Raw genomic sequence first — 57,671 nt, forward strand, 5'->3', positions numbered from 1 at the left:
GGAAATTACTGCGAGCCGTGCAGCGCTGCCGGGAGCACCGGCCCAGTATCTGGTGGCTTTTCCCGACAGCGCGGCATTCATCACACGTGCGACCGTCCACGGGAGAAAAGGTTCCCGTGGACGGTCGTCGCACGTTACTGCTTGCCGGACTTGATGACCTTCTCGAAGAACGGCGCCGGCGCGACCGTCGCACGGATCTCGCGCACCTCGTGCTGCTCGACGATGGACCGCTTCGAGTTCGGCTCACCCCACAGCAGCGTCACCTCGGTGCCCGGCTCGCTGTTCTCGATCGACACGATGGCGTTGGAGATGTAGGCGCGTGCGTTCGCGGAGTAGGAGCCCTGCATCGACAGACCGGCGTGAACGTCGCCCTTCAGCACCTGGTCGGCGACCAAGGTGGCGTAGGTCGTGTGCGGCGTGTTGATGTAACGAGCGGGCTTGTCGCCGAAGAGCGCGGCGCGCTGGACGTCCAGGACGTCGTCCTCGTTCCACACCAGGGTCACCTTCTTGCGCCGCTGGTTCTCCGACCTCGCGAGCAGGGCATCGCGCCCGACGAAGTCACCGCTGAAGTCGATGTGATTGGTGTAGCCCAGCTCGATCGCATCGACGTAGTAGTCCCGGATGTCGTCGGACTGGTAGCTTCCACCCAGCGAAGCAGCGGATTCGAGATGATAGCCGGTCAGCCATTCACGGTACGGCTTCATGTTCTCACTGTGATAAATCGCCGGCACCGGGACCGGAATCCAGCCGGACTCCTGGGCAGTGGGCCCGTAGGCGTTCTCGCCGACCTTGCGCAGGCCATATTTCTCGCCCGTCTGAATCAGCGCCTCACGGACGGCATCCTGGTCGTTCCACGCGCCGTAGATCTCGAATCCTGGGGTACCCGCCATTCCGTGACGCAGCGCACGGACTGTCTTCCCTGCGATCTGGAACTCACCGATCCAGAAGAACTTGACCTCGGGCAGCTTGCCGTCCGTGACTTCATTCAGCAATGGGAGTGCGTTCGGTCCCTGGATCTGGATCCGGAAAACTTCCCGGGGTCCTTGATGGACCATCCAGTTGTGGTGCAGTGCTGCGTCTACGTCGAGCGATGTCCCTTCGGCGTTGAACTGCAGCCAGTCGCACACGATAGGGGCGCCCACCACGCGGAAGAATTCTTCCTCCTCATGGAAGACGATGCCATCCGCAATGTGGTAACCGTCGTGGTCGGGCAGCACGATCTGCTTCGCCCGCTTGACCTGGAAGGTATCGAGCTTGTTGGCGGCGAACTGCGACAGGAAGGGGATGACCTCGCTACCGTGCAGGTGCAGCTCGGTCATGTGGTACGACAGCTCGAGCAGCGCCACACTTTCCTTCCATGAGCGCTGCTCATCACGCCAGTTGGTGAACTCCGGGGGGATTCCGGGGAAGACGTAGGGGCCCATCTGGTTGTTGCGGAGCAGCTTTACGGGACTGCCCGCCTTCTGAATAAGAGCCTCGAGGTTGTTCCCGGTGGTCGCCTCCGGCGCGGCCATGGCTGTTGTGCCCAGAATCGTCACAGTGCGTCCTTCATCATTGGAGTGGCACCTCTCGCGTATCGGTTCTTCACCGTCTAACAGAGGCGTCATCGACTGGGTGTCGGCCGCGACGCTACGGAACAAACGTGACCTGCGACTATCCCCCGAACGAGGCGCTTGTCCCTTTTGCGAGCCGCCTGCTCCACCCAGCGGCGATGTGCCCCAGAAGAGACGTCGGTGGAGGTCCTCCTCCGGGCCAGGCGTGTGCCGTCGAGTCGGGTCGCGGCTGCTCGGGTCGCGTTGCGAAACGTGGCCCGGGGAGGACGCCGCGTAGCGTCAGCGCGGATCAGCTTCACATCGGGACCGGCAACCTGATCGACGCGCCGATTTGCAAGTCGCCTTCGCCCGGACCGACACAGTCGCTGGGCGGTAAAGCCGATGGGCGGGGAACGGGTGTGACAGTCACCGTCGGATTTCGCCGACGCGTCTACGACAAAGCCGCTGCCAGTGCTTTTACGGGCGTGCCCGACGCGGGGCCCCACTCAGCTCATCGACTGCTCGCGCAGGTGATGGGGCCGCGCGTCGCACGCCGGCGCAGCCGGCTGGTCAGCGGCGTTGGTTACTCGCGTCGCCGGCGCCTTGATGCCGCAGCTCGAGCTGTGCCATCAAATGTTCGACGAGGGTGAGGAGCAGGTCTTTGGCGGAGTCTCGCCGGCGTGCGTCGCACAGCAGCACTGGCAGGCCGGCGTCGAGGTCCAGAGCGGTGTGAACTTCTTCGGTGGTGTAAATCGGGCCGGTGTCGAAGCAGTTGACACCGATGACGAAGGGGACTGCGCGTCGTTCGAAGTAGTCGATGGCGGGAAAGGAATTTTCGAGGCGCCGAGGGTCTACCAGGATGACCGCACCGAGCGCACCACGGGACAGCTCGTCCCACAGGAACCAGAAACGATCTTGGCCTGGAGTACCGAACAGATACACCACCAGTTCACCGTCGATGGTGATGCGACCGAAGTCCAGGGCAACGGTCGTCGTGGTCTTTCGATCTATGCCGGTGAGGTCGTCGACACCGGCGCCCGCATCAGTGAGTAGTTCTTCGGTGCGCAGTGGTGGGACTTCGCTGATGGACGACACCATCGTCGTCTTCCCGACGCCGAATCCCCCGGAGATGAGGATCTTGGCAGACTTCGGCGGCAGCGGCGTATCGGTTGTCGAGTCAAAGTTTTCGGATGCCATTCAGTACCGCCTGCAGTAGTTCCGGGTCGTGCGCAAAGTCGTTCTGTGGCACGGCCGGCGGGCGGAAAGTGAGATACCCGTGGTCGATCAGGTCACAGATCAGGAGCTTGGTGACAATCAGCGGAAGGTGTAGTTGCGCTGAGACTTCGGCGACCGATATCGCGCGGGCACACATGCGCACGATATTGGCGTGTTCCGGTTCCATCCGGTCGACACCGCCGTCGTGTCGCACGGTCATGATGAGCGTGATCATATCGAGGTCGTAGCGCACTCCCCCGCTGCGCCCGCCCGCAACGGCGTACGGGCGGATCAGCGGTCCGGCCTCGTCCTCGAACCAGGATTCGCGGGCGGGGGTCATGGCCTGGAGTCGACGCGTCTGGGATCGCCTTGGCGCGCAGTCGCAGACAAGTACGTGCCGACCCGCTGCACGGTCTGATTCATCTCGTAGGCGACCATTCCCATGTTCGCCGATTCGTCCGCCCACAAAGCCAGGCACGCATTGGGCCCACCCGCGGTAACGAACATGACCGCCTCATCGAGTTCGATGACCGCTTGCCGGACGCCACCGCCGGCGAAACGGTTGCCGGCGCTACGCGCCAGGCCGTGCAGGGCCGAGGACATCGCGCAGAAGTGCTCGGCATCTGCGCGTGGCATGGTGCTGCAGCGTGCCATCAGCAATCCGTCCATCGACAGCAGCACCGCTTTGCGAACGCCTGGCAGGCGCTGCACGAGTTCGTCGAGCAGCCAGTCGAGATCGGTGGAGGCGGGAGATGTCATGAGATTCCTTCTTGATCGTCGGTGGCGGGGCGCGCGTGCCGGCCTTGCCTGGTCCCGTTCGCGATTGCGGACATCAGGTCTCGTGCCTGTTCCGCGGAACGGGACCCGGACGAGTCCCGTTCCGGCGCTTGGACCGCAGGCTCCGACTCGGTCAGTTGCGGCGCAAGGCTCTCCTGCCGTCGCCGCCGTGGCAGCGGCGGGCGACCGTCCGGCGTGGCGGGCGGCAATTCAGCAGGCGGAGCGGGCGGCCGGCTGTCAACGGGTTGTTGCCATCGCGTGGAATTCGTGTCCGCACTGCCAACCGGAACATCTGCAGGTTGGGTGAGGAAATCTCGATAGGACTTGGTCTCAGCCGGATAGGCCTTGGTCTCAACCGGGTATGAGTTGGTCTCAGTCGCGTAGGAGTTGCTCTCAGTCGGGTATGAGTTGCTCTCAACCGGGTATGAGTTGGTCTCAGTCGCGTAGGAGTTGCTCTCAGTCGGGTATGAGTTGGCCTCGACCGGATAAGACTTGGTCTCAACCGGATAGGCCTTGGCCTCGGTCACCTTCTCGACGGCTTGGGCAGGCTGTTGCCGTGTGGGGCCAGCGGGGATCAGCGCGTTGTCGATCGACGGGGCGTTGTCCGTGGGTTCCGATCGATTTTCGTCGACCAGCAGTGCTGCGGGGATGAGGACGACAGCTTTGGTTCCGCCGTAGTCGGATTCCGCCAGACGGACTTTGATCCCGTTTCGGGAAGCGAGCACTGCCACCACGATCAGACCGAGGCGCGAATCGCTCGACAACTGCATCAACCCGAAGTCCGGCGCGCTGCTCAAGAGCTCATTGATGCGACCGAGTTCGGCTTCGGGTATGCCCAGTCCCTGGTCGATGATCTCGACCACGGCTCCTTTACCCACGAAATTTCCCGACGCCTCTACCCGAGACCCCGGCGGCGAGAACGAGGTAGCGTTGTCGATCAGTTCAGCCAGCAGGTGGATCACATCGGCTACCACGCCCGCGCCGACCCGGGCTTCGGGCAACCGGGTGGCCTGCACACGGGAGTAATCCTGGGTCTCCGCGATCGCGCTGCGCACGATGTCGCGAAGCGACACCGGATTGCGCCATCTCCGGCCCGGTCGCTCACCACCGAGGATGATCAGGTTCTCCGCGTTACGACGTTCTCGGGTGGCCAGATGATCGAGCTGGAACAGCAGATTCATCATTTCGGGATCTTCTTGGCGGGCTTCCGCCGCATCCAGCACCTCCAGTTGGCGGTGGGCCATCAACTGGCTGCGATGCGCGAGATTGAGGAATACCGCGTTGACCGCCGACCTGGTCTTGGCCTCGGTCACCGCGGCCGAGACCGCGGCGCGCTGCGCGGAATCGAACGCGTTGGCGACCTCACCGATCTCGTCGCGGCCGAACGCGAGGTCGGGCAACGCCGAGTCGACATCGACAGATTCACCGGTACGAATGCGCGCCATGATCTCGGGCAATTGCTCTTCGGCCAATGCGAGCGTCTGCTGACGCAACCGCCTCAGCCGCTGGCTGAGCCGATTCGCGAGCAGCAAAGTGATCAGGAAGGCCACGACCGAAATAGCCATGACGAGCCCGCCGACGAGCACCGCGGTGTCCGTCGTGTCATCGGCGATCCCACCCGCCCGGTGCTGCATTTGCTCGTACTGGGTGCGCCACAGCGTCCGCAGCTTCGCGACCGCGGCGTCCGAATTCTGCTGCAAGGCATCTCGATCCACCCTGATCGGAGACCCGGCCACAGTGCGAGAGGTCGTCGAGGTTGTAGTCGGGACGTCTTGTTCCCCAGCGCCACGGTCGATCATCGAGTCTTCGAAGGCCAGGAGTTGCTGCCATGCCCGGTCTGCGGTGAGAGTCGAGATCTCGCTGCGCATTCGCGCGTCGTCGCCGCGCGCGAGCGAGTCCAGCAGGGCGTGATATTGCCCAACTCGTCTGACGAACTCACGCTGGGAGCGGGAATCGAGACCCTCATCGGTCACCAGCGCGGCGGTCAAGGCATACGCTGCCGACATGGAGTCGGCGGCCCGGGACAACGCCGCGGTATTCGCGCCCACGATAGCGCTGGCGGCATCGGGAGCATATCGAGCCGTGATATCGATGGCGCGTCCCTGTGTCGCGGCGAGACGACTGTACGTTTGGTACACCTCGTCTACGGTCGCGCTGTCGGCATCGACTCGTGCGCGCATTGCCATCATTTGGCCGACATCACCCGCCATCCCGGCAGCGATGTTGTCGAACGAGCCCGGAATGACCTCGCTCATCGCGGCCACCAAGTCCGTCAGCTCGCGAAGGGCATTGTCCACTCGCTGACGCTCAGCCTTCAGTGCATATTCGTCGAAGGGCCGATGCGCGGCACGAAGCATTGTCAGTCGGCGCTCCTGCTGGATCGCCTCGTCGAATTCCACGGCGTACGGAGCCGTGCGCAGGGTGACGTCAGCCCAGGCCCGATCCTGCCGAGCTTGCGTCGTCAGGTGACGCACGACGCCGGCGACCGCGATGGCGAGCACGATGCTCGGGATCAATGCGATCGCGAGGATCCGGGCCCGGACGCTGCTGGACATCGCCCATCTGATTCTTCCGAATCGCCCACGGCCTACGTCATCTGTTGAATCGGTCGATCGAGATCGCATGCTCACCGGGCACATCCCGCGGCTTGCTGACCGGCAATCAGGCGACCAGCCAAGGCCGGCATACGGAATGCGGCCGGTTTGCGGTCATATTGGGCGGCAGCCGCGTTCGACCGCGCTGCGGGCGGTTCATCGCCGTGGCCGACGAACCGCCCGATCGAGTCCGGGCGCGACCGGCTGCGCCGATACCGTAGATGAGGGCGAAGCACAGTGAGCCCAGCGACGTAAACGCCGATGAGTAGAAGATAAACAGCGATCAGAACATCCATGTGTATTTCCGTGGGCGAGAAATCGTTGATCAGGGCTTGAGGCGGGGCCGCCGTCGGCCGAGCAGCCGTGCAGACGCCGTTGGCTTCGTGGGCCGCGTCGGCTATCGGGATGCCGGCATGGGCAGTGCGTGTTGGGGAACCTTCATGAATCAGCGTGACCGACGCATACGGCGGGTCCCACACCGGGTGACGGCGCCGACCACCTCCGCTGGATCCGGCTCGAGCATCACGGCGTCGGCGAGTTCGGCGGGCTCGCTTTCCATTTGGGCGATCACACCGTGCACCTGCTGTCGCATCTACTTCGAATCCTTCGTCCCGGACTGGACAGCCACGCACTTTGGGGCATGACTCCGAGGAGGTTAACTCGATTAAACCTCCCCATGACCTAGCCATCTGGCTGATAAAGACTGCCCCTTACGCTAGTTCACCAACCAGAGATTCTGGCTTTCCCCTGGTCGACGACCGTCGGAGCTGGGGCGTTGAGCTGTAGTCAGCTACCACCACGGCCGCCACTCGACGCAGCAAGACACGCACGTCCGCTCGAAATGCGCTGCGGGGGCGGTGCGCAATGTGTCGCCCGTGGTCGGATATCGAATTACATATTCTACTATCGAGCACTGACTGTCGCATGACCACCAAGAAAGGTACGACGCGCGTGCCCGACAAACCCGGATCATCCGCTGGTTCGCAGACCCTGAGCCGCGGCATCCGGCTGCTCGAGCTCATCGCCGCCGCCGGTCGGAGTCTGTCGATCGACGAACTCGCCGCGGGTCTCGGTGTACACCGCTCGGTCGCCTATCGACTGCTGCGCACCCTGGAGGACCACGGTCTGATCGCCCGCGACCACTCCGGCCGGATGGCACTCGGCGCCGGGTTGGCCGCTCTCGCGGTCGGAGTCTCGCGCGACCTGCAAGATGCCGCGCTCCCCGAACTGAAAGCGGTTGCGAACGAGCTGGGCATGACCTGCCTGCTCGTCATGATGCTAGACGCTGATGAGGCCGTCACCCTCATCAGCGCCGCACCACAGCAGAGCATCACCGTGTCGTACCGGCCCGGGCATCGGCACCCCCTCACGCGGGGCGCCCCGGGCAAGGCGATCCTGCTCGAGCAGCCCGAGAGCGCCTGGCCGGCGGACCTGCACGACGAACTTGTGCGCAGCCGGGCCCTCGGCTTCGCCGTCAGCCACGGCGAGGTCGTCGCCTCGCTGTGGGCGGTAGCGGTCCCGCTCGTCATTCCCGACCGGCCGCTCGCGTCGATCGCCGTCATCCACGTCTCGCTGCCCCGGCCCGAAGCCGAGATCGCCGAGCGTCTCACGTCTGCCGCCCGGACTATCGCCCGGACGCTGGGTAGCTAGCAGTCGACCGAAATTTTCGACCCCCCCAGCGCGCGGGGCGGGCCGGCGCGCTGCGGGGGTCGGCTACCCGCACCCTATCCGAGTGCCACTGCGGCAGTATCGGACCGCTTCGAGAACACGCCTGCGAAAAACGCGGCGAGCTCGTCCCTCGCATCGAGCGGCAGCACGTGGGCGACATACTGATCCGGACGCACCACGACAACCGCGCCGTCGCGGGAAATTCCGCGCGCGGTGAAGATGTCGTCGACACGATCGACGGCATACACCTTCTCATAGTCGGTGACCTGGAAGGCCCCGACCTTCGGCAGGAACACCGAAGGCACTTTGCCCAGATCCACCCCGGTGTGATCCTGCTGGTAGATCACCTTCACGTCGAACCAGGCGTCGAGATCGGCGCCTTCGGGTGTGTGCACGAGCAGCGGTGATGCGGGCGAGCCGGCGAGCCACTCGGCCAGCTCGGTGGTCTTCGACGCCTCGCCGGCGGCGGGCGCGTCGGCGAAAACGTAGACGCGCCAGCGTCCGTCGGCGGTGGCATGATGCCCGAGGTGAATCGGGTTCGCGTCACAGACGCGGGTCACCATGTTCGATTTGAAGCGTTTGCCGATCGGGAAACCGGTCGCGCGATCCTGGTAGGTTGCCTCGGCGACGAGCGCCGACGGCGCGTACTGCGTCATGAAGCCCGCGGGGAATTCCGCTGTCTTGACATAGAATTCCTCCAACTGGCTCGGGTCGTCCATCTCCTCGGGCCTGGTTGCCATCAGCGTCGACCATTCCCGGTCGAAATCGATGAGGTTCTGCGCGATCACCTGGCGTTCGGCCGAATAGGTGTCGAGGATCGATTCGGCTGCGCGCCCATCCAGTACGTGCCCGAGCTTCCACGCGATGTTCCAGCCGTCCTGCATCGACACGTTCATGCCTTGGCCCGCCTTGGCGGAATGCGTGTGACAGGCGTCGCCGGTGATGAACACGCGCGGAGTGCGGGTCCCACCGTGCTGTGGGGGCACGTCGTCGAACTTGTCGGTCACGCGATGCCCGACCTCGTACACGCTGCGCCACGCGACGTGTTTCACCGTCAACGTGTACGGATGCAGAATCGCGTTGGCGCGCGCCTCGACCTCCTCCTGCGACGTCTGGCGCACTTGGCCGTTGTCGCCCTCGGCGACCTCGCCGAGATCCACGTACATACGGAACAGGAAGTTGCCCTCGCGCGGAATATGCAGGATGCTGCCGCCGTCGTGCGATTGGATCGCGCACTTGGTGCGAATGTCCGGGAAGTCGGTGTCGGCCAGCACGTCCATGACGCCCCACGCGTGATTCGCCTGGTTACCGATGAAACGGCGCCCGATGGATTCCCGAACCTTGCTGCGTGCACCGTCGCAGCCGATCACGTACTTGGCCTTCACTTTTCGCTCTCGGCCGGCCAGGTCGCCGGTCGTGTGCCGCAGGGTCACAGTGACCGGGTGCTCGCCTTCGTCCGCGATTTCCAGCGTGACGAACTCGTAGCCATAGTCGGGTTCCAGGCGCGACGGCGCGTTCTTCGCCACCTCGGCGAAGTAGTCGAGCACACGCGCCTGGTTGACGATCAGATGCGGGAATTCGCTGATGCCGGTCTCATCGTCCACCGTGCGTGCGGCGCGGACGATGTTGCGCGGATTCTGCGGATCGGGCTTCCAGAACGCCATCTCCGTGATGCGGTAGGCCTCGTCGATGATGCGCCCGGCGAAGCCGAACGCCTGGAAGGTCTCCACGCTGCGCGCCTGGATCCCGTCCGCCTGCCCGACCTCGAGCCTGCCGGGACGCCGCTCGACGATCCGGGTGTTGACATCCGGGAACTGCGCGAGCTGCGCTGCGGCGATCATGCCCGCCGGGCCCGAGCCGACGATCAGCACATCCACTTCGTCGGGTAGCTCGGCGGGGCGATCGATACCCACACCGGCGGGAGGCTTGATGCGGGGATCGCCCGAAACGTAGCCATGGTGATGGAACTGCACGGATTCTCCTCACTCCGTTGCGGCGAGCGTATTCGACAACGGATGTTCGATAATAGAATTGCGAATTCTAATATAGATCGATGATACGGGGTGATCCGGCTCTCGCACAAGCTGCGATTGCCAGCGGCCACCGATGACGTTCAGGGTCGCTTCTCCCAGGCATAGATGCCGGCGCGCTGCTGCGCCTCGTTCGCGGGGCACAGGTAGTCGGTGTGATTCTCGTTGCCGCTTTGCGGCGTGATCGTATACGATTTGAGATATGACAAAGGGCGAAAACGCTTCGATGACCGACCCCCGGTTCGCTGCCCTGCCAACCGCGCCCGGCAAGATCATCGCGATACACCTGAGCTATGAGTCGCGCGCCGCACAGCGAGGGCGGCGCCCTGCCGCACCGTCTTACTTTTTCAAGCCCGCCAGCTCAGTCGCGTCATCCGGAGCGCAGATCGAACGGCCCTTCGGGACGGAATTGCTCGCCTTCGAGGGCGAGATCGCGCTCATCATCGGCACACCCGCGCGGAACGTCTCGATCGAGGACGCCTGGTCCCACGTCGCGTGGGTCACCGCCACGAACGACTGGGGCCTCTACGATCTGCGCGACAACGACAAGGGCTCCAACGTGCGCAACAAGGGACGCGACGGCTATACACCGGTCGGCCCCAAGCTCATCGATGCACGACGCGTCGACCCGTCAGCGCTGCGGGTCCGCACCTGGCACAACGGACAGCTCGTCCAGGACGACACGACAGCGGACCTGATCTTTCCGCTCGCGCAATTCGTGGCCGACCTATCGCAGCACCTCACCCTCGAAGCCGGTGACATCGTCCTGACCGGCACTCCGGCCGGATCCTCGGTCGCTCAGCCGGGGGACGTGATCGAGGTGGAGGTCGACGCGCCGGTCGCCGACGGCGCACCTACCAGCGGGCGCCTGGTGACCACGGTGGTCGCGGGCTCGCGCTGCTTCGATCCCGAGCTCGGCTCGCTGCCCTCGGTCGACGACCGGCAGCGCGAGGAGGCATGGGGATCGCGCGCGGCGGCGAACCTTCCTGCTGCCGAGCCGGCAGCGCCCGCGCTCTCGCCCGAGGTTCGCGCGAAGCTCCTGGAAGCTCCGGTCGCGGGGCTGTCGCAGGCGCTGCGCAAGCGCGGCCTCGACAACGTCTCCATCGATGGCGTGCGGCCGATGCACCAGGCGACGAAATTGGTCGGGACAGCGAAAACTTTGCGTTTCGTGCCGAACCGCGAGGACCTCTTTCGCAGCCACGGTGGCGGCTACAACGCGCAGAAGCGCGCCTTCGATTCCGTCTCCCCCGGCGAGGTCATCGTCATCGAGGCCCGCGGCGAGCGCGGCTCCGGAACTCTCGGCGACGTGCTCGCCCTGCGCGCGAAGGCGCGGAACGCGGCGGGCATCGTGACCGACGGCGGTGTACGCGACTTCGCGACAGTCGCCGAGATCGGCATCCCGGTGTTCAGCCAGGGCGGCCACCCGGCCGTCCTCGGCCGCAAGCATGTGCCGTGGGACATCGATGTCGCCATCGCCTGCGGCGGCGCGACGGTGCTTCCTGGTGACGTCATCGTCGGCGACGACGACGGTGTCATCGTCATCCCTGCCGCGCTCGCCGAAGAGGTCGCCGACGCCGCCCTCGCCCAGGAGGTCGAGGACGCTTGGGTGGCCGAGCAGGTAGCGGCGGGACATCCGGTCGACGGCCTGTTTCCCATGAACGCCGCATGGCGCGCGCGCTACGAACAAGCGCGGGGCAATGTCGAGGATTGAGACCGGGGTGGCCGAGCCACCGAAGATCGTCAGCAAATCGCAGCGTGCATACGAATGGATCCACGCTCGCATCACCGACCGTAGATTCGTGCCCGGCTACCGGCTCGTGCTGGGGACGATCGCCGAATCGCTGGACATGAGTGTGGTGCCGGTCCGCGAGGCGGTCCGGCGCCTCGAGGCCGAGGGCCTCGTCGAGTTCGAGCGCAACGTCGGTGCTCGGGTCGCGCTGATCGACCCTACCGAGTACGTCCACACGATGCAGACCCTCGGTGTCATCGAGGGCATCGCCACGGCGCTCGCGGTCGCGCACCTCACCGAGGCCGAACTCGACCGCGCCGCGGCGATCAACAATCGGCTGCGACTGCTGCTCGACGACTTCGATCCGCACCAATTCACGCTGACCAACGAGCAGTTCCACCTGGTCCTGTTCGAGCCGTGCCCGAATCCGCACATCCTCGACCTGGTGCGCCGGGGCTGGACGCGGCTGTCGGGCGTACGCGACTCCACCTTCGCTTTCGTGCCCGAGCGTGCGCAGGCGTCGGTGGACGAGCACGACCACATCCTCGATCTCATCCGAAGTCGGGCCGATCCACTCGAGATCGAGCTGGCCGCCCGCCGCCACCGGTGGCGAACGATGACCGCCTATCTCGCCCGGCACGATCCGAGCGCGCGCGACGACGGCGTGGCCGCCGGCACCAATTGATCCGAATCCGCACCGCTTCCGACCCAAAGGACCAACCATGGCACTTCCCGATCGCCACATCCCCGCCGACTTGCCCGAACGCATCCAGCACTACATCGGCGGCGAGTTCGTCGACTCCGTCGACGGCGACACTTTCGACGTGCTCGATCCGGTCTCGAACGAAACATACGTGCGCGCCGCCGCAGGCAAGAAGGCCGATATCGATCGCGCCGTCAGCGCCGCACGCACCGCGTTCACCGAAGGCCCGTGGCCGAAACTGCTCCCCCGCGAGCGTTCGCGGGTACTGCACCGCATCGCCGACATCGTCGAGTCGCGCGATGCCCGCCTCGCCGAACTGGAGAGCTTCGACTCGGGTCTGCCGATCACCCAGGCGCTCGGCCAGGCGCGCCGGGCCGCGGAGAATTTCCGGTTCTTCGCCGATCTGATCGTCGCCCAAGCCGACGACACCTACAAGGTGCCCGGGCGCCAGATCAACTACGTCAACCGCAAACCGATCGGCGTCGCAGGCCTGATCACACCCTGGAACACCCCGTTCATGCTGGAGAGCTGGAAGCTCGCTCCGGCGCTGGCCACGGGCAACACCGTCGTGCTCAAGCCCGCGGAGTTCACGCCGCTGTCGGCGTCGCTGTGGGCGGGCATCTTCGCGGAGGCGGGACTGCCACAGGGCGTGTTCAACCTGGTCAACGGTCTGGGTGAGGACGCGGGCGACGCGCTGGTCAAGCACCCCGAGGTACCGCTCATCTCGTTCACCGGCGAGAGCCGCACAGGCCAGATCATCTTCGGCAACGCCGCGCCGTACCTGAAGGGGTTGTCGATGGAACTCGGCGGCAAATCCCCGGCCGTCGTGTTCGACGACGCCGACCTGGACGCCGCGATCGATGCGACGATCTTCGGTGTCTTCTCCCTCAATGGCGAGCGCTGCACCGCGGGCAGCCGGATCCTCGTGCAGCGTGCGGTGTACGAGGAGTTCGTCGAGCGCTACGCCGCCCAGGCCGAGCGGGTGAAGGTCGGTTACCCCCACGACCCGGCTACCGAGGTCGGCGCGCTCGTGCACCCCGAGCATTACCAGAAGGTCGTCGATTACATCGAGATCGGCAAAGGCGAGGCCCGCCTGGTGGCCGGCGGCGACCGGCCCGCGGAGTTCCCGGAAGGCAACTTCGTGCGGCCCACGGTCTTCGCCGATGTGAAGCCCGACGCTCGGATCTTCCAGGAAGAGATCTTCGGCCCGGTCGTCGCGATCACCCCGTTCGACACCGAGGAGGAGGCGCTCGCACTCGCCAACGGCGTGAAGTACGGTCTGGCCGCCTACATCTGGACCAACGATCTCGAGCGCGCACACAACTTCTCGCAGGCGGTCGAGGCCGGCATGGTCTGGCTCAACTCGAACAACGTGCGGGACCTGCGGACACCGTTCGGCGGCGTGAAGGCCTCGGGGCTCGGCCACGAGGGTGGCTACCGCTCCATCGACTTCTACACCGACCAACAGGCCGTCCACATCACCCTCGGCAAGGTGCACAACCCCACCTTCGGCAAGGCGGCACCGCACGACGATCCCACCACCGTCCGCAGCGTCCAGCGCTGAGCCCCCCAGAGCACCGGCTCCCCGACCCCATCACAGCAAGGCAACCACGATGACCGAACGCACTCCCACGTCCTCAGGCTTCTTCGTCTCACCGGAGGCTCCCATCACGGCGGACAACCCGGTACCGACGCCTGCTTCGCCGCCACCGGACATCCTCCGCGTCGCCTACGCCGAGCTCGTCGTGACCGACCTGACCGCCTCGCGGGAGTTCTACGTGGACGTGCTCGGCCTCATCGTGACCGAAGAGGACGAGAACGCGATCTACCTGCGCACGCTGGAAGAGTTCATCCACCACAACCTCGTGCTCCGACAGGGGCCGGTCGCCGCGCTGGCCGCACTGTCGTACCGCGTGCGCACCCCGGCGGACCTCGATCTCGCGGTCGCCTTCTACACCGAGCTCGGGTGCCGCGTCGAGCGACGCGCGGAGGGCTTCACGAAGGGCATCGGCGACTCGGTGCGCGTCGTCGACCCGCTCGGATTCCCGTACGAGTTCTTCTATGCGACCGAGCACGTCGAGCGGCTCGCCTGGCGTTACGACCTCTACACACCGGGCGCCCTGGTGCGGCTGGACCACTTCAACCAGGTCACCCCCGACGTCCCCCGCGCCGTCGCGCACTACCAGGACCTCGGCTTCCGCGTCACCGAGGACATCCAGGACGCGGAGGGCACCACCTACGCCGCCTGGCTGCGCCGCAAACCGACCGTGCACGACACCGCCACCACCGGCGGCGATGGGCCCCGCCTGCACCACGTCGCGTTCGCCACGCACGAGAAGCACAACATTCTCGCGATCTGCGACAAGCTCGGCGCCCTGCGCCGGTCCGATCACATCGAGCGGGGTCCGGGCCGCCACGGTGTGTCCAACGCCTTCTACCTGTACCTGCGCGACCCGGATGGCCATCGCATCGAGATCTACACGCAGGACTACTACACCGGCGATCCCGACAACCCGGTGGTGACCTGGGATGTCCACGACAACCAGCGCCGCGACTGGTGGGGCACGCCCGTCGTGCCGTCGTGGTACACCGATGCCTCGCTGGTGCTCGATCTGGACGGCAACCCGCAGCCGGTGCTGGCGCGCACCGACTCCAGCGAGCTGGAGGTCACGATCGGCGCCGATGGCTTCTCCTACACCCGCGAAAACGGTGGCGACGACCTGCCCGACTGGAAGAAGGGCGAATACAAGCTCGGCCACCAGCTCTAGCCACCGGACCGAGCCGGTCGAACCACCGAACAGGAAGGGACTTCGGATGGCGCTGGACGCCGAAACCATCACAGCGATCGCCGACGAACTCGCCGTCGCAGAACGCGACCGAACCATGGTGCCGCTGCTGACCGCGCGGCACCCGGGCATGACGGTCGAGGATGCCTATGCCGTGCAGAACGAATGGCGGCGCCGCGGCATCGCCGCGGGGCGCCGTCCGGTCGGCCGCAAGATCGGGCTGACGAGCAAGGTGATGCAGGTGGCGACCGGCATCACCGAGCCCGATTACGGCGCGATTTTCGCCGACGCGGTCTTCGACAACGGCTCGCTCATCGAACACGGGCGGTTCTCCAATGTCCGCATCGAGGTCGAGCTCGCGTTCGTGCTGGCCGAGCCCCTGGAGGGCCCGCACGCCACCGTATTCGACGTATTGCGCGCCACCGATTACGTCATCCCGGCGCTGGAGATCCTGTCCTCGCGTATCGAACTGCAGGGCAGGACGATCGTCGACACCATCAGCGACAACGCCGCTTTCGGCGGGCTGCTGTACGGCGGCAACCCGATGCGGACCGGCGACCTCGACCTCCGTTGGGTTTCCGCCCTGCTCTACCGCAACGAGACGATCGAGGAGTCCGGGGTCGCGGCGGCCGTACTGAACCACCCCGCCACCGGCGTCGCCTGGCTGGCGAACAAACTCGCCCGGCACGGCGACCGGCTCGAGGCCGGCGAGATCGTCCTGGCCGGCTCCTTCACCCGCCCGATGTGGGTGGAACGTGGCGACATCGTGCTCGCCGACTACGGACCGATGGGAACCCTCTCATGCCGCTTCGTCTGAACCCGACCTTCCGGGATCGGCTGGCCCATGCCGACCGCGCCCTCTTCGGTGGATGGATCTGCTCGGGTTCGCCCGTCGCCGCGGAGATCATGGCGGGGGCAGGCCTCGACTGGCTGCTCATCGATATGGAGCACGCGCCCAACGGTTTGGAATCCACGCTCGCGCAGCTGTACGCGGTGTCCGGCTATCCGTCCACACCGGTCGTCCGCGTGCCGGTGGGCGACACGGTGATTCTCAAGCAGGTGCTCGACCTCGGGGCGCAGAACATCCTCGTGCCGATGATCTCGACGCCCGACGAGGCGGCGAACGTCGCGGCGGCGACCCGGTACCCACCCGTGGGCAGGCGCGGCGTGGGCAGCGCGCTCGCACGCTCGGCTCGATGGAACCGAGTGGAGGGGTACCTGCGCAACGATGCCGACCACGTGTCGGTGTTCGTGCAGATCGAAACGGCGGAGGGCGTGGAGAACGCCCGCGAAATCGCCGAAACGCCTGGCGTGGATGGAGTTTTCGTCGGCCCGAGCGACCTGGCGGCCTCGATGGGCCTGATCGGGCAGCAGACCCATCCCGAGGTCGTCGCCGCCGTGAAGCGCGCTTTCTCGGGCATCGCCGCGGCGGGCAAACCGATCGGCGTGAACGCCTTCGATCCCGTCGCCGCGCGCGACTACACCGCGGCCGGCGCCCGATTCATCCTGGTCGGAGCTGATGTGGCACTTCTCGCGCGAGGCTCGGAAACGCTGGCCGAGACATACATCGGAAGCACGGACACGGCTCCGTCTGCCTCCTACTGAAAGGATCCGAACGATGCGAGATCAGCAGACGACACCGTCTGAGCTGGGCGACGAATCCCTCGCCGTCTCCGAGACACCCGCCCCGGAAGTGGCCGATCACGAAAGCGCGCTGCTTTCCGCCGTTCCACACCAGTTGTTCATAGCCGGCGCATGGGTCGATGCTGCCGGCGGCGGCACCTTCGCGGTGCGCGACCCGGCCACCGGCGCAGTTGTCCGTGAGGTGGCCGACGCGACGGCCGCCGACGCGATCCGTGCGTTGGACGCGGCGGTGGCCGCGCAGGAGTCGTGGGCAGCCACGGCGCCGCGCACCCGCAGCGACATCCTGCGCCGTGCCTGGGAACTCGTGCAGGAGCGCACGGAGGACCTCGCGCTGCTGATGACGGTCGAGATGGGCAAGCCGCTCGCCGAGGCCCGCGGCGAGGTCGCTTACGGCGGCGAGTTCCTGCGGTGGTTCAGCGAGGAAGCCGTCCGCATCCATGGCAGGTACGGGCTCAACCCCGAGGGAACGGGGCAGATGGTCGTCTCGCAGCGGCCGGTGGGACCCTCGTTCTTCATCACACCATGGAACTTCCCCTTCGCGATGGCGACCCGCAAGATCGCCCCCGCCCTCGCCGCGGGATGCACGGTCGTGATCAAGCCCCCACAGCTGACACCGCTGACCACCTTGTTCTTCACTCAACTGCTGGCTGATGCCGGCCTTCCCGCCGGCGTGGTGAACGTGGTCACCTCCGCGTCGTCGCGCCGGGTGTCGGCGCCGATCATCGCCGATCCGCGGTTGCGGAAACTGTCCTTCACCGGGTCGACCGAGGTCGGCCGTCAGCTCATCGCCCAGGCCGCCGAGAACGTGCTGCGCGTGTCGATGGAACTGGGCGGCAACGCGCCGTTCGTGGTGTTCGAAGACGCCGACCTCGACAAAGCGGTCGACGGGGCGATCACCGCCAAGTTCCGCAACATCGGCCAGGCGTGCACCGCCGCGAACCGCTTCATTGTGCATGAGCGCGTCGCGACGGAGTTCGCGAAGCGGGTCACCGCGCGGGTCGAGGAGATGAAGATCGGCCGCGGTACCGAGGATGGCGTGACGATCGGTCCGCTGATCGATGACGACGCGGTGAACAAGGCCGCCGAACTCGTCGCCGACGCAACGGCCCGCGGCGCGTCCGTGCTCACCGGCGGCGCGCGGATCGACAGTCCCGGCAGTTTTTACGAGCCGACCGTCGTCACCGGCGTCATCGAAGGCAGCGCCATCCTTCGAGAGGAGATATTCGGCCCGGTCCTCGCGATCGCGACATTCGCCACCGAGGACGAAGCGGTCCACCTCGCGAACAACACCGAATACGGCCTCGTCTCGTATGTCTATACCCAGGATCTCGCGCGCGGGCACCGTATGATCGACAAGCTCGAGACCGGCATGATGGGCCTCAACTCCGGTGTCGTCTCCAATGCCGCGGCCCCGTTCGGCGGAGTCAAGCAGTCGGGCGTCGGCCGTGAAGGCGGCTTCGAGGGCATCCACGAGTTCCTCGCCACGAAGTACACCCTCATCCCGAGCAACTGATCGCCCAGCACGGCCCCGGCCTGGATATTGCTTCGATGGATAGCCGTTGCGCCCATCGTTTCCCAGGCCGGGGCCGTGCTATCAGGTGACGATCCGCAGCGGGTGCTCGAGCACTTCCTTCAGTTGTTGCAGGAATCGGGCGGCTACCGCGCCGTCGACCGCGCGGTGATCCGCGGACAGCGTGACGCGCAGAATCTTGCGGGTGATCACCTTGTCGAGCGATAGCCGCAGCTCGTCCTGGGCAGCGCCGACCGCGAGAATCGCGGACTCGGGCGGGTTGATGACGGCGGTGAACTGCTCGATGCCGAACATCCCCAGGTTCGAGATGGTGAATGTGCCGCCGGACATCTCGTCGGCACGAAGCTTGCGATCGCGGGCGCGTTCGGCCTTGTCCCGTGTCTCGGCGGCGATTTCGGAGATCGACTTGCGGTCCGCGTCGCGGATCACTGGAACCAGTAAACCGGTCGGTGTGGCGACGGCGACACCGAGATGGATACCTCGGTGTCGGCGCAGCATGTCTGCGGCAAAAGAGACGTTCAGAGCCGGGTCGTTGCGCAGCGTCACAGCGACCGCCCGGACGAGCAGGTCGTTGACACTGGCCTTGCCCTTACCCGCAGCGACCAGCGTGTCGTTGATCTGCGCTCGGAATCCGATCAGCTCGGTGACGTCGATCGCGCTGGTCAGGTAGATATGCGGCGCCTGTTGCATGCTCTCGGTGAGCCGCTTGGCCGAGACCTGCTGAATCGTGCTCAGCGGGATCTCGTCGTAGTCGCCGGGGACCGCGGCGGCCGGCTGCGGAGCGAGGTTCTTCGCACCCGAGGTGGATTCGGCTGGCTGGGTGGATTCGGCTGCGCTAGGCGTGCGGTGCGCCGCTTCGACGTCGCGGCGGGTGACGCGCCCGCCCGGGCCGGTGCCGGTCACCGCGGACAGATCCAGGCCCAGTTCCCGGGCGATCTTGCGGGCCAGCGGCGAGGATTTCGTGCGTTCTCCGGGTTCGCCCGCGGGCGCTGCGGCGGCGAGCACGCTCACGGGCGCATCCCCCGTGACAGCGGGTTCCACGCTGACCGATGGCGTGTTCGATTCAGCAGCCGCACCGACCGCGGCCTGGGCGGCCGACCCGGTGCCGTCGCCGACGATCGCGATCGGTTCGCCGATCGGCACTCGCGTCCCGGCCTCGGCGAGGATTTGTTCGAGCACGCCGTCGTCGTAAGCCTCCAGCTCCATGAGAGCCTTGTCGGTCTCGATCTCGGCGATCACCTCACCGCGGGTGATCTGGTCGCCCACCTGTTTGAGCCAGGCCGAGACGACGCCCTCCTCCATCGTGTCGGAGAGGCGGGGCATAGTGATTTCGGGCAACGTCCTGTCTTTCTGATTCCGGTGTCAGCGCCTACGGCCAACGGCCGCAAGGGTTTCCACGGCAGCGGTATAGAGAGATTCGGCCGACGGCAGTGCGAGTCGCTCGAGCGGTTTGGCATACGGCAGCGGCACCTCGGCCATGGCCACCCGGCGCACCGGGGCGTCCAGGTAGTCGAAGGCGCCGTCGGAGATCGACGCGGCCACCTCCGCGCCGATGCCGTAGGTGAGCCAATCGTCCTCGCCGACGACGCAGCAGCCGGTCTTCCGAACCGAGGCGACGAGGGTCTCGCGATCCAGCGGACGCAGGCTGCGCAGGTCGATGACCTCCGCTGAGATTCCCTCCTCGGCAAGGCGTTCGGCGACCTGAGTGGCCACCGTCGCCATCCGGGAATAGCCGATCAAGGTGATGTCGGAGCCTGCTCTCGTCACCGCGGCCTTGCCGATCGGGACGGGCGCGAGTTCGTCGGGCACCTCGCCTTTGGTGTTGTACAACGCGAGGTTCTCGAGGAAGAGCACCGGGTCGTTGTCCGCGATCGCGGCTTTCAGCAGGGCACGGGCATCGGCGGGGGTGCTCGGGGCGACCACCTTCAGTCCGGGCACGAACGCGTAGTACAGCTCGATGTTCTGCGAGTGGGTGGCGCCCAGCTGCTGACCGCCGCCGCCCGGCGTGCGAATGACCATCGGCACGCTGGTCTGCCCGCCGAACATGCCGTAGATCTTGGCCGCATGGTTGACGATCTGGTCCAACGCCAGCAGCGAGAAATTGATCGTCATGATCTCGACGACCGGACGCAACCCGAGCATCGCGGCCCCGATGGCCGCACCGACGAAACCCTCCTCGGCGATCGGGGTGTCGCGCACCCGCTTTTCCCCGAACTCGTCGAGGAGGCCGGCCGTGATCTTGTAGGAGCCTTCGAAGACGCCGATCTCCTCCCCGAGCAGGAACACATCGTCGTCGCGCCGCATCTCCTCGCGCAGAGTTTCGCGCAGTGCTTCACGATAGGTCATCACAGGCACAGTGGTCGTCCTCAGGCTTTGAACAGCGGATCGGCGGGCAGACGGCGAGAATCGCCCGCTACCGGGGTGGCATAGGTGTAGTCGAACAGGCTCGACGGTTCCGGGTGCGGGCTGGCGTCGGCGAACTCCACCGCCGCCGCAACCTCGGCGCGCACGTCGTCGTCGATTTCGGTCACGGACTGCTCGGACAATATGCCGGCCGCCAGCAGCGCGGCCTGCAATCGCGCGATCGGATCGTGCTCACGTGCGGCCGAGACCGCCTCGGAGCTGCGATATTTCGCCGGGTCGACCACCGAATGCCCTTTGAGCCGGTGACTCACCGCCTCGAGCAGGGCCGGCTTCCCCTCGGACCGAGCGCCTTCCAGCAGCTCGCGGGCGATGTCCCGCACGGCGAGCACATCGGTGCCGTCGACCCGTTCGCCGCGCATCCGGTAGGCGGCGGCGCGCTTGTACAGGTCCGGCTCGGCCGAGGAGCGCTCGACGGTGGTGCCCATGCCGGTCTGGTTGTTGATCACCAGGAACACCACCGGCAGCCGCCACAGCGCCGCGATGTTCAGCGCCTCGTGGAAGGCACCGATATTGGTGGTGCCATCCCCCATCTGGCACACCACGACGTCATCGCCGCCGCGATAGTCGATGGCCAGCGCGGCGCCCACCGCCAGCGGAACCTGTCCGCCCACGATGGCGTAGCCGCCCAGCAGCCGCGTCGCGGTGTCGTACATATGCATCGAGCCGCCCCAGCCCTTCGAGGTGCCGGTGGTGCGCCCGTACAGCTCAGCCATCACCCGGCCGGGCTCGATGCCCTTGGCGAGGGCGTAGCCGTGCTCGCGGTAGTTCGTGAACAGATAGTCGGTGGGCCGCATCGCCGCGGCCACGCCGACCACAGTCGCCTCCTCACCGAGATTCAGATGGCAGTAACCGCCGATCTTGGCCTGCTGGTAGCTCTGCGCGGTGCGTTCCTCGAAGCGCCGAATGAACAGCATGTCTCGGTAGAGTTCGCGCAGAACCTGCGGATCCTCGTCGGCGAAACGCTTGTCGTTCTCGGTGTTCGCCGCGCCTCGCGGCGTGCTCCGCGCGGGCTTACCGGTGGTCTTGCGCGGCGTGCTGGTCGTGGTCACAGTGGCCTCCTCAGCGCTGGCGCGGCGCGATGTGTACTGGCAGGCCGAGCCCGGTCAGGGCCGCCTCCATACCGATCTCGCCGAGGGTGGGGTGGGCGTGGATGGTGTCGGCGAGCTCGTCCAGCGTCGCCTCCAGCGCGATCGCCAGCGCGCCTTCGGCGATCAGATCGCTGGCCGACGGCCCGATGATGTGTACGCCGAGCACCTCGTGATGCCGCTGTCCGGCAACGATCTTCACGAAGCCCTCGGTCTCGCCGAAGGTCTTCGCCCGGCCCAATGCCGCGAACGGGAACTTGGCGGTGATCACCTCCAGCCCCTCCGCGCGGGCCGCCTCCTCGGTCCGGCCGACGCTCGCGATCTCGGGATGCGTGAAGGTGGCCGCGGGGATCACCGCATAGTCGATGTGGGCCTGGTGCCCGGCGATCACGTCGGCGGCGGTCAGGCCCTGATGCGAGGCGACGTGCGCGAGCAACGCCCGGCCCGTGACGTCCCCGATCGCGTAGACGTGCTCCACACCGGTGCGCAACTGGTCGTCGACCAGGATGAAGCCCCTCGCGTCCGTGGTGATCCCGACCGCGTCCAGACCGAGTTCAGCTGTGTTCGGCCGCCGGCCGACACCGACGAGAACTACGTCGGCTTCGCATTCGCGCGCCTTCGGGCCACCCACGTTGACGCGCAGCGAATCGCCCGAGGCGATCGACTCGACCGCCGATCCGGTCAGCACGGTGATGCCGCGCTTGGCCAGCGATCGGCCCAGTGCGGCGCCGATCTCCCTGTCCTCCAATGGAACCAGACGATCCTGCACTTCGACGACCGTCACCTCGCTGCCGAATGCCGCGAACAGGCTGGCCCACTCCGCCCCGACGGCGCTGCCACCGATCACCACCAGTCGCCGTGGCACCTCGGTCAACCCGAACGCCCCGTCGGAGGTGATCACGCCGGGCAGGTCCGCCCCGGGTATCGGTAACCGGGCCGGCACCGAACCGGTTGCGATGATCACGTCCTCGGCGCTCACCCGCCGGATCGGTCGGGTAGGCGCGGCCGCGTAGCGCGGTCCACCCGGGAAGATCGGGGACGCCCCTACCTCGTGCACCTCGACCTCCGTGGCACCGACGAACCGAGCGTGCCCCTCGAGGACGGTCACGCCGTTGGCCTGCAGCAGCGACGCGACACCGTCGGTCAACTCCTTGACGATGCCGTCCTTGCGCTGCCGAACACCGGCGAAGTCGAACCGCACATTGTCGGCGCTGACTCCGAAATCTGCTGCGGCACTAACTGTCTGGAAGACCTCAGCCGAACGCAGCATTGCCTTGGTCGGGATGCAACCCCAGTTCAGGCAGACGCCGCCCGGGCGTTCCTTCTCCACCAGGCCGACCGAGAGGCCGCGCTGCGCCGCGCGAATCGCGGCCACATAGCCGCCCGGCCCGCCACCGACGACCAGAAGATCGAAGTCCGGCACTCGTGGTGCTCCTCGTCTCGAATGATTACGACCCCGACCGGATGTGGCGGAGTCAACAAGACGAGTCTGGCGGCCCCATGATGCACAAACAATGACACCGAAGCCCAGGAATCACGCATCGAAAATGGGCGCAGAGCACAATCAAGAGGAGGCGGCGTCGAGTTCCGCCGACGCGAGCGCCAAGGAAAGCTCCAGGTAGCAGCGTTGCCCTTCGAGGGGACGGCCGAGCAGTCCGGTGATGCGGTGCAACCGGTTGATGACGGTGTTGCGATGGCAGTGCAACCGCGACGCCGCGTGGGCCGCCGATCGATTCTCCGCCAGCCACACCGTCAGCGTGTGGAGCAGGACCTCGCGCTCCTTGTCCGGCAGCGCGAGCAGCGGACCGAGCACATGCTGTCGCAATCGTGCGGCGAGATCCGGTTCCCGGACCAGCAGCGCCTCGGGATAGCGCTCCTCCAGCGACACCAACCGCGCCCCACCAGCAGGTATCGTCTCCAAGGCGAGCAGGGCCAGTGCATGCGCGACGGCTACCTGCGCCAGTCCCGGTACGGCTGGCGACGCGCCCGCCCGCCCCCGCAGCTGTGGCCGCACATTCCGCAGCGCGGTGTCACTCGAGCAGGACTCCAGCGACACCAATCCGACGGTCGTGTCGACTCGGTCATGCCACACCGAACGAATACCCGACGCCGCCAAGGCCGCCTCCGCGCCGGTGTGCAGCGGCCTGCCGTCGCCGCGAGCGGCCACCACCAGGTATTCGCCCTGGGCAGGCAGATTCAGTTCGCGCGCCACGCGGGCGGCGAACGCCGCATCGAGTGCGCGCCCTGCCAGTACGTCTTCGATCAGCGCGTGCCGGCGCCGCTCATCGCGACGTACCTGCTCGAGCTCGGTCTTGCGGTAGGAGGTGACCAGCGCCGAGGACAGCCCATCGACCACCGCCCACATTGCGGTACCCGCCTCCTGCAACTCCCGTGGACCCACGTTCTCGGCGCGGTCGAGCAACGCTGCCCAGATGATCCCGCCACCGAGCCGAAACGTCCGCAACATCGCCTCCAACGGCACACCCTGCTCGGCGCGGTGCCTGCCGATGGTGGCCGCAACATCGTCCACTTCGGGATCAGCGATCCTGCCGCCGAGTAGATCCAGGATGCGGGTGAGGTAGCACCTGCACCCGTCGCGCAGATCGTCGCGGGGAACCGAGGTGTAATCGGTCCATTCCGGGTTGTCGGTGAAGATCGCCGAGATCAGACGCTCGGTCAGCGACGCAACGTCGGCATGGCACGCCTCGGCGAGCCTGCGCGTGCCGGAGGTCGACAGGATCGAATGAGGCGTGCCCATGAACCCACGCTACTGACCACCCGCTGTCGAGATCAGCGAGGGACCTGTCGATGACCGAGCGGCCGCAGGTTCGCGCCGTGGAATAGGTCACTGGACGCCGTGCCATTTCCCCGAAACCAGGCAGCAGCGGGCACTCGCCAACTTTTGGATGAGGTCTACCGTCAGGAAACGTGCATAGAATCGGTGCGATGTCCGACTCGCATGCAGACGCACCGAAGATACACCGGGATACCGGGGACCCCGCGCCGGTGCGGCGCGAGTTCACCGGTGAACCGCCCACCGGAGGTGACCTGGAGGCGGCAATCGCTCGACAGGTGCGCGCGTTGCGCAAGGCCAGAGGGCTCTCGGTTGCCGAAATGGCAACCTTGGTCGGCATCTCCAAGGCCATGCTGTCGAAGATCGAGAACGCCCAGACCTCGTGCAGTCTGTCCACGTTGGCGCGGCTTGCCGCGGGCCTCGATGTCCCGGTGACCTCACTGTTCCGTGGAGCGGACACGGCCAGAGAAGCGGTGTACGTGCCCGCAGGCCATGGCGCGGTCATCGTCGGGCGAGGCACGCGGGTCGGCCACCACTACGAGTTGCTCGGGTCGCTGCGTGGACAGCACAAGCGGCTGGAACCGGTGGTTGTGACGCTGACCAACGCCAGCGAGGTCTTCCCCCGTTTCCAGCATGCCGGCACCGAACTGCTGTACATGCTCGAAGGCGTCATGGTGTACGGCCACGGAGATGCCGAATACACATTACGTCCAGGCGATTCGCTGCTGCTCGACGGCGAGGGCATCCATGGCCCCAACGACTTGGTGCGGCTGCCGATACGTTTTCTCGCCGTGACCGCCTACCCGGACAATCACACCGAAGAGTGATCGCTGCGCCGCACGAGAGCTTGCGGCCGCGCGGGCCGACACTCGGATCGGCAATTCTTCCATCGAGAATCACTGTCTCATTAGGATAGACAGCTAGCCGGAACCAGGATTCCGCACCCGGTCGGTCCGCCCGATCCGGGCGCGCGGCGCTCTCTTCCGTTCTTGAAATGCGCCACTGCACTTCTCGCGCTCACGTCGTCACCGGAACATCACCGTTTCGTAATGCTGTTGTAATCATTAGTATGTTTCATAGTATGAAACAACGATCTACAACAAGAAACAGGTCCGCTGTGACAGAAACCCATAGCTACGTAATCGTCGGCGGCGGCCTGGAAGGCCTGGCCATCGCTTGGTCGCTGGCCGATCGCGGCGAGACCGATGTAGTCGTGCTCGAACGCGGCACGCTGTGCTCGGGTATGACCGGCAAGTCCAGCGGCGTCGTGCGCTGCCACTACGGCGCGCCCTCGCTGGCCGCGATGTCCTGGTATGGAAACGACGTCTTTGCCAGGGCCGGCGAGATCCTGGACGACGACCTGGGATTTCAACAGTGCGGCTATGTCGTCGGCGTCGCCGCGAACAATATCGAGCCGCTGCGAGCGAACGTGGCGATGATGCAGGGAGTCGGCGTCGACGTGCAACTCATCGATCACGACACGATGGGATCCCTCTGGCCCGGCCTGAACCTGGAGGATTTCGCGGCTTTCGCCTACGAGCCGCGCGGCGGACGGGGCGAGGCCTACCTGGCCGGGATGGGGTTCGCCGCTGCGGCGCGCAAGCGTGGTGTGCGGATCCGCCAGTCCACGCCGGTCGCGTCGCTGCTGCAGCACGCATCGGGAACGGTGTACGGCGTCGTTCTCGCCGACGGCACCGAAATCCACAGTGAGACGGTCATTCTCGCCGCAGGGCCATGGACTTCCGCCCTCGCCGCGGGGGCGGGTGTCGAGCTGGATATCAAAGCGCAGCGGGCCCAGCTGGTACTGATCGATCAGGGTGTGCCGACCCCGGTCGTCCCGGTCCTGTCCGACTTGTCGGGGCTGGCGTACATCTGTCGAGAGCCGAACGGGGAGCTCCTGGTGGGCAATTCGGACCACAGTGCGCCTGAGTACATCGACCCGGACCACTATGCGAACCGTGCCGACGAATCGACCATCGAGAAAGTGGTCGGCAAGCTGGGCCATCGACTGCCTGACATGCCCGACCCGCGCGTCACCAGCTCCTATGCCGGCGCCTACGACGTGACGCCCGACTACAACCCGATCATCGGGCCTGCCCCCGTCGACGGCCTGTTCCTGGCCGCTGGTTTCTCCGGGCACGGCTACAAGATCTCCCCCGCCGTAGGCAAACTGGTGGCCGATCTGGTCACCGACGGCAAAACCGACCTGCCGAACGTGAACCCCCGCGACTTCCGCTATGAGCGCTTCGCCGAAGGCGATCCGCTGGTCAGCTTGCACCCCTACGCGGGCGCCGGCGAAATGCGCTGAGCCCGACATTTTCCACCGCCGACCGACCACCACCCCTGGAGTTCGTCATGGCCATCGACACCGCACTCGTCCCGGAGACCATTACCGCCCCGAGCCTCGCCGAACTGGCGCGGGCCACCGACACCCGCTACATCCTGGCCCTGTTCGTCACACTATCGGGGAAGCCCTGCGCCAAACTCGTTCCCATCGAGGCCATCGACCAACTCGTCGAGGACGGTGCCGGCTTCGCCGGATACGCGGCGGGCACCATGGGCCAGCAGCCGCGCGACCCTGACCTCATCGCCGTACCGGATCCGGCATCCTTCACACCGATACCATTCGTACGTCCCGGCCTGGCACTGGTGCACTGCGACCCGCACGTCGAGGGCAAACCGTGGCCCTACGCACCGCGAAACATACTCGCCCAGATGCTCGAGCGGGCGGCCACACGCGGGCTCTCGGCGAAAGTGGGCGCCGAAGTGGAATACTTCCTCGTCCAGCGGGATGCCAACGGCGCGCTGCGGACCGCGGATGTCGCCGACACCAGCAAACAGCCGTGCTACGACGCGCGTGATGTCACCCGAATGTACGACCACCTCACTGAGGTTTCCGCCGCGATGAATGCCCTCGGCTGGGGAAATTACGCCAGCGATCACGAGGACGCGAACGGTCAGTTCGAGCAGAATTTCACCTATGCCGATGCGATGACCACCGCCGATCGGGTGATCACCGCCCGCTATCTGCTCTCGGTCATCGCCGAAAAGCGCGGGATGCAGGCCACCTTCATGCCCAAGCCGTTCGCCGACCGGACGGGTTCCGGCATGCACCTGCACCTGTCGCTCTGGCAGGACAACACTGCGCTGTTCCCCAGCACAGCCGACGAACGCGGCCTCGGACTGTCGCCCATCGCTTACTCGTTCATCGCGGGAATCCTCGAACACGCCTGTGCGCTGCAGGCGGTGCTGGCGCCGACGGTCAACTCGTACAAGCGCCTCGGCGCCACCTCGACCAGCAGCGGCGCCACCTGGTCGCCACGGCATGCCACCTACGGCGGCAATGATCGCACTCAGTATCTGCGGGTGCCCGACCATCATCGAGTGGAACTGCGCGGCGGGGATGGGTCGGCCAATCCGTACCTGGCCATCGCCGCCACACTCGCCGCCGGCCTGGACGGTATCGAACGCGAGCTCGATCCCGGCGCTCCTGGCGGGGACCAGCGACACCGCGACACGCTGCCCATGACTCTGCTGCACGCCATGGACGCGTTGGAGTCCGACCCCGTGCTCACCGGCGCGCTCGACAGCGCGGGCACCGGCGTGAGCACGTACTTCGCCCAGCTCAAGCGCGAAGAGTTCTTTGCCTGGCACAACAGTGTCTCCGCCTGGGAGATCGACCAGTACCTCACCGCCTTCTGAGGCGGATCCCACCGAGACGAGGAGTTCCAACATGTGTGGAATAGTCGGGCTGCATCTGCGCGATCCTGCGCTCTACCCGCAGCTCGGGACGCTGCTCACCGATATGCTCGATCAACTCTGCGACCGCGGACCGGATTCGGCGGGCATGGCCGTCTACGGCGATCCGGTGTGGTCGCCTCCGGGGGAATCCACCGTGTCGCTGCTGGATTCCGCGCTGCCGGCCACCGAATTGGCGGCGTCCCTGCGCGACGCACTGGGTGTCGCGGTGACCGGAATCGACCTCGCGCCCACCACGGTGCTGCACGCGCCCATCGACGCCACCGAACTCGCCCAGGCCGTGCTGCGCATCACCCCGTCCGCCCGCGTCATCGGGTTCGGCGCGGACCTGACCGTGGTCAAGGGCACCGGCAACCCGACCGAGCTGGCGCACCGCTTCGGCTTGCCCGGCGCCGCGGGTTGGCAGGGTGTCGCGCATACCAGGATGGCCACCGAATCCGCGGTGACCGCCGCCGGTTCGCACCCGTTCTCGGTGGGCCCGGATCAGTGCCTGGTGCACAACGGCTCGTTCGCCAACCACCAGAGCATCAAACATGAGCTGGAGCGCTCCGGCGTCGTTTTCGACAGTGACAACGACACCGAAGTGGGCGCCCGCTTCATCGCCGCGCAACTGGCCGCGGGCATGGATCTGGAGAAGGCGCTGCTTCTGCTCAACGAGCGGTTCGACGGCTTCTACACGCTGCTCGTCGCCAATTCCGAATCATTCGCGGTGCTGCGCGACCCGATCGCGTGCAAACCCGCCGTCATCGCCGAGACCGACAGCTGGGTCGCGATGGCCTCCGAGTATCGCGCACTGGCCAACCTGCCCGGCGTGCACGACGCCCGCATTTTCGAACCCGAACCGGAAGAGGTGTACCTGTGGCATCGGCAGTGAGCACTGTGGAAACCGTCCGAATGGACCTGCGCGAGTCCTCGGTACGGGAGATCAACGCGCTGCTGCACGGCTCCGCGGCGCCGCGCCGGGTCGCGGTCACCAATCCCCGCGGCGCCCACGCGCTCGCGTGCGGGCTCGACGACGACATCGAGGTCGCGATCGAGGGTCATGTCGGCTACTACTGCGCCGGGATGAACCAGCGCGCGTCGGTGACGGTGCACGGCAGTGCCGGGGTGGGTGTCGCGGAGAACATGATGTCGGGCACGGTCCGCGTCACCGGCGATGCCTCGCAGTCCGCGGGTGCCACCGCCCACGGCGGATTGCTGGTGATCGAGGGCAACGCCGCTGCGCGATGCGGCATTTCGATGAAGGGCGTCGACATCGTGGTCGGTGGCGACATCGGCCACATGAGCGCCTTCATGGGCCAGGCCGGGCGCTTGGTGGTCTGCGGCGATGCCGGCGAGGCGCTCGGCGATTCGCTCTACGAGGCCCGCATCTACGTCCGCGGCACCGTGGCCTCCCTCGGCGCGGACTGCGTGGCCAAGCCGATGCGCGACACGCATCTGGCCGAGCTGCGTGAGCTGCTCACCGCCGCGGGCATGGCCGCCGATCCAGCCGAATTCACCCGCTACGGCTCGGCCCGCAGCCTCTACAACTTCCATGTCGACAACGTCGGCGCCTACTGACCGCTGATCAGGAGACCACCCATGCACAACCGAGCGGTACCCGATCCGGTGCTCCGCGAGTCGGCCACCTTCCCGCGCACCGTGATCGCGGAAATCCAGCGTGCCGCGGAAACCGGCATCTACGACATCCGCGGCTGGGGAGCCAAACGCCCGCTGCCGCATTTCGACGACCTGCTGTTTCTCGGCGCGTCCATGTCCCGCTATCCGCTCGAAGGCTATCGGGAACGGTGCGACACCGACGTGGTGCTGGGCGATCGGCACGCGAAATTCCCACTGCACCTGGATATTCCGGTCACCATCGCCGGGATGAGCTTCGGCGCCCTGTCCGGTGCCGCCAAGGAGGCACTCGGCCGCGGCGCCAGCGAGGTGGGCACTTCGACGACCACCGGCGACGGCGGCATGACGCCCGAAGAGCGCGGCCAGTCCAAACACCTGGTCTACCAGTACCTTCCGTCGCGCTACGGGATGAATCCCGACGACCTGCGCAAGGCCGACGCCATCGAGGTCGTGCTCGGTCAGGGCGCCAAGCCCGGTGGCGGCGGCATGCTGCTCGGTCAGAAGATCACCGAGCGGGTCGCGCACATGCGTACCCTGCCGCAGGGCGTCGACCAGCGCTCGGCGTGCAGGCATCCGGACTGGACCGGACCGGACGACCTGGCCATCAAGATCATCGAACTGCGCGAGATCACCGACTGGGAGAAGCCGATCTACGTCAAAGTCGGTGCCACCCGCACCTACTACGACGTCAAGCTGGCGGTGAAGGCAGGCGCCGACGTCGTGGTGGTCGACGGGATGCAGGGCGGCACGGCCGCGACACAGGACGTCTTCATCGAGCACGTCGGCATTCCGACCCTGGCCGCGATTCCGCAGGCCGTGCAGGCGCTGCAGGAACTCGGCGTGCACCGCCAGGTGCAGCTCATCGTCTCCGGCGGCATCCGCAGCGGCGCCGATGTGGCCAAAGCCATGGCGCTCGGCGCCGACGCGGTCGCCATCGGCACGGCCGCGCTCATCGCCCTGGGCGACAACAGCCCCCGCTACGCCGAGCAGTACGCCGCCCTCGGCTCGGCCGCCGGCTTCTACGACGACTTCCAAGACGGTCGCGACCCAGCCGGAATCACGACGCAGGACCCGGAATTGGCGAGCAACCTGGACCCGGTCACAGCGGGCCGTCGCCTGGCCAACTACCTGCGCGTGCTCACCATGGAAGCACAGACCCTGGCCAGGGCCTGCGGCAAGTCGCACTTGCGCAATCTCGAGCCCGAAGACCTCGTGGCGCTCACCGTGGAGGCCGCCGCCATGGCGCGGGTGCCCCTGGCCGGGACCAGCTGGATTCCCGGTCGCCTCTGAGACACCGCTCTGCTTCCCGCACATCGAGTTGCCCGCGCGGCCAGTGCGGGAAGCAGGGCGTACGTGGACCAAGGAGCCACTGCCGTTGCTATGAGAAGGAGGAGTCACCGATGACCTTCGACGCCCTGTGGGAGTCGATCCTCGATGTCGGCCAGGAGCCCTCGACCGGCGGCTACCGCCGGTTCGCGTGGAACGACGCCGACTTGACGCTGCGGGAATGGTTCCGCGATTGCGCGAGTCAGCGCGCCATGACCACCGAAGAAGACCGCAACGGCAACCTCTGGGCCTGGTGGATGCCCGCGGGCTGGCACGGCGATCCCAAGGATGCATTCGTCACCGGATCGCATCTGGATTCGGTGCCCGACGGTGGCGCGTATGACGGACCGCTCGGCGTGGTCTCCGCCTTCGCCGCTGTCGATCTCGTCCGCGCCCGCGGGATCGTGCCGACCAGACCGATCGCGGTAGTTGCCTTCTCCGACGAGGAAGGCGCTCGATTCGGCGTCGCCTGCGTCGGTTCGCAACTGAGTACCGGAGCGTTGAAACCCGAACGCGCACTGGCACTGCGCGACGCCGACGGCATCAGCCTCGGCGAAGCGCTTACCAAAGCCGGGCGCGACCCGCGTCACCTCGGCCCGGATCACACGCTGACCGAACGGGTCGGCGTCTACGTGGAGCTGCACGTCGAGCAGGGCCGCGCCTTGGATCTGATGGAGCATCCGATCGCCGTCGCCTCCTCGATCTGGCCGCACGGCCGCTGGCTGTTCACCTTCACCGGCGAGGCCAACCACGCGGGCGCCACCCGTCTGGTCGACCGCCGCGACCCGATGCTCGCCTACGCCACGACGGTCCACACCGCACGCCGCGCCGCCGAAGTACACGAAGCGGTAGCCACTTTCGGCAAGCTCCGAGTACTCCCGAACGGCGCCAACGCCATCCCCTCGGAGATCCGGGCGTGGCTCGACGCCCGCGCCGCCGACGAGGACACCCTCGCCCGCCTGGTCGAGCACATCAGCGCCGAGGCGCGGGCTCAGTCCACCCGCGACAACATCGGCCTGCACATCGAAGCCGAATCCGTCACTCCCATCGTCGAATTCCCACCGGAGCCGCGCGCCCGCATCATTCGCGCCCTCCGCTGGCTCGATGACGTCCCCGTCCTGCCCACCGCCGCCGGCCACGACGCGGGGATCCTCTCCGCCAAGGTTCCCACCGCGATGTTGTTCGTCCGCAACCCGACCGGCGTCTCGCACTCTCCCGCCGAATACGCAAGCCCCGAGGACTGCCGCTCGGGTGCCGAAGCACTTGCCGACGTGATGGCCGATTACGTAAGCTGACGCGTTCCGACGCAAGAACCCACTGCGACCCGCGAGTCGGCAGTGGGTTCTTGCGTGTATGACATTTTCAGCCCGATGTCGTCCGTGCAGCTCGGCCAAGGGCGGCCTGCTGCAATGAGTTCCGGCTGGGTCGTTTGTCTGTTCTGGTGCGCGTCGACCACGGGCGGCCGGCCGCGACAACGGACAGCCATCGGAATCCCGATAGGGCCGAAACTCGGGGATTCATCGACGTTCCCACAACACGGTCACGAAGCCGAGACCTGCCGAGTCAGACGCTGAGTCTCCGGTGCGTAGGGTGCCGGCGCCACCCGAGCCCGAATGGTGGTCTGTTCATGTCGCTCGACCTGTGGCTTCCGGGAGCCGCCACCGGGCTCACCCCACGTCAACGTGACTTCGGAGCCCAGCGTCGCTTGCCCTCGGCCCAGCAGGGCCAGCGAAATCACGTCTCCGAGCGGACGCTGATAGGCGGCGTGGCGGGACACCCCGATGAACTCCCCAGCTGCGGAGCGCACTTCGTCGAACTGGTTCCATGCGTAGGTGACGTTGGGAAAGTCGATCGACTTGTAGCGCGGACCCGACCCGAACTGCGACTTGACGATGCGCTGTACATCGTCTTGATTCCAGACGAGGGTCACCTTCTCGCGCTTGGACTCGTCCGCGATCTTCAGCAGTGCCTCGCGGCCATGAAAATCGTGATCGAACTTGATGACGTTTTGGTAGCCGAAGTCATACGGCGTGGCGTAGTAGTCGCTGAGGTCGTCTGTCTGAAAGCTCCCGCCGAGCTCGGTGTGAACTTCGAAAGTCGAGGCAGGCAGGTGCCTGCGGTAGTCGGCCAAGGCCGGATCGGTGAAAATCGCGGGAACCGGATAGGGGATCCATCCGCTGTGGATATTGCTGTAATACGCATCCATTCCCATGGGTTCGAGACCGAAATCTTGGCCGGCGCTCAGGATGAACGACCGGACATCTGTTTCTTCTTCGAAGGGGCCCGACAACTCGACAGCGAAAGAGCCCGTCATTCCGTGCCGCAACGCCAGGACATCTCGGCCGTTGATGCGTACCTGACGTGTGCGGAAAAACGGAACTTCCGGCGCGCCACCCTCGACAATGGAATCAAAAATCTCTCTTGCGTTCAGCCCGGCAAGCTCGAAACGGTATCTGATGCGTCGGCCCGACGGGTTGATGTTCGATGCGTCGTCCCTGAGGATTTCGACGTCGAAATCGCCGATGCCGGCTTGGTAGGAAACCCAGTTCAGAACTGGTGCGCCACTGACCAATTCGAAACTTTCCTTGCCGTGGCGATAGAGAATGCAGTCACCGATCAAGTGCCCGCTCGGCGTGCACGCGATGAACTGCTTTGCCCGATCGAGCGCGAATTTCTCGAACGTGTTGACCGCGACCGACCGGAGCAGGTCGAACGCGCCGGGTCCCTCGAGAAAGAGCCCGGGCATGTTGTGCGACTGATGCAGCAGCACCGCCGTTTCCGATGCCGCGTCCTGCTCGTCGCGCCAGTTCGAGAATGCTGAGGGGATGGGAGACCTTCCCCCGCCTCTTCCCGCCCGGGACGAGTGCACCGGCCGCGTGTCGTTGTACAAGAAATCAACAAGATTCGGAGTCTTATCGATGAAGTCTTGGAGGCTGTCGAAATTGCTGGTCATTGGTCGATCTCCTGATTCAGGCTTCCGGAACTCGTCACGTCCGGTCTTCGTCGGTCGCCGGGCTGCCCCGTCGGCGGGCGGGCCAGAACACACCTCAGGAAGCGGCCTTCTTCATTACTGTCATGGTCACTCCGAGGCAGATGATGCCTAGTACGGTCCACGCCCCCAGATAAGCCGCGACCAGGCCGCTGCCATTGGTTGTGGCGAGCAGAGACGGCACGACAATGGCCGCGAGACCACTGCCGAGCAGGCCCGTCATCATGTAGGTCAAACCCGCGCCGGTATAACGTATTTCGACGTCATACATCTCGGCGAACCAGGGGCTCAGGGTCGCCAGCGAAATCCCGACGGGTATGAGGCCGACCACAACAGCCACGGTGATCAGAACCGGACTCTTCGTTTCCAGAAGTCTGACCGTAGGAAACGCCCAGATAAGGATGCCCAGCAGGCTGACCAGAACGGGGAGCCGCGGGCCGCGCCGGTCGGAAACTTTTGCCGCATAGGGTATTACGGACATCATAGCGATATTGCCGATGATGACCGCGATGAGCAGGGTGTTCCGACTGACACCGAGACTCGATCCGTAGGAGAGAATGAATGTGGTGAACATGAAATACCCCAGACCACCCGGTATACCGATGGCGGACCCGAGCAGAAGCTGCCGCCAGGATTTCCGGAACATTTCCAGAATGGGGAAACGCGCGATCTTCTTGCTTTCATTGGCCGCCTCGAATTCAGGGCTTTCCGGCACTCGAGCGCGCAGGTACAGACCGACGACGATCAACACCGCACTGAACAGGAACGGCACTCGCCAGCCCCAACTGTCGAAAGAAGGCGAGTCCAGCAGCAGCGACGGAACCAGCAACACGGCCGTCGAGAGAATGAAGCCGAGCGGCGCTCCCAACTGGGGAAGACTGCCGTAGAACGCGCGCTTGCTCGGCGGTGCGAATTCTACGGCCATCAGGAGCGCCCCGCCCCATTCGCCGCCGACCGCCATGCCCTGCAGCAAGCGAAAGACGAAGAGTGCCAACGGAGCCCAGATCCCGATCGCCGCATAGTTCGGCAGCAACCCCACAGCGAAGGTCGCGGCCCCCATCAGCACCAATGAGATCACCAACAGCTTCTTGCGTCCCACCCGGTCACCGAAATGGCCGAACAGGATGCTCCCGATGGGTCGCGCCAGGTAGCCGACCGTAATTGTCGACAGGGCGGCAATTGTCTGGGCAGTACCCGAGATCGAGGGGAAATAATGTTTTGAGAAGATCAGTGCTGCGGCTGTGGCGTACAGAAAGAAGTCGTACCACTCCAGGGTGGTTCCGACCACCGTGGATATTGCCACTCGTCGCAACGGGGCGGATTTCTCCTGGGGCTTTGCAGCGATTTCGGTCAAGTGTCCATCCTTCGCGAGGCGCGTACATGCGGGAGAGTTGAGACCTCGAACTGGAGCACGAAGGGGTCCGTTTCGAGGCCCCTGCCAGATCAGGGTTCAGCGCTCCTTTGTACTTAATACTCTGTATGACAATACCCCCCCGATAGGCATAGTGTCCACACTCACATCGTCAGAATATTGACACAAGAGACGAGGTCTGAGCACCGCCGAGCCGGCACTTCCCGCAATGCGGCCCACGAAGACACCCGCACCGCAGACAGTCAGCGCCAGCACGTCACGGCGCTACTCGAGTCATCAAGTCAACGAACCGATTACGGCTCGAGTTACATCCTCGGTGGCGGCGCCGCCACAGCGGTGAAGTACCGCACGACAGTCAGGGTGTCAATCACCTCGGACGCCAACATTATTCGGTGCGGCTGAATCCCCTGTCGGCTGCTGAACAGCCCATCCCCCGCTCCACCAGGCGTTTCGACTTCGACCGCAACGATTTCAGCATCGGGAACGGTTTCACGCTGCGGCGGGGCAGGAGTCAGCCGGACCATTGCTTGTTCTCGCCTATCGGGCGGGATTCATGGCATCAGCGGCCCCGCGGTACCGGGAAATGAATAGGAGAAGCCCCGCCCGGTCGCCATGAACCGGACGGGGCCGATGTCCCCCAACGAACGCCGTTGGGTTCTTCCCGCCACCTACTTGGCCGGCACGACCGGCGGCTGGTTGATGGTGGTGAAGTACTGAATCGCCGCACCGATCGTGACGGGTGCGGTCACCAGGATCTGGCCTGCGAGGACGCCGAGCGCGCCGACGGCGACGATGCCACCGAGGCAGCCGATCGCCGCCGCTGGGATGAACGCGCCGAACAGGCCGATGATGGCCGCCGAGGCAACCGTCGCGCCGGCGATACCGCCGAGCACACAGCCCACCGCACCGCCACCGATGCCGCCGATCAAAGTGCCGATGGTGGCGCCCATGCTGATAGTGCTCGTCAAGCGGGTCCAGGCGGCCTGCTCACGGTCGTATTCGTTCTTCCAGGGCGCCTTGTCCTCGAAGGGCAGGGCCACCGGCTTGTAGGTGGCTTTGGCAACATCGAGCTGCGGGGTCAGGGTCGCGGTCCGGTCCGCGATATCGGCGACGATCGGGAATTCGAATTCGTCGAGGCGGAACTTCAGTGGCGTGCCCGCCACCACGGTGCCGTCGGCCGCCTTGACCTCGAACAGTCCGTTCTCGATGACCATCGACCCACCATCGATCTCGATGATGGACTGCGAATCGGTGGACCTGGCCGTGAAATTGATCGCGCCGTCGTTCGGTGGGGCGGCATCGGCGGCGCCCGCGGAGGCAGCGAGGGAGGCGATCACCAGGGTGCCCGACACCAGCGGCGCCATGGCGAACTTTGCGAACTGCATTTCTTGTACTTTCTGTCGTCGGAATGGAATCCGTGGTGCGGTAGTCGCTGTGGGTGGGCACGGCAGCATGGAGTTCGAGCGGTACCCACGAGACCCCGCTGAAGATCTGTGGTTCGGTAGTGCGGATCGTTCGCTGCTTTCAGTGCCTCCGGTGGTCGCTACTCGGTAACGGGATAGTGGCCGGGGATCTACACGTTTCGGTATCCACGGCCATTCAATTGGTTACGGGAAACTCGATTGCCTGCGCCGTAGCTGCGCCGATTTTTATGACCGCGGTGCGAGTGCGCTCCGCGCGGACAGAATTCCGGCGATGAGGAAGTTATGAGTACCCGCCGCTGAGGTGGCGGGGGCCAAGATCGCCGCCAATAGCCGGTGTGTGTCGGATCGTGCGTTTTCGGCGGTCTCGATCGCCCTTCGATTCCTGTCGGCAATTTGATCGAATCGCTTATGGGCGACGAGTGGAAGACATTCCCGAACCGCCCCGGTATGGTGCGATAATTCGAGATCTCGAACAGGATCGACTGCTCATGACAGTCAGGGATTCGGTCGATCTACATTATCGATCGAACGATATTATGTGGCTTTCGGAGTCCGATCGGCGGTCGGCCGTTCGCACCTCTCCCATGCTCGCCGGTGGATGCAAAGACACGGCGGTAGATGATGGACCGATGAAACTGCGGAGAATATCTGTTGAGCGGTTCACTCCAGCATGGTTCCGGCCACTGTATATATTGCCACTCGTCGCAACGGGGCGGACTTCTCCTGGGAATTCGCAACGATTTCGGTCAAGTGTCCCTCCTTCGCCAGAGCCGGTTCAACTCCTTTGTGCTTAATACTCTGTATGACAATACCTCTCGAGAGGTGTAGTGTCCACACTCACATCGTCAGAAAATTGACACAGGAGACGAGCCCTGACAACCGCCGAGCCGCAATACGACCCATACGAAGACACCCGCAGCACAGAAAGTCCAGAGCCTCAACACGTCGGGGCGTAAAGCGTCGATTCATCAAGTCAACGAACCGATTACGGCTCGGGTTACATCCTCGGTGGTCGCGCTACCACCGAGGTCTCGAGTCTTTGGCAGATCCGGATCAGAAAGAACGGTGCGTACTGCCCGCTCGACGCTTTCGCACAGCGCGACCTCGCCCATATGCCGCAACATCATCGCTGCACTCAGAATTGCCGCCAGTGGGTTGGCGATCCCCTGGCCAGCGATGTCGGGCGCCGATCCGTGCACTGGCTCGAAATATGACGCCCCACCACCGATACACGCAGAGGCTGCCAAACCGAGCCCGCCGACAACCCCGGCAGCGACGTCGGAAAGGATGTCCCCGAAGCAGTTTGTGGCAAGGATGACGTCGAATTCTTCGGGCCGCAGCACCAGCTCCATGGCGCAGGCGTCGACGTTGCGGAATTCCAGTTCGACGTCGTCGAAGTCTCCAGCGACTCGGCGGACGACGTCGAGGAAAAGGCCATCGCTTGCCGGCAGCGCCGAGATCTTGTGAATAGCAGTGACTTTGCCGCGCCGTTGTCGCGCAGAGGCGAACGCCAGTTCTGCGACTTTGGTCGATGCCGCTCTGGTCACGACTCGGTGGGCGTGGCATTCGTCATTGCCGTGCCATGTTTCCAGTCCCGCGTACAGCCCTTCCCGTGCTTCTCGCACCACCAGAAGATCGACGCCGCCACTGCGTGCGGCTACGCCGGCAAAATTCTTCGACGGCCGCAGACTGCCCCAGATACCCAACTGCTGACGCAAGATCAGAATCGGCTGAGCTACGCCCGCCGGGAATCGGGCCGCATCGATTGCCCCGACAAGCACGCCATCCGCAGCTTTGGCCGACTCGACGGTTGCCGCAGAAAGGGCCTGGCCGCTCTGCTGCCAGTACTCGAACCCGGCTCGATGTACTTCGACCTCGAGGTCGAAGGTGGCGGTCCGATCCGCCAGTGCCCGTAGCACTTCGACTGCCGCGTCGACCACTTCCGGTCCGATGCCATCACCTGGAATGACGCAGATCCTGCGGTGACGTCCACTGTGAGTGCCTTCGGGCATGGCCTCGACTACTTTCTTTCGTGGTTCGCCCTCAGTCGAGGGCTGACCGGAGGTGTGCGTAATTGGTGGCAGTGGTTCGTTCAGCGCGGGGCCTCTTGCGGGACGCGGGTCTGGCGCGCGCGATAGGCGCAGGCAGCCACGACAACGGTCCCGAGTGAAGTAACCGGTACCCAGATCGCCGACGCGGGGGATGTATGGGCAAGTAGTCCGCCGAGCGCGGCCCCGGCCACCAAAGAGATCAGGCCGGCCGCCGCACCGTTCTCGGTGGTCGTAAATCGCCGCCACCTGACGATCGCTTCGATGAGGGTCGTCAAAGCCCCGGTCATGTACGTGGTCGAGACGGTCACCCTGATGCCGCGGACCGCGGCGCCTTGCATTCCCATGGTGAAGGCCGCGCACGCGAGGACGGCCCAGTTGGTCCTGGTGCCGAAGTCGCCACCGGCGGCTGTCCAGCCGGCGGCCAAGGCGAGCAGCAGCGACAGCTGCACCCCGAGTACGCGCGTCACCGCCCGCGGCCAAACTCCCGGGTCGCGGTCGTCGGTGAGCCGATGCAACAGGGCGCTTCCTACGGCGCCACCCACCGCGTAGCCGAGTATCGCCGCACCGACCAGTGCCAGCGCAGCTCCCGACTGCGTGCCCACAGCTAGTCCGAGCAGAACCAGATTCCCGGTCATGACGCTGGGAAACGCCTCACCCACGGCGACGAGGACGCTGGCGTCGAGCGCCCCCGTTCCCACCGTGAGGAGCATGACGAGGTATACGACGGGAAACTTGGACGGATCATCGCCCCTCGCAGGACGAGTCACCCGGTCCGTTCCATGATCCGACATCCCGATATCGCGCGAACCCGACGCCTCGGCGTTGATCTTCTCGAGCTGTTCGCCATTCACAACCATTCGGTCTCCCGCGTACCTGATGTGCGAGTCTCGCTCGCCACGACGGTCGTCGATCGCGCGAGACTGAACCCGTGCTGGTAGATGCTTTGCGGCCACGATTTCTGGGTATGCCGTACCGGCCGAAGCTCTGAATTGCTACTTTGTAGTACAAATATTGACTTGTCAAGCCCAGTCCTACAAGATCCAACTGGATCCGGACCGCGCTGGGACCTCTCCCGGTAGCAATCGCTCAAGGTAGTACTCGCTCGAGCACGAAAGGCTTCGCTGCTGCTATGCCATACCTGCGTCCAGATGACCTGAAGCTATTGGTGACCCGCATCTTCGAGGCGGCGGATACACCGTCGGACCTCGCCGAAGACGTCGCCGAAATACTGATCGACAACCACCTGGCCGGCCACGATTCACACGGTGTCCTCCGCGTCGACCTTTACCTGAAGTGGATCGAACTCGGTCGTATCGTGCCGCGAGCACGGCCAGAGATCGTTCACCGCACAACAACAACAGCTCTGATTCGCGGCCACCGCGGATTCGGGCACCCCGCGGCACTGCTGGCCACTGATCTCGCCACCTCGATGGCACTGGAAAACGGGACGGCCGCAGTGGGGGTGGTGGAAATCGGCCATACCGGCCGACTGGCAGCCTTCACCGACCGTGCGGCGCGCAAGGGGGTGGCCATGTTCATGACCGTGGGCAACGGCGGCCCGTCGATGACTGTGCCTTTCGGGGGCGCGCAGGCTTCGCTCGGGACCAACCCGATTTCGTTTTCGGTTCCCCGCGAACCGAACGACCCCATCTCGTTGGACTTCGCGACATCCGCCATCGCCAATGGCAAGGTGATGCTGGCAAGGGCAGAGGGTAAACAAGTACCGGAAAACTGCATCGTTCGGCAGGACGGTACGCCAACCACCGATCCCAACGATTACTTCGAAGGCGGCCACCTGCTGCCTTTCGGCGGCCACAAGGGATACGCCCTCGCGGTGGTCGCGGACATGTTGGCCGGACCGCTCACCGGGGCCGACCAGTACCCCGGTGCGGCCATGGAGACGGGACTGTTCATCTTCGCGGTCTCCGACTCGGCGTTCAGACCGCACGGCGACTACTCCTGCGCGGCCAATGACTTGGCCGCACGTATTACCCGGGTGCCGCCCGCGCCGGGCTTTGCGGAAGTGCTCCTGCCGGGCGATCCGGAAGCCCGGGTGCGAACAGAACGGCAGGCGACGGGAATACCTGTCGCCGAAACAACGTGGCAGGAGCTCAAAAAGATCGCGGCGCAGCTCGACCTCGACGCCGACGAAATCGCCGGCCTCAGTTGATCGCACGGCCATAGGCGACCGCCCAGCCCGAACCGGATCCGCCGCGGAACGCGCGCAGCGCGGTCGGATCCGGCCGGAGCCGGAAACCCCGCCGCAGATGTCTACTGCAGACGCAGCCTCAGAGCGATCGCAGACCGAACAGGCGAACAGCGTTGCCACCGAGCACTGCCCGCTCGTCATCCGCGTCGAGACCCAGTTCGTGCACGAAGTTTCGATTGCGGCTGGCGAGGAAAGGTACCGGCGGTCCGTCAGTGCCGAAGCACAGCTGCTGCGCCCCGACTGTCCGAAGTGCCAGGCTGAGCGCATCCGAGCCGAATGTCACTGTGTCCAAATAGAGTTGGCTGATGTACTCGGAGGGTTTCCGCTCGAGTCGCACGGGTCCCCAAGGGCCGAACGGGCTGTAGTCCCGTAGCTCGTGCCCGAAGTCGAGTCGTGTGGCGAGGGTAGTGATGGCTCCTCCCGCGTGGGCGCACACGAGCTTCAACTGCTGATGCTGCGCGAACTTTCCGGTGAGGATGAAGCGGGCCAAACTCAGGGTGGTGTCCAGGGGCCTGCCGCAGATCTCACCGAGACGGTAGTCCGTCATGTGCTGATGCCCCAGAACCGATCCCGGCGGGTGAATGAAAACCGGTGCGTCGTGATCGATCACCAGATCCCAGAACTCGTCGGGAACTTCGTCGAGATACCGACCCCCGTCGTTGGTGGCCAGGGCGACACCCGGCAGATCGAGTTCGGTCAGCGCACGCTCGACTTCTCGGATCTGCTCGGCACCACGCCATGGATAACATGTCGCCATCGCGTGCACGGTCGGCTGGTCCCGGGCGAGTTCGGCCGCAAAATCATTGAACGTCCGGACGTTCTCGATATCCCCCAGATCGAGGTCGCCGTACCAGATGTGCGGGTCGGACACTATGGTCACGTCAATCCCCCCCTCGAGCTGACGGTCAAGAATCTCTTGCACATCGAACATCGTGGCAGGCAGATTCCCCTCCTTCTGCCATGACCGCGGGAAGAGATGCGAATGGATGTCGACGATCAAGTCGATCACCTTTCCGGTTTCGGCACGGCCTTCGCGTGCCCCTGGTCTTTGCTCGAATGAACCGCTGCCACCAGAACCACGTCCGCACAGATCGTTCTTCCAGAAATCGGATGATCTCGGACGGGTTCAGAAAAATCTCCACCGCCTCGCCCCGCTTACCAGCTTTCGCGATGAACGACCTCGGCGTACGGACGGCGGGTTGGGTTCACAATCGGCTTCAGCGGGCGGTCTGCGGGGTAGCCGACGCCCAGCAGATAGGCGACGGAGTGGCCCTGCGGCACTCCCAGAATGCGGCGTGCTTTGTCTTGGTCACCGACGGACGCGTGCGCGGTGCCGATGCCCAAGTCTGCAGCCGCCAGGGTGATCGCGAAGGTCGCCTGGCCGAGATCGTAGTAGTCCGTGGTTCGAGTCTTCTCGTCGTCAGCGTCCGGCAGGACGAGCGCGATGGCCGCAGCCGCAGAAGCGATGTGACCGGCTCCGCGCCACACCGTGGACAGCTCGACGAGCACGTCCGGTTGAGTGACAATCACGAAATCCCAACGCTGCCGGTTGTTTGCGGAGGGCGCCCGCCAACCCGCCTCAGCCATTCGCTCGAGATCCTGCGCACTGACATTGTCCGCCCGGTAGCTGCGCACGTTCCGCCGCGCTCGGATTGCATCCCACGTTTCCATCGTCATACCCTCCTCATATCGTGCGACACCGCGAAACCCGCACGTCCGTCGGCGACACGCTCCGAAGTCGGCCTGCCCATTACGTGCGTTCCATAATGTAAAGACCACCACCGTGCCGATCCGTAGCGAAGATGAGTCCATCGTCGCGGACGATGAGATCGTTCATGTGAATCGACCCTCCAGGATGGGGCGCCGGAGGGACGTGATAGGCGATCTCGCGTGGGTGGAACGGATCGCTGATGTCATAGACCCGGACACCGGCGTTGAAATAGGTCACGAACACCTCATCCGGGTTCTGGTAAGAACCGGGCCGCCGCTCGTGGAGATTGTGGGGACCGAACCGCCCGGCCCGATGGGCGAAGTCGCCCTGGGGTTCCGGCAGAATACTGATCTGCCGCGGACGCTTCTCGTCTGAGATGTCGATGACCCGCACGTACTTCTTGTACCCGGCAACGTTGTCCTCCAACTCCTCTTCGCTGAGGATCAGAAGGTTTCGCTCCGGAATGGGGAGCGCGCTGTGCGCAGAACCCGCCACCCGAAGTGGCACACGCAGATCATCGAAGGTCAGGTGGCTGACCATAGTCGGCTTTGCCTTGTCCGAGATGTCCAGAATCACGACACCCGCGTCCCACCAGGAGCAGTAGGCGCGGTCACCGGCGATATTCGCGTGGTGGTTCCACACCCAACGGTCGGGGTGCCATTCCGGAACTTCCCCCTGGCCGGTGTTCTGCCCCGGGTACCACCACCGGCTGACTTCCTTCGGCTTGGTGGGATCGGACAGGTCGAAAATCATGAAGAACTGGCGGTCCTCATGAAATCCGTTGTCGCTGCCGCTCATATAGGCATAGGGCGCCTCGAAGTACTTGAGGCGGTGCACGCCGTGACCCGGCATGTGATGAAAACCGATCTCCCGTGGTTGCTCTGGGTTCTCCAGCGAGAACACCTTGAATCCGGTCGGCAGGGACGGATCGACCGGCAGCCACGGCGGGCTCTCGTAGTTCACGATCATGATGTCGCCCGCGATCTGAACCTTGTGTGACCGAATGCCATCCGGCTTTCCGACCTGGTGCACAACGCGCGGATTCGTCGGATCACTGACGTCGACGACCGATGTGCCCACAGTGTTGTCACCCATATGCCCGACATATGCGTAATGGCCGTGGAAGTTGACATGCATGCAGTCGCCGGTTCCGTTGAGATCGGTTCTGCCGATCACCTTCAACCCCGAGGCTTCGGCATTGAGGTGTTCGATTTCTGCAGCCTGCAATGTCACGCTGTACTCCTAAGCTTGCGAAGGTTGCTGCCGTTTCGGATGAAGCCGCGGCCGCGCACTCGTTGACCACCGCGTCACGCAGATCAGCCGCTCTTCCGGCCATTCCTACTTTGTACTACAAAGACACGCCTGTCAATAATGTCCGTGGCCTATCCGGTCGGGCGAGCCCCGGCCGCCGTCGAGGCCGGCGAGCGCCGCGCGGCGGACCGTGGGGCGAAGCCCACGACCTGCGCGGCCGAGGCCGGTCGGTACTATGAATGCCCAGGCAGTACTGCTTGAAGGGCGAGGGGAAATGATCTTGAAAGAACGGAATCGATGATCTTGAAAGGACGAGGGCGATGATGGAGACCAATGTCGGGATGCCGCCGTCGACGCGGATCCCACCGAGGATCGGTAACGGCTCGCTCACCGAGCAAGCCACCACGGCGTTGCTTCAGATGATCCTTGATCGTGAGTTCCCCGGGGACCGGTTGCCCAACGAGCCGAACCTGGCCGCTCAGATGGGCCTGAGCCGGACGACCGTACGCGCGGCCCTTCAGTCGTTGGAACGCTTGGGCGTGATCTCTCGGGTGCCGGGCCGTGGGACCGCGATTCGACCGCAGGTTGATCGCAACTGCATGGTGTTACACCGCTTGATCGGCTTCAGCGGGATGCTCGAAGCCCGCTATGAGACCGTCACGGTGGAGCAGAACTTCGAAATCGTCTCGCCGGGATCGAGTTTCGCAGTCGAAGCGTTAGGAGCCCCTGCGGAAGGGCAGGTCCTGGTGAACAACAAGACGTACTTCGCCGACGGTAAGCCGGCGGTACATCTCATCCAAGAGGTGCCTGCCGAGTACGTGCGACCGGGACTAGCGCAACAGCTCGTCCACGGAGATGCGGCGATTCCGGCATCGATCTTCGAGTTCAGCACCTCGTGGCCGGCCCGGGAGATCGACAACTCGGTTATCGACTTGGTCCCCCGCGTCGTCAAGTCCAAGAAAAATCCGCTCGGGTTGGCTGTGGGTTCGCCGTTTCTCGAACTCCACGAAACGCACTACTCGGACCTGAACTCTCCAGTCGCCTTCTCCCGGGAGAGCATGCGCGACGACCTCGTACGACTGCGTCAAGTGCGCGCTCGCTGACGCGGCGGAATATCACCGGGTCAGGAAATCAAACCGCCGTCCACACGAAGGACTTGCCCGGTTATTCCGGCAGCCGCACTCGAGGCGAGGTAGACGTATGCGGAAGCGATCTGTTGCAGGTTCGCACCCCGCTGTAGCAAGGTCCGTCCGGCGAGCCGCTCTGCCAGCAACGCCGGATCGGTGACAACCGGTTCGACCCCGCTGTCCGACTCCGACGACAAGGCTGTGGCCACACCACCCGGCGCAACAGCGTTGACCCGCACTTCGGGAGCCAGATCGCGTGCGGCGGCGCGGCAGAGCCCAAGGGCCGCATGCTTCGCGATGATGTAGCCGACCCCGGCTCCGTTGCCCCGTACGTCGAAAGACGCGTCGGACAGAGTGAGCACGGCAGCACCCCCCGCTCGCTCGAGTGCTGGGCCGGCAGCAGTCAGCGCAAGGACATAACCGAGCACATTGACCTCGAACAGCCTTTGAACCGTTTGCGCGACTTCGCTCGGCGCTGCGTCCCGCAGCGTGCGCCCGCCGTCGTGTATTCCCGCGTTCGCGATGAGAACATCGAGTTTCCCGTCGAGGGAAGCGGCGGCCACTGCTTTCATGTTGTCTTCAGCGCGACGCACATCGCCGATCACGGTCTCCACACCGGCAAAGGGTGCCTCGTGCCGGTCGAAAACGGTCACCCGGTCGCCTGATGCCAAGAATTGACGGGCGATCTCGGCACCAATTCCCGACGAACCTCCGGTGATGAGAACAGTTCGGGGATGGCTCATGTCGATGTCCTTCGTTCGAAGTGTCGGTTCACAGCACTGGGAGAAGCAATCCGAAGCGCCCGGTCCGTAGTCGTGGTTGCTACAAACTCTCCAGCCATTCGACAGCCTCAGGCCACCCAATGCCGGCGCGAACCAACTTCCGCCCCCGCGCGACAGCCACCGGGCCGTCGATGGCCAGCACACCGCGTAACCGCTCACCGTCGTCGTCGGCGTAGCACGCAACCCATCCGCGCTTGGTGCTACGCGTCAGGTACGTTGCGGACGCAGCGCCACAGAACTGAACCTTGTGCGTGTACTGGTCAGACCAGAAGTAAGGCACCGAATCCCAAGCGACGTCCGACGCCCCGTCGACGCCGAGATCGAAAGCCATGTTCACACCGGCGATCGCGCCTTGCTCACCGGCCGCCTGCCACTGCTCAACTCTGGTATGGGCGCCGGTGGCGGTGTTTCGCCAACGGCTGACATCACCCGCGGCATAGACCCGCGGTACAGAGGTGCGGCCCCGCTCGTCACAGACAATCCCGTCCTCGACCGCAACCGCACAGCCGGACAGCCATTCCACCGCCGGGCCGGCCCCGACGCCGATGACAACCACATCGGCGGGAATCTCTTCCACCGACTCGCCGCTTTCGACAACAACCCGGTTTGCGTTGCCCGCGGAGCCAAGAATATCGAGGACCCTGGTGTTGCAACGGATGGAGACGCCCTGTCCCGCATGGAGATCCGCGATGGCCCATCCAGCGTCGTCACCGAGCACCCTGGTGAGCGGCGCTGACGCGGCCTCGAGAACGGTGACCTCGGCTCCTGCGCTGCGTGCGGTTGCCGCCACCTCCAGACCGATGAACCCGGCCCCGATGATCACCACGCGCCGGGCTCCAGCGAGTGAGGCCGCAAGCGTCTCGGCATCATTTATCGTACGCAGGTAGTGCACGCCTCGCAGATCGCGCCCAAGTGGCAATTGGCGCGCATCCGCCCCTGTGGCGATCAGCAGCGCATCGTAGAAAAGCATTGTGCCGTCAAACAACTCGAGGGAACGGTTTCCCGTATCGAGACCCACTGCTCCGGTGCCTATTCGAATTTCGACGGCAAGTTTCCCGAGTTCTTCCGGACCGAGCAGGCGGATCTGTTCAACTGTCACCGCGCCGGCCAGAAACTGTTTGGACAGCGGCGGCCGATCATACGGCGGGTGTGCCTCCAGCGTGCAGAGTGTGATGGGCCCCGCATACCCGACCTGTCTGAGCGAACGAACCGCGGCGACGGATGCCACGCCTGCGCCCGCGATGACTACGCCGCTCATTCCGACAGGGTGATCGCGCGCACCGGGCAGGACTGAGCCGCGGCTCGAGTTTCGGCGTGCAGGCTCTCGTCCGGGTGCTCCTGCACAACCAGCACTTTGCCGTTCGCGTCATCGATGTCGAATACATCAGGCGACTCGACCACGCAGTTGGCGTACCCCCGGCACACTGCAATGTCGACGGTGACGTTCATGCGACAACCTCTCTCTTTCAGAAGACTCGTATCAGGCGTTGACCGCGATGTACTTCGTCTCGAGGAACTCGTGAATTCCGTCGAAGCCACCTTCGCGCCCGAGCCCGCTCTGCTTCATCCCGCCGAATGACGCGGCCGGGTCCGAGACCACGCCTCGGTTGACCGCTACCATCCCGGCCTCCAGCCGACCGGCCACTCGTAACGCCGTCGATTCGGGTCCGAGAACATAGGCAATCAAGCCGAATTCCGTATCGTTTGCCAGCCGCACCGCTTCGTCCTCGGAGTCGAAACTCACGATCGGCGCCACTGGGCCGAAGATTTCCTGGCGAAGAATGGCCGCGTCGGCCTTGACGCCGGCCAACACGGTCGGCGGATAGAAGGCACCCGTGACGTGCTCCGCAGCGTTTGTAGTCCGTCGCGCGCCCTCGTCGATCGAAGCTTGGACCAGGCGGGCCACCTTCTCTCGTTCCTTCTCCGACACCAGGCAGCCCAGTTGCACACCGGGCCGATCTCCCGGGCCGACAACCAGGGACTGCATGCGTCGGGTGAGCGCCGCGGTGAAACTTTCGACGAGATCACGGTGCACATAGAAGCGGTTGGCAGCGGTGCAGGCCGCGCCGCCGTTTCGCATTTTCGCCACGATCGCGGCCTCGACCGCAACCTCGACGTCTGCGCCGGCCAGGACCACGAAGGGCGCGTTTCCGCCCAGCTCCATACTTGTTCGCACCACGGTGTCGGCACAGGCGTGGAGAAGAATCCGACCAACCTCCGTCGAGCCTGTGAACGACAGGTTTCGGACGCGGGGGTCGTCCAGCATCCGTTTGACCGCCGGGCCGACATCACCGGGCAGAACGACGTTGACCACGCCGGCGGGCACTGCGGCACGATCGAGAAGATCGGCGATTGCCAACGCCGTCAGCGGCGTTTCCGCAGCCGGTTTGAGGATCACCGTGCAGCCGGCGGCAAGCGCGGGCGCGATCTTGCGGGTCGCCATCGCCGCGGGGAAGTTCCAGGGCGTGATGAGCAGCGATACCCCGACGGGTTCGTGCGTAGTGACAATTCGCTTGTCGCCATTGGGCGCCAGGCGGTAATCGCCCTGCACACGAACCGCTTCCTCGGAGAACCACCGGAAGAACTCGGCCGCATAGGCGACTTCTGCGCGAGCGTCTGCGAGGACTTTGCCATTCTCCGCAGTGATCAACTGCGCCAGCTCATCGGCGCTGTCGGTCATCAACTCGAAAGCACGCCGGAGAATCTCGGCTCGGGTCCGGGGTGCGCAGGCCGCCCAGTCCGCCGCCGCGTCCGACGCCGCCCGGACTGCCGCGTCGCATTCGGCCTCGTCCGCGAGAGCGACATCCGCGAGCAGGTGTCCCGTGGCCGGGTTGAGCACTGGCAGGCGTTGGCTGCCTGCCACCCACTGGCCATTGATGTACGAATCGGTGCAGAGCTTCATCATGAGGTGACTTTCAGATCGGCGGGGCGACCCAGCGGCCGTTGTCCGCTTTGCCGATGAATGGCTCCGGATTTCGGATGCAGGACACGCCCCATTGGTCCGACTCCGACGGGACACGGTGCCAGATCCTGGGCTGCCACTGCGCGACGTCGACGATGGGCTCCAACGCGGTGGTGTACTCGGCAACGAACCCGGACGGGTCGGAAAAGTACGCGAAAGTGTTGTCGCCGGGCCCATGGCGACCGGGGCCCCACACCATCTGGTGCCCACGCCGTACCAGAGCGCCTGCGGCACGGAGGTATTCATCGATACCGCGAGTCTCGTAGGCGATGTGGTTGACGTTCGCCCACTTGTTCGCTGCGACGGCGAACTGGTGATGTGCCGGTGTGTCGCCCTTGAGAAACACCATTTGGTCTTCGAGGTAGTCGCTCTTGTAGAAGCCCAGCACTCGGTGGAAGAAGTTCACCAGCTCGGGCAGCTTCGCGCTGTTCATCACCATGTGCGAGATACCGACGGGAATGTGTTCGCGCGATTGGACTTCGCGTGCTTTGCGCGGTCTCACTTCGCTCGAGATCTCGAGGGTGCGACCCTCCACCGGATCGAAGAAGCGAAGGCCGTAACCACCGCCAAGTGAGTCGAGCGCCCCCGGCTCCGAGATCAGCGTGACACCAGCGGACACCAATTTGTCCGCGTACCAGTCGACGTCTCCTCTGGTGCGGACGGCGAACGATACGAGATCCAGCCGATTCTCCTCGGCCTGCCGAAGACGCAGCGCAAAGGGATCCGATGAGCCTTCGGCGGACAGGAAGGCCAAGCCCGATTCGGAATGGGCATCCGCCAAACCCCACTCATCCCGGTAGAAGCCCGAGGTCGCGTCGAGGTCGTCGACGCCGAGTGCTACGTACCGAACATGAGTGATGCGGCACTCGAAAGTCTCTTGTGGCGGCGCTAGTCGGCTCGGACGCTGCTTATTGAGTTGGTCCATCACGAAACTCCTTTACCTACTGGAGATTCTGTGGCTCCGCGGTAGCCCAGCCGAGCGTCGTATACGTCGGTGCGACGTTGCTGCAGCGGTGCCATGCCGTCACCCCGGTCCCGAGCGATCGTGAGCAGCGACCGGTCCAAGTCGACGACCCGGACGCCGCTCTGGGTACGACCGGCGGGTGGTTCGACGTCGACGCCGAATGGATCGACAACCAGTGAACTGCCCAGGAACGAAAAGGGACCCGTAGCGCCCACCTGGCCGGCACAAGCGATCGGTGTGGAGTTCAGATTCGCCATCACCCGCACCGTTCGAACCTGGCCGATGTCCGCGTCGGGCTCGGTCGTGCGGTCGAATCCGCCGACCCACGCGGTCGGCACGGCGATGATATCCGCGCCTGCGACGGCCAGAATTCGCGTCGCCTCGGGAAAGCGAAGGTCATAGCAGATCAGGATCCCGATCCGCAGACCGTTCACCTCGACGACCTCCAGCCCCCGGTCACCCGGCGCGAAGACCTCTGTCTCGCCGGCGAACAGGTGCAGCTTTCGATAGGTCTGTCGCACAACGCCGTCGGGTCCGATCACGACAGCGGAGTTGTACAGCTGGTCACCGTCCCGTTCGGCGAGTCCACCCACCACGGTGATGCCGTGGCGGGCGGCGGCGTCGCACCAGCCCGCCACGGTTTCACTTCGTGGCGTGACCGGCTCAGCCACCGGTCCCAGCAATGACCCATCCAGAACGTAACCGGTATTGGACATTTCGGGCAGAATGACCAGATCGGCCTTCGCGCCGGCAGCCTGTTCGATCGCACCGGTTGTCCGCGACAGGTTCCCTGACACGTCCAGCGCGGGCAATTCGAGCTGGGCCAGCGCGATCCGGAGGGTGGCCTCAGGGTGGGACATGATCAGGACCCGTTGACGAACTGACCGTCGGCGATGCCCTCGACCACCTCGTCCGTTTCCAGACCGAAGAACGCCATGATCCGGCAGGGGCAGGCTTCGCCGCCCTCGATCTTCCAAGGGAATGCGCCGATCACCGCCCGCCGGTTGAGCACGGTCTCGATAGCACCGCCGACGTTCTCGGCATGAATGCACCCGTCTTGGAAAGCGAGGTGATGCATCGGAAAGATGTCCGACTCGATCTCGCGACCGGACATGTGGTGCGTGTAGTGGTAGTCGCCACCGAAGAAGTCACGGTAACTCTTGCCTACGTGCTTCTCGAACTTCGCGAGCAGATCAGGCCGCATGTTGCGGATTGTCGTGTTCATCGGGTGATCACCGGAACCAGCGTCGATTCCCCACCAGCGGATCTCCATGTCGGCCATCCATCGCGCCAACCGCACGCTGCCGCCCGGGTGCATAGTGAAGTACCGGACCAGATCCTGCTGCGGCTGTCCCTGGTAGTAGCGGTGGAATCCGGTGTGGATGATCAGAATGTCACCCTTGCGTACCTCGACCTTGGCGGTGATGTGCTCGGGCTCGATCAGATCCCAGTCGCCGACCTGATCGGACACGTCCACGATAGCCCCGGCGTGGATCAGCTTGTCCAACGGCAGCGAAGCCATGTCCAAGCCACCGTCGGTGCCGTGCATGGGTCCGTCGAGATGCGTACCGCTGTGCAGCGATGTCTCGATCTTCTGCGAGACGATCTGATTCGTCTGCAGGTTCTGGGTGTAGTAGAGCTTCCCGCCCGGGTAGCCCACCCAGCCCGGTGTGTGGATCCCCCACGGGTGGGTGAGATCGACGATGTGCATTGATCCTCCTAGCAGCTCGGTTCAGCTGTCCTGGGGTTGTCGTCAGCGCATGATGCGCAGGGAACCAACTGGTTTGACCACTTGACCGCGGCCTTCCGCTTCAGCGGACTCGAGGAGCAACAGCGCCAGCACGAGATCCTGCTCGACGCTCCCGATGCTCTTGAACACCGTTCTCTCGGCCCCGGCCGGCGGGTCTGCCAGGTACTGTCCCAGCAGCAGAGCGGTGTCGGCGTCCCAGCCATTTTCGATCGCTTCGTGCCCGTCGCCGGATTCGAGAACGGCGTCGAGTGCGTCCACGACAACCGTCGCTCCCTCGAAGACCTCACCCCGCAGCTCGCGGTCGGCACGTTGGGTGGCACCGACAGCGGCGATCATGGGAATTTTGCCGACTTCGGCAAGGCCGAGGAACGGATCGCCCTTCGCCGACGTGGCGACATACAGTACGTCGCAACTCGACACCACATCCGCCACACTGTCGTGCGCCTCGACCGGCAAGCTCAGCGACTCGGACATTTCAGCGGCATACGCTTGTCGGTTGGCAGGGGTCGGGCTGAAGACAGCGGAACTCGAAACCTCGACCGCGCCGGCCAGGGCTCGAAGGCCCTCGCGAGCCTCCTCACCCGAACCGATCACACCGACCCGGACGGGTCCCTGCGCCCATGCCTGCACCGCGACTGCCGCCGTCGACGAGGTGCGCAGACTGGTGATCCGCCGACCGTCGACAATGCCGAGGGCATTGCCCGTGGATTCACGGAAAAGGTGGATGTGATAGCGAACGCGCTTGCCCACTCGGTGAAACTCTTTGTAGCCGAATAGATCCAGTTCTGAGACAGAACCGGTGAGGATCCTCGACCAGGAAACATCACCGTTGACCTGGACACGGCCGGTAGCGACGCGTTCGCGGTTCAACCGTGCCGCGACAGCCGCGGCCTGCAGACCGATTGCCGGGCCGGCCAGCGCATCGACATCGGCACCGTCGAGCAAGCGCATCGCAGTTGCGTCATCGTTGGTCATGCCGGATTCCTGCCTGCGTAGAACTTTTCGTCAGCGTCGCCGGTGATGTCCAACCCGGAGGCAGCGAGGGCGTTGCGCAGGGTAGCCATCTGTGCGGCACTGATCCGCATGTGCGGTTGCCGGATCGGGCCGCCGTTGTAGCCATTGAGCCAGCCCTGGTACTTCCAATGCATCCGGGGGACGAGGCCGCTGTTCGCTACAAGGGGGGTGCACACTGCGGCGTGAGCGCGTCGTGCGGGCGCGACACGCCAGTACAGTTCCATACCTTTGTCCCAGGTGGCTTTGTCACTGAGCAGCTCGAGCATCTGCGGAACCACAGGTCCCATCAGTTCGTAGTTGGACGTGCCCATGAACCGCATGCCGTAGTTCGCGATCCAGGCGGGGGCGTTGAATTCCAGCGGGTCGGTCACGACGACCTCGCCGTTGAAACGCTCGAAAACCGCTGCGATGCCGCCGACTCCGGGGCCGCCGACTTCATTCTTGATGGCAACCACTTGCGGGATACCATCGACCATCTGCTCGAGCAACGAAATCGAGAAACCCGCGGCGTGCAGCCGGCCGAAGTTCCATTGATCCATCGCGAAGATGATCACGCCCGTGTCTGCGCCGGCATCGGCCACGGCTTTGGTGAATCCCACGACTTCGTCGGTGTGGCCGGGATTGAAGTAGAGCGGGTAGGAAGGCATCACAAGATCAACGCCCACCGATGCGCCATGCTCCACAGAGGCGACAGTGGCGGCCAGCGTGGGTTGGCTGGCCTGCAGGACAGTGACCAGATCGGCACCGGCCTCGTCGACGACGATCTCGGTGAACTGCCGCATCTCCTCGGCAGTGGTGCCGCACTCGGAGACGATCAGCAGAGCCGACAGGCCATGCTCCTTCGCCAGTGCGACATCATGCCGCACCGCCGCCTCGTTGAGACCCGACAGGTCGCTGGTGAAGGTCGGGCTCACGCAACCGCATGCGCCACGCAGAGATTCCAACGCCCATGCCCGCGCGTCACCGGATGGGTACTTCCTCATTGCTTTTCTCCATTGTTGTCGGCGTCGACTCGTGGCTCCGGTGGCCGTCTCTGGTGAGCCGGGTCGGGGCCGTGCGGTGTCTCGAGGTTCTTGCCGACCTCGAGCGCGGTCGACCAGGTAAGGGATTCGAGCGCGATCGCATCCAGCAAGATGCGCTGTCCGTGGTTTGCCGATCGGATCTCCAGCCGCTCGCCGTTACGAGTGGAAACCTTCCGCACCACGACTGCGGCGAACTCATTTGCGATGACGAGCTCGCCGCCATCCCGCGCGTTCGCACTCACAGCACGATCCTCATCTGCGGATAGTCGAGCAGCACCTGGTCCAGCACCACCCAGCGATGCGAGAGGTACAGCCGGCCGTCGACTCGGTCGATCGTGTCGGTTCGCTGCCCGCTGAGATACTTCGGCGGGTCCGACTGCCGAGTCGCGATCAGGACGACGTTCGAGCGGACCCGATAGCGGTTCGGATCGTCGGTCTGCTCGGCTCGGATGTTGCTCACGACATGTCTGAACCTGACCGGCGGGTTCTCCCCCCACGACATCTCGTAGATGTCCTCATCGAGCCGCCGAAACCATTGCGTCTCGAGCGACCATTTCGACTCGTCGATGAACATGACCCGGTCGTCCCAATGCGGCTTGAACGGGGTGTCCGGTGTTCTGGGCGTCGGCACCTGGTAGCGAAAGTCTTCGGTCAGCAGCGTCCCCCAATCCCAGAATCGGCGATCATCGAGCAGCTCGGAGTCCAAGGCCAGGAAATCTGCGATCTCGGCGCGCACATCAGCAGAGACGAAGCGTGGCCGCTCTGTGGTGCTCATGCGTGTGCCTCTGCCGAAGACATCATCTCGTCCCAACGCCGATGAAACGCCCGAATGGTTCGCTCCGTGCGGTCACCGTCGACCACGTCGCCCGGCCAGCCGACCTCTGGTGGGGTCGGCGGGTGGTGTCGGCCGCCCTCGATCACGATCGGCAGTTCCCGTGCACGGTCACCTTTCGACGCCTCACTGATGCCCACGAAATTCTCTGTGTCATCGATCTCGAACACACCCGACGGTCCGTTGGTTCGTAGATAGGCGAGCTTCGACAGCCGACCCCACTCCGGGTCCGTGCCTCTGGGTGCGAGGTAGAACCACAGCTCTTCGGTGGTCGTTGCGTCGATCGGGTAACGCAGAGTGATGCGGACGTAACGCGCGTGCAGATCCGGCCCGTCGACGTTCGTCTTGAAGTTCTCGATGAAAGACATGTTCGGGAAGACAGTTCCGTGTCCTACCGACAAGGCCGACATCAGCTTCTGTTGCGCAGGGTCGAGCTTCGCTTCGATATCAGGCCACATTGATTCCGGGTATCCGAAGAACCGGTTTCCGTCGAACACCAAGGGCAGACGCTGGACCCGCATAGAATGGCCGTGCGGAGTTGTCACTGTTCGGCCGGTGAAGCTGGGGGCCATCTCGTTGCTGAGCTTTACCAGGTCCTTCTCTGTCGCGAACAGGCCGAGGACGAACGCCGAACCGTGCGTCACCGTGGTGTGGTAGCCGTCGCCGGAGAGGTTTTCCCCTTCGGCCTTCCAGTTGGCCTTGATGACGTTGCGGAGGGGAGAGCCCACTACCTCCATTCCCTGTGGAAACTTGCCGAACACGGTCTGCAAGTACCAGATCATGTCGCCGAGGTATTCGCGCAGACTCGGCCCCTCTTCCTGCCAGTGTGCGAAGACCAGGCCGAAGATCGACTCGACGCGCGCCGGAGCGAACAGGGAAAGCTTGCTCTTGTCAATTCCTTCTTTACCGAACACCTCTCGCTGATACGTAATCCCGCGCAACTCGCCTGTGTTCGCGTACGTCCAACCGTGATAGCTACAGCGAAAATGCGACGTGTTGCCGCTGTCGGCGCGACAGAGCGGGACGCCGCGGTGGCGGCAGGTGTTGAGGTGCACCCGCACTTCGCGGTTCTCATCCCGCGTCACAATGACTTGGTCGCGGCCCATCTTGCGCAAGACGTAGTCGCCCGGATCAGGTATTTCGGACTCGTGGGCGACGAACAGCCACGAGTGGGCGAAGATCTGGCGAAGCTCCCGCTCGAGCAGGTTGTCGTCGGACCATCGACCTCGCCGTACGTCGGCGGCATCACAATCCATCGTTCCGTCCTCCCGTCCCACTACTGGTGTGGCCATGGGAACAATGATGGATCTTTGTCATACATATTGCAAGTGTTCTACCGTCTTGGAGCAATCAGCTATGCGAATTGCTCGGCGGGATTGCGTGACGGCGATCGGGAGAAGCTGATGCCGCTGACGCGGTTCTCCGCTGCGCCAGCAGGCCTTGCGCAGCGGGCGAGGATCGTGTTGCCTGCCGCCGAAGGGTGAGCCCGACACGAAACTCGCTGCCCAGGCGGGGGTTTCGCGACCAACGGTTCCACTTCCGGCCCGAAATTTGTATCTTGTCATACATCATTCAATGACACCCAAAGGGCAAGCCCCGACGATCCACAGGAGGTCACCGATGCCGTCACACGGACGCCTGTTCTGGCCGACGCGAGAGGAACTCGACGAGGAACGCAGAGCCGTCTACGACAAGATCGTCGGAGGACCGAGGAGTGCCGGACCAGCTACCTTCCAGCTGACCGACGCGCAGGGCCGCCTCGAAGGGCCGTTCAACGCGATGCTGGTCAACCCTTCCGTCGGCGACGCACTCCAGGAACTCGGAGCCGCCATTCGCTATCGCACGCAGCTCACCGCCCGCGAACGGGAGATCGCGATTCTGACGATCGCCGTACTGCGCCGAAGTGACTTCGAGTGGTATGCGCACGAGCGGGTCGGCCGGAAAGCCGGCCTCACCGAGGAAGAACTCGACGCCTTGCGGGAGGACCAGGCACCACCCACATTGTCCGCGCAAGAAGCGATCGTCCGCACGGTCACGGCACGATTATTGCTGGATCGGGACATCCCGGACGACCTCTACGCCAGCGCCCTCGACCAGCTCGGCGTCGACACCCTCGCCGATCTGATCACGCTGACCGGGTATTACGATCTGCTCAGCATGATGCTGCGCTCGTGGCGCACACCGCTGCCGCATGGCGAGCCGTCGCCGTCGTTCGTGCACACCGCCCCGGTGGATCGTCCGCATCGCTGACAGCTCCCGCTTGCCGAGGCCGGTAAGGCTCACGAGTTGAGCGAACCGGTCGGCATGCTGCATACGCGCTTCTGCACTGAACCGACCAGCACGCAGCAGCAGGCAGCATCGCAGCACAGTGGAGGTGCCTATCTGGGCCGCAGCAGGGCACGCCAAGGAGGCCTTGACCTCGGGGAGGTCAAGAAAGCCTGGACCGTTCCGCCAGTCCGGCTCGGACCGGGTTCACACGCGATATGCTGGAAGTGCATTGTCGAGAGGTGAGCAGTGGTAGTTTTTCGGCCGCGGCGTGGATGGGCTGAGTCGGTGTAACCGATGCCCGAGTTCGATCCATTCACGACGCAACGCGACGTGACCGCTTCGGTAGCCGCGGAACTGGCAACGGCCGGATTCGGCGACGCCGAAGAAATCGGCCGCGGCGGCTTCGGCGCCGTCTACCGCTGCACCCAAACCACCCTCGACCGCGTCGTCGCCGTGAAAATCCTCACCGCCGACCTCGACGACGACAACCGCGCACGATTCCTCCGCGAACAACGCGCCGCAGGCAGACTCACTGGACACCCCAACATCGTCAACGTCCTCGAAGCCGGCGTCACCGACAACGGCCGCCCCTTCATCGTCATGCCCTACTACCCCCACGGCTCCCTCGACGCACGCATCCGCCACCACGGCCCGCTGCCCCTCCAAGACGCCCTACGCCTCGGCGTCAAAATCGCCGGCGCCCTCGAATCCGCACACCGCCTCGGCGTC

Annotated in this window: 51 protein-coding genes (1 of these 51 cut by a window edge); 19 read left to right on the plus strand and 32 right to left on the minus strand. The window is 64.9% G+C overall.

The window, feature by feature from the left end; translation table 11 throughout:
* Positions 1 to 134: 134 nt before the first annotated feature.
* From ACT86A_RS17795 to ACT86A_RS17820, 6 genes are all read right to left on the minus strand, one after another.
* Positions 135 to 1,538: a hypothetical protein gene (locus ACT86A_RS17795; protein ID WP_445093268.1), complete on the minus strand. Its 1,404-nt coding sequence runs from the start codon at positions 1,536 to 1,538 to the stop codon at positions 135 to 137.
* Positions 1,539 to 2,102: 564 nt separating this feature from the next.
* Positions 2,103 to 2,729 carry a GTP-binding protein gene (locus ACT86A_RS17800; RefSeq protein ID WP_445093269.1) on the minus strand — a complete coding sequence of 209 codons (627 nt, stop codon included), beginning with the start codon at positions 2,727 to 2,729 and terminating at the stop codon, positions 2,103 to 2,105.
* Positions 2,710 to 3,087, minus strand: coding sequence for a DUF742 domain-containing protein (locus tag ACT86A_RS17805; protein ID WP_445093270.1), 378 nt, complete (start codon positions 3,085 to 3,087; stop codon positions 2,710 to 2,712). The genes ACT86A_RS17800 and ACT86A_RS17805 overlap by 20 nt, the downstream gene beginning before the upstream one ends.
* Entirely contained in the window at positions 3,084 to 3,506 is a 423-nt protein-coding gene (locus tag ACT86A_RS17810) for a roadblock/LC7 domain-containing protein (protein WP_445093271.1), read from the minus strand. The genes ACT86A_RS17805 and ACT86A_RS17810 overlap by 4 nt, the downstream gene beginning before the upstream one ends.
* Positions 3,503 to 6,079 (minus strand): nitrate- and nitrite sensing domain-containing protein, encoded by a 2,577-nt coding sequence (locus tag ACT86A_RS17815; protein WP_445093272.1) that lies wholly within the window; start codon positions 6,077 to 6,079, stop codon positions 3,503 to 3,505. Before ACT86A_RS17815 ends, ACT86A_RS17810 begins: the two co-directional genes overlap by 4 nt.
* 484 nt (positions 6,080 to 6,563) lie before the next feature.
* Entirely contained in the window at positions 6,564 to 6,710 is a 147-nt protein-coding gene (locus ACT86A_RS17820; RefSeq protein ID WP_445093273.1) for a hypothetical protein, read from the minus strand.
* A 332-nt stretch (positions 6,711 to 7,042) separates the two neighbouring features.
* Here ACT86A_RS17820 and ACT86A_RS17825 point away from each other — a divergent pair, with 332 nt between their 5' ends.
* The gene (locus ACT86A_RS17825; protein WP_445093274.1) at positions 7,043 to 7,768 is read left to right on the plus strand and encodes an IclR family transcriptional regulator; all 726 of its coding nucleotides are present in this window, start codon (positions 7,043 to 7,045) and stop codon (positions 7,766 to 7,768) included.
* A gap of 74 nt (positions 7,769 to 7,842) precedes the next feature.
* Here the strand turns inward: ACT86A_RS17825 and ACT86A_RS17830 are convergent, their stop codons facing one another.
* Positions 7,843 to 9,759: an FAD-binding monooxygenase gene (locus tag ACT86A_RS17830; RefSeq protein WP_445093275.1), complete on the minus strand. Its 1,917-nt coding sequence runs from the start codon at positions 9,757 to 9,759 to the stop codon at positions 7,843 to 7,845.
* Positions 9,760 to 10,018: 259 nt separating this feature from the next.
* Here ACT86A_RS17830 and ACT86A_RS17835 point away from each other — a divergent pair, with 259 nt between their 5' ends.
* The 7 genes from ACT86A_RS17835 to ACT86A_RS17865 all read left to right on the plus strand — a co-directional run bounded on the left by ACT86A_RS17835 (position 10,019) and on the right by ACT86A_RS17865 (position 18,191).
* The gene (locus ACT86A_RS17835) at positions 10,019 to 11,527 is read left to right on the plus strand and encodes a fumarylacetoacetate hydrolase family protein (RefSeq protein WP_445093276.1); all 1,509 of its coding nucleotides are present in this window, start codon (positions 10,019 to 10,021) and stop codon (positions 11,525 to 11,527) included.
* Entirely contained in the window at positions 11,514 to 12,230 is a 717-nt protein-coding gene (locus ACT86A_RS17840; protein WP_445093277.1) for a GntR family transcriptional regulator, read from the plus strand. The genes ACT86A_RS17835 and ACT86A_RS17840 overlap by 14 nt, the downstream gene beginning before the upstream one ends.
* A gap of 37 nt (positions 12,231 to 12,267) precedes the next feature.
* Positions 12,268 to 13,812, plus strand: coding sequence for a 5-carboxymethyl-2-hydroxymuconate semialdehyde dehydrogenase (hpaE, locus tag ACT86A_RS17845; RefSeq protein WP_445093278.1), 1,545 nt, complete (start codon positions 12,268 to 12,270; stop codon positions 13,810 to 13,812).
* A 49-nt stretch (positions 13,813 to 13,861) separates the two neighbouring features.
* Positions 13,862 to 15,016 (plus strand): 3,4-dihydroxyphenylacetate 2,3-dioxygenase, encoded by a 1,155-nt coding sequence (gene hpaD, locus ACT86A_RS17850; RefSeq protein WP_445093279.1) that lies wholly within the window; start codon positions 13,862 to 13,864, stop codon positions 15,014 to 15,016.
* Positions 15,017 to 15,062: 46 nt separating this feature from the next.
* On the plus strand, positions 15,063 to 15,851 hold the full coding sequence (gene hpaH, locus ACT86A_RS17855; protein ID WP_445093280.1) for a 2-oxo-hept-4-ene-1,7-dioate hydratase: 789 nt from the start codon (positions 15,063 to 15,065) through the stop codon (positions 15,849 to 15,851).
* On the plus strand, positions 15,836 to 16,639 hold the full coding sequence (locus ACT86A_RS17860; RefSeq protein WP_445093281.1) for an HpcH/HpaI aldolase family protein: 804 nt from the start codon (positions 15,836 to 15,838) through the stop codon (positions 16,637 to 16,639). Before hpaH ends, ACT86A_RS17860 begins: the two co-directional genes overlap by 16 nt.
* A gap of 88 nt (positions 16,640 to 16,727) precedes the next feature.
* Positions 16,728 to 18,191, plus strand: coding sequence for an NAD-dependent succinate-semialdehyde dehydrogenase (locus ACT86A_RS17865; RefSeq protein WP_445093340.1), 1,464 nt, complete (start codon positions 16,728 to 16,730; stop codon positions 18,189 to 18,191).
* Between the two features lie 81 nt (positions 18,192 to 18,272).
* Here ACT86A_RS17865 and ACT86A_RS17870 read toward each other — a convergent pair whose 3' ends face one another.
* From ACT86A_RS17870 to ACT86A_RS17890, 5 genes are all read right to left on the minus strand, one after another.
* A complete protein-coding gene (locus tag ACT86A_RS17870; protein WP_445093282.1) occupies positions 18,273 to 19,547 on the minus strand; it encodes a dihydrolipoamide acetyltransferase family protein in 1,275 nt (424 codons plus the stop codon).
* Positions 19,548 to 19,571: 24 nt separating this feature from the next.
* The gene (locus ACT86A_RS17875) at positions 19,572 to 20,555 is read right to left on the minus strand and encodes an alpha-ketoacid dehydrogenase subunit beta (RefSeq protein ID WP_445093283.1); all 984 of its coding nucleotides are present in this window, start codon (positions 20,553 to 20,555) and stop codon (positions 19,572 to 19,574) included.
* Between the two features lie 20 nt (positions 20,556 to 20,575).
* Complete coding sequence (gene pdhA, locus ACT86A_RS17880; RefSeq protein WP_445093284.1) at positions 20,576 to 21,682, minus strand: pyruvate dehydrogenase (acetyl-transferring) E1 component subunit alpha; 1,107 nt, start codon at positions 21,680 to 21,682, stop codon at positions 20,576 to 20,578.
* 10 nt (positions 21,683 to 21,692) lie between these two features.
* Positions 21,693 to 23,141: a dihydrolipoyl dehydrogenase gene (gene lpdA / locus ACT86A_RS17885; RefSeq protein ID WP_445093285.1), complete on the minus strand. Its 1,449-nt coding sequence runs from the start codon at positions 23,139 to 23,141 to the stop codon at positions 21,693 to 21,695.
* Positions 23,142 to 23,282: 141 nt separating this feature from the next.
* Entirely contained in the window at positions 23,283 to 24,476 is a 1,194-nt protein-coding gene (locus ACT86A_RS17890; protein ID WP_445093286.1) for a PucR family transcriptional regulator, read from the minus strand.
* 188 nt (positions 24,477 to 24,664) lie between these two features.
* Between ACT86A_RS17890 and ACT86A_RS17895 the strand changes: the two genes are divergently transcribed.
* The 7 genes from ACT86A_RS17895 to ACT86A_RS17925 all read left to right on the plus strand — a co-directional run bounded on the left by ACT86A_RS17895 (position 24,665) and on the right by ACT86A_RS17925 (position 32,509).
* Complete coding sequence (locus ACT86A_RS17895) at positions 24,665 to 25,339, plus strand: helix-turn-helix domain-containing protein (RefSeq protein ID WP_445093287.1); 675 nt, start codon at positions 24,665 to 24,667, stop codon at positions 25,337 to 25,339.
* Positions 25,340 to 25,593: 254 nt separating this feature from the next.
* A complete protein-coding gene (locus ACT86A_RS17900; protein WP_445093288.1) occupies positions 25,594 to 26,820 on the plus strand; it encodes an NAD(P)/FAD-dependent oxidoreductase in 1,227 nt (408 codons plus the stop codon).
* A 47-nt stretch (positions 26,821 to 26,867) separates the two neighbouring features.
* Positions 26,868 to 28,214, plus strand: coding sequence for a type III glutamate--ammonia ligase (gene glnT / locus ACT86A_RS17905; protein WP_445093289.1), 1,347 nt, complete (start codon positions 26,868 to 26,870; stop codon positions 28,212 to 28,214).
* Between the two features lie 31 nt (positions 28,215 to 28,245).
* Positions 28,246 to 29,145 carry a class II glutamine amidotransferase gene (locus ACT86A_RS17910; protein ID WP_445093290.1) on the plus strand — a complete coding sequence of 300 codons (900 nt, stop codon included), beginning with the start codon at positions 28,246 to 28,248 and terminating at the stop codon, positions 29,143 to 29,145.
* A gap of 20 nt (positions 29,146 to 29,165) precedes the next feature.
* Entirely contained in the window at positions 29,166 to 29,831 is a 666-nt protein-coding gene (locus ACT86A_RS17915; protein ID WP_445093341.1) for a GltB/FmdC/FwdC-like GXGXG domain-containing protein, read from the plus strand.
* A gap of 21 nt (positions 29,832 to 29,852) precedes the next feature.
* The gene (locus tag ACT86A_RS17920; protein WP_445093291.1) at positions 29,853 to 31,178 is read left to right on the plus strand and encodes an FMN-binding glutamate synthase family protein; all 1,326 of its coding nucleotides are present in this window, start codon (positions 29,853 to 29,855) and stop codon (positions 31,176 to 31,178) included.
* A gap of 110 nt (positions 31,179 to 31,288) precedes the next feature.
* Positions 31,289 to 32,509: an allantoate amidohydrolase gene (locus ACT86A_RS17925; protein ID WP_445093292.1), complete on the plus strand. Its 1,221-nt coding sequence runs from the start codon at positions 31,289 to 31,291 to the stop codon at positions 32,507 to 32,509.
* Positions 32,510 to 32,754: 245 nt separating this feature from the next.
* On the opposite strand, the gene ACT86A_RS17930 is transcribed toward ACT86A_RS17925, so the two are convergent.
* From ACT86A_RS17930 to ACT86A_RS17950, 5 genes are all read right to left on the minus strand, one after another.
* Entirely contained in the window at positions 32,755 to 34,167 is a 1,413-nt protein-coding gene (locus ACT86A_RS17930; protein WP_445093293.1) for a hypothetical protein, read from the minus strand.
* Between the two features lie 94 nt (positions 34,168 to 34,261).
* Positions 34,262 to 35,557 (minus strand): MFS transporter, encoded by a 1,296-nt coding sequence (locus tag ACT86A_RS17935; protein WP_445093294.1) that lies wholly within the window; start codon positions 35,555 to 35,557, stop codon positions 34,262 to 34,264.
* A gap of 686 nt (positions 35,558 to 36,243) precedes the next feature.
* Positions 36,244 to 36,960, minus strand: a complete 717-nt coding sequence (locus ACT86A_RS17940) for a DUF8020 domain-containing protein (protein ID WP_445093295.1) — start codon at positions 36,958 to 36,960, stop codon at positions 36,244 to 36,246.
* 1,007 nt (positions 36,961 to 37,967) lie between these two features.
* Entirely contained in the window at positions 37,968 to 39,011 is a 1,044-nt protein-coding gene (locus ACT86A_RS17945) for an isocitrate/isopropylmalate dehydrogenase family protein (RefSeq protein ID WP_445093296.1), read from the minus strand.
* A gap of 80 nt (positions 39,012 to 39,091) precedes the next feature.
* Positions 39,092 to 39,907, minus strand: a complete 816-nt coding sequence (locus tag ACT86A_RS17950; RefSeq protein ID WP_445093297.1) for a YoaK family protein — start codon at positions 39,905 to 39,907, stop codon at positions 39,092 to 39,094.
* A 272-nt stretch (positions 39,908 to 40,179) separates the two neighbouring features.
* Between ACT86A_RS17950 and ACT86A_RS17955 the strand changes: the two genes are divergently transcribed.
* Positions 40,180 to 41,220 (plus strand): Ldh family oxidoreductase, encoded by a 1,041-nt coding sequence (locus ACT86A_RS17955; RefSeq protein WP_445093298.1) that lies wholly within the window; start codon positions 40,180 to 40,182, stop codon positions 41,218 to 41,220.
* Between the two features lie 118 nt (positions 41,221 to 41,338).
* Here ACT86A_RS17955 and ACT86A_RS17960 read toward each other — a convergent pair whose 3' ends face one another.
* The 3 genes from ACT86A_RS17960 to ACT86A_RS17970 all read right to left on the minus strand — a co-directional run bounded on the left by ACT86A_RS17960 (position 41,339) and on the right by ACT86A_RS17970 (position 44,203).
* Positions 41,339 to 42,268 carry an amidohydrolase family protein gene (locus tag ACT86A_RS17960; RefSeq protein WP_445093299.1) on the minus strand — a complete coding sequence of 310 codons (930 nt, stop codon included), beginning with the start codon at positions 42,266 to 42,268 and terminating at the stop codon, positions 41,339 to 41,341.
* Between the two features lie 146 nt (positions 42,269 to 42,414).
* A complete protein-coding gene (locus tag ACT86A_RS17965) occupies positions 42,415 to 42,930 on the minus strand; it encodes a nitroreductase family protein (protein WP_445093342.1) in 516 nt (171 codons plus the stop codon).
* Between the two features lie 79 nt (positions 42,931 to 43,009).
* Positions 43,010 to 44,203, minus strand: a complete 1,194-nt coding sequence (locus tag ACT86A_RS17970; protein WP_445093300.1) for an LVIVD repeat-containing protein — start codon at positions 44,201 to 44,203, stop codon at positions 43,010 to 43,012.
* A 341-nt stretch (positions 44,204 to 44,544) separates the two neighbouring features.
* Here ACT86A_RS17970 and ACT86A_RS17975 point away from each other — a divergent pair, with 341 nt between their 5' ends.
* Complete coding sequence (locus ACT86A_RS17975) at positions 44,545 to 45,324, plus strand: GntR family transcriptional regulator (protein ID WP_445093301.1); 780 nt, start codon at positions 44,545 to 44,547, stop codon at positions 45,322 to 45,324.
* Positions 45,325 to 45,344: 20 nt separating this feature from the next.
* Here ACT86A_RS17975 and ACT86A_RS17980 read toward each other — a convergent pair whose 3' ends face one another.
* From ACT86A_RS17980 to ACT86A_RS18035, 12 genes are all read right to left on the minus strand, one after another.
* Positions 45,345 to 46,091, minus strand: a complete 747-nt coding sequence (locus ACT86A_RS17980) for an SDR family oxidoreductase (RefSeq protein ID WP_445093302.1) — start codon at positions 46,089 to 46,091, stop codon at positions 45,345 to 45,347.
* 79 nt (positions 46,092 to 46,170) lie between these two features.
* Complete coding sequence (locus tag ACT86A_RS17985) at positions 46,171 to 47,388, minus strand: NAD(P)/FAD-dependent oxidoreductase (RefSeq protein ID WP_445093303.1); 1,218 nt, start codon at positions 47,386 to 47,388, stop codon at positions 46,171 to 46,173.
* A complete protein-coding gene (locus tag ACT86A_RS17990; protein ID WP_445093304.1) occupies positions 47,385 to 47,579 on the minus strand; it encodes a ferredoxin in 195 nt (64 codons plus the stop codon). The genes ACT86A_RS17985 and ACT86A_RS17990 overlap by 4 nt, the downstream gene beginning before the upstream one ends.
* A gap of 31 nt (positions 47,580 to 47,610) precedes the next feature.
* Positions 47,611 to 49,035: an NAD-dependent succinate-semialdehyde dehydrogenase gene (locus ACT86A_RS17995; RefSeq protein WP_445093305.1), complete on the minus strand. Its 1,425-nt coding sequence runs from the start codon at positions 49,033 to 49,035 to the stop codon at positions 47,611 to 47,613.
* Between the two features lie 10 nt (positions 49,036 to 49,045).
* Entirely contained in the window at positions 49,046 to 50,017 is a 972-nt protein-coding gene (locus ACT86A_RS18000; protein WP_445093306.1) for a VOC family protein, read from the minus strand.
* Positions 50,017 to 50,916, minus strand: coding sequence for a carbon-nitrogen hydrolase family protein (locus ACT86A_RS18005; protein WP_445093307.1), 900 nt, complete (start codon positions 50,914 to 50,916; stop codon positions 50,017 to 50,019). Before ACT86A_RS18005 ends, ACT86A_RS18000 begins: the two co-directional genes overlap by 1 nt.
* A gap of 2 nt (positions 50,917 to 50,918) precedes the next feature.
* Complete coding sequence (locus ACT86A_RS18010; protein WP_445093308.1) at positions 50,919 to 51,767, minus strand: cyclase family protein; 849 nt, start codon at positions 51,765 to 51,767, stop codon at positions 50,919 to 50,921.
* Positions 51,768 to 51,809: 42 nt separating this feature from the next.
* Positions 51,810 to 52,781: a hypothetical protein gene (locus tag ACT86A_RS18015; protein ID WP_445093309.1), complete on the minus strand. Its 972-nt coding sequence runs from the start codon at positions 52,779 to 52,781 to the stop codon at positions 51,810 to 51,812.
* Complete coding sequence (locus ACT86A_RS18020; protein WP_445093310.1) at positions 52,778 to 53,803, minus strand: dihydrodipicolinate synthase family protein; 1,026 nt, start codon at positions 53,801 to 53,803, stop codon at positions 52,778 to 52,780. The genes ACT86A_RS18015 and ACT86A_RS18020 overlap by 4 nt, the downstream gene beginning before the upstream one ends.
* Entirely contained in the window at positions 53,800 to 54,084 is a 285-nt protein-coding gene (locus tag ACT86A_RS18025; RefSeq protein WP_445093311.1) for a dihydrodiol dehydrogenase, read from the minus strand. Before ACT86A_RS18025 ends, ACT86A_RS18020 begins: the two co-directional genes overlap by 4 nt.
* Entirely contained in the window at positions 54,081 to 54,617 is a 537-nt protein-coding gene (locus ACT86A_RS18030) for an aromatic-ring-hydroxylating dioxygenase subunit beta (RefSeq protein WP_445093312.1), read from the minus strand. Before ACT86A_RS18030 ends, ACT86A_RS18025 begins: the two co-directional genes overlap by 4 nt.
* Complete coding sequence (locus ACT86A_RS18035) at positions 54,614 to 55,966, minus strand: aromatic ring-hydroxylating oxygenase subunit alpha (RefSeq protein ID WP_445093313.1); 1,353 nt, start codon at positions 55,964 to 55,966, stop codon at positions 54,614 to 54,616. The genes ACT86A_RS18030 and ACT86A_RS18035 overlap by 4 nt, the downstream gene beginning before the upstream one ends.
* 328 nt (positions 55,967 to 56,294) lie before the next feature.
* Between ACT86A_RS18035 and ACT86A_RS18040 the strand changes: the two genes are divergently transcribed.
* Both ACT86A_RS18040 and ACT86A_RS18045 read left to right on the plus strand, forming a co-directional pair.
* On the plus strand, positions 56,295 to 56,924 hold the full coding sequence (locus ACT86A_RS18040) for a carboxymuconolactone decarboxylase family protein (protein WP_445093314.1): 630 nt from the start codon (positions 56,295 to 56,297) through the stop codon (positions 56,922 to 56,924).
* Positions 56,925 to 57,236: 312 nt separating this feature from the next.
* Positions 57,237 to 57,671 carry the beginning of a protein kinase domain-containing protein gene (locus tag ACT86A_RS18045; RefSeq protein ID WP_445093315.1) on the plus strand. It continues 2,853 nt past the right edge of the window, so the window shows 435 of its 3,288 coding nt (coding positions 1-435); it begins with the start codon at positions 57,237 to 57,239; the stop codon falls past the right edge of the window.

Source organism: Nocardia glycosmidis (assembly GCF_052545115.1).

Bases quoted from the DNA above. Each gene is read 5' to 3' on its own strand.
- ACT86A_RS17800 (WP_445093269.1), bottom strand. From the start codon at position 2,729: ATGGCATCCGAAAACTTTGACTCGACAACCGATACGCCGCTGCCGCCG.
- ACT86A_RS17805 (WP_445093270.1), bottom strand. From the start codon at position 3,087: ATGACCCCCGCCCGCGAATCCTGGTTCGAGGACGAGGCCGGACCGCTG.
- ACT86A_RS17810 (WP_445093271.1), bottom strand. From the start codon at position 3,506: ATGACATCTCCCGCCTCCACCGATCTCGACTGGCTGCTCGACGAACTC.
- ACT86A_RS17815 (WP_445093272.1), bottom strand. From the start codon at position 6,079: ATGTCCAGCAGCGTCCGGGCCCGGATCCTCGCGATCGCATTGATCCCG.
- ACT86A_RS17820 (WP_445093273.1), bottom strand. From the start codon at position 6,710: ATGCGACAGCAGGTGCACGGTGTGATCGCCCAAATGGAAAGCGAGCCC.
- ACT86A_RS17825 (WP_445093274.1), top strand. From the start codon at position 7,043: ATGACCACCAAGAAAGGTACGACGCGCGTGCCCGACAAACCCGGATCA.
- ACT86A_RS17835 (WP_445093276.1), top strand. From the start codon at position 10,019: ATGACAAAGGGCGAAAACGCTTCGATGACCGACCCCCGGTTCGCTGCC.
- ACT86A_RS17840 (WP_445093277.1), top strand. From the start codon at position 11,514: ATGTCGAGGATTGAGACCGGGGTGGCCGAGCCACCGAAGATCGTCAGC.
- hpaE (WP_445093278.1), top strand. From the start codon at position 12,268: ATGGCACTTCCCGATCGCCACATCCCCGCCGACTTGCCCGAACGCATC.
- hpaD (WP_445093279.1), top strand. From the start codon at position 13,862: ATGACCGAACGCACTCCCACGTCCTCAGGCTTCTTCGTCTCACCGGAG.
- hpaH (WP_445093280.1), top strand. From the start codon at position 15,063: ATGGCGCTGGACGCCGAAACCATCACAGCGATCGCCGACGAACTCGCC.
- ACT86A_RS17860 (WP_445093281.1), top strand. From the start codon at position 15,836: ATGCCGCTTCGTCTGAACCCGACCTTCCGGGATCGGCTGGCCCATGCC.
- ACT86A_RS17875 (WP_445093283.1), bottom strand. From the start codon at position 20,555: ATGACCTATCGTGAAGCACTGCGCGAAACTCTGCGCGAGGAGATGCGG.
- ACT86A_RS17890 (WP_445093286.1), bottom strand. From the start codon at position 24,476: ATGGGCACGCCTCATTCGATCCTGTCGACCTCCGGCACGCGCAGGCTC.
- ACT86A_RS17895 (WP_445093287.1), top strand. From the start codon at position 24,665: ATGTCCGACTCGCATGCAGACGCACCGAAGATACACCGGGATACCGGG.
- ACT86A_RS17900 (WP_445093288.1), top strand. From the start codon at position 25,594: ATGAAACAACGATCTACAACAAGAAACAGGTCCGCTGTGACAGAAACC.
- glnT (WP_445093289.1), top strand. From the start codon at position 26,868: ATGGCCATCGACACCGCACTCGTCCCGGAGACCATTACCGCCCCGAGC.
- ACT86A_RS17910 (WP_445093290.1), top strand. From the start codon at position 28,246: ATGTGTGGAATAGTCGGGCTGCATCTGCGCGATCCTGCGCTCTACCCG.
- ACT86A_RS17915 (WP_445093341.1), top strand. From the start codon at position 29,166: ATGGACCTGCGCGAGTCCTCGGTACGGGAGATCAACGCGCTGCTGCAC.
- ACT86A_RS17920 (WP_445093291.1), top strand. From the start codon at position 29,853: ATGCACAACCGAGCGGTACCCGATCCGGTGCTCCGCGAGTCGGCCACC.
- ACT86A_RS17925 (WP_445093292.1), top strand. From the start codon at position 31,289: ATGACCTTCGACGCCCTGTGGGAGTCGATCCTCGATGTCGGCCAGGAG.
- ACT86A_RS17930 (WP_445093293.1), bottom strand. From the start codon at position 34,167: ATGACCAGCAATTTCGACAGCCTCCAAGACTTCATCGATAAGACTCCG.
- ACT86A_RS17940 (WP_445093295.1), bottom strand. From the start codon at position 36,960: ATGCAGTTCGCAAAGTTCGCCATGGCGCCGCTGGTGTCGGGCACCCTG.
- ACT86A_RS17945 (WP_445093296.1), bottom strand. From the start codon at position 39,011: ATGCCCGAAGGCACTCACAGTGGACGTCACCGCAGGATCTGCGTCATT.
- ACT86A_RS17950 (WP_445093297.1), bottom strand. From the start codon at position 39,907: ATGGTTGTGAATGGCGAACAGCTCGAGAAGATCAACGCCGAGGCGTCG.
- ACT86A_RS17955 (WP_445093298.1), top strand. From the start codon at position 40,180: ATGCCATACCTGCGTCCAGATGACCTGAAGCTATTGGTGACCCGCATC.
- ACT86A_RS17965 (WP_445093342.1), bottom strand. From the start codon at position 42,930: ATGGAAACGTGGGATGCAATCCGAGCGCGGCGGAACGTGCGCAGCTAC.
- ACT86A_RS17975 (WP_445093301.1), top strand. From the start codon at position 44,545: ATGGAGACCAATGTCGGGATGCCGCCGTCGACGCGGATCCCACCGAGG.
- ACT86A_RS17980 (WP_445093302.1), bottom strand. From the start codon at position 46,091: ATGAGCCATCCCCGAACTGTTCTCATCACCGGAGGTTCGTCGGGAATT.
- ACT86A_RS17985 (WP_445093303.1), bottom strand. From the start codon at position 47,388: ATGAGCGGCGTAGTCATCGCGGGCGCAGGCGTGGCATCCGTCGCCGCG.
- ACT86A_RS17990 (WP_445093304.1), bottom strand. From the start codon at position 47,579: ATGAACGTCACCGTCGACATTGCAGTGTGCCGGGGGTACGCCAACTGC.
- ACT86A_RS17995 (WP_445093305.1), bottom strand. From the start codon at position 49,035: ATGATGAAGCTCTGCACCGATTCGTACATCAATGGCCAGTGGGTGGCA.
- ACT86A_RS18000 (WP_445093306.1), bottom strand. From the start codon at position 50,017: ATGGACCAACTCAATAAGCAGCGTCCGAGCCGACTAGCGCCGCCACAA.
- ACT86A_RS18005 (WP_445093307.1), bottom strand. From the start codon at position 50,916: ATGTCCCACCCTGAGGCCACCCTCCGGATCGCGCTGGCCCAGCTCGAA.
- ACT86A_RS18010 (WP_445093308.1), bottom strand. From the start codon at position 51,767: ATGCACATCGTCGATCTCACCCACCCGTGGGGGATCCACACACCGGGC.
- ACT86A_RS18015 (WP_445093309.1), bottom strand. From the start codon at position 52,781: ATGACCAACGATGACGCAACTGCGATGCGCTTGCTCGACGGTGCCGAT.
- ACT86A_RS18020 (WP_445093310.1), bottom strand. From the start codon at position 53,803: ATGAGGAAGTACCCATCCGGTGACGCGCGGGCATGGGCGTTGGAATCT.
- ACT86A_RS18030 (WP_445093312.1), bottom strand. From the start codon at position 54,617: ATGAGCACCACAGAGCGGCCACGCTTCGTCTCTGCTGATGTGCGCGCC.
- ACT86A_RS18035 (WP_445093313.1), bottom strand. From the start codon at position 55,966: ATGGCCACACCAGTAGTGGGACGGGAGGACGGAACGATGGATTGTGAT.
- ACT86A_RS18040 (WP_445093314.1), top strand. From the start codon at position 56,295: ATGCCGTCACACGGACGCCTGTTCTGGCCGACGCGAGAGGAACTCGAC.